Origin of the sequence: Curtobacterium sp. NPDC089185 (assembly GCF_040685235.1) — a bacterium.
GTDB classification, from domain to species: domain Bacteria; phylum Actinomycetota; class Actinomycetes; order Actinomycetales; family Microbacteriaceae; genus Curtobacterium; species Curtobacterium citri.
Map to the genome: position 1 here is coordinate 230,687 of NZ_JBFBHK010000005.1, position 55,847 is coordinate 286,533.

At 72.7% G+C, this 55,847-nt stretch carries 60 protein-coding genes (2 of these 60 running past the window's edge); 24 read left to right on the forward strand and 36 right to left on the reverse strand.

All coding sequences use genetic code 11. From position 1 onward, the window contains the following. Positions 1–496: the beginning of a permease gene (locus tag AB0N84_RS07650; protein WP_289459214.1), read on the reverse strand. The gene continues 518 nt to the left of window position 1, outside the view; the window shows 496 of its 1,014 coding nt (coding positions 1–496); the start codon lies at positions 494–496; its stop codon lies off the left edge, out of view. A 94-nt stretch (positions 497–590) separates the two neighbouring features. Then, positions 591–1,169, reverse strand: coding sequence for a TetR family transcriptional regulator C-terminal domain-containing protein (locus tag AB0N84_RS07655; protein ID WP_363544889.1), 579 nt, complete (start codon positions 1,167–1,169; stop codon positions 591–593). A gap of 87 nt (positions 1,170–1,256) precedes the next feature. Between AB0N84_RS07655 and AB0N84_RS07660 the strand changes: the two genes are divergently transcribed. Beyond that, entirely contained in the window at positions 1,257–1,571 is a 315-nt protein-coding gene (locus AB0N84_RS07660; RefSeq protein WP_289459251.1) for a multidrug efflux SMR transporter, read from the forward strand. 1 nt (position 1,572) lies between these two features. Next, positions 1,573–1,959, forward strand: coding sequence for a multidrug efflux SMR transporter (locus tag AB0N84_RS07665; RefSeq protein WP_182046443.1), 387 nt, complete (start codon positions 1,573–1,575; stop codon positions 1,957–1,959). Between the two features lie 91 nt (positions 1,960–2,050). Here AB0N84_RS07665 and AB0N84_RS07670 read toward each other — a convergent pair whose 3' ends face one another. Beyond that, the gene (locus AB0N84_RS07670) at positions 2,051–3,190 is read right to left on the reverse strand and encodes a CE1758 family FMN-dependent luciferase-like monooxygenase (RefSeq protein ID WP_069711971.1); all 1,140 of its coding nucleotides are present in this window, start codon (positions 3,188–3,190) and stop codon (positions 2,051–2,053) included. A gap of 142 nt (positions 3,191–3,332) precedes the next feature. Then, the gene (locus AB0N84_RS07675; protein WP_289459217.1) at positions 3,333–4,130 is read right to left on the reverse strand and encodes a phosphatase PAP2 family protein; all 798 of its coding nucleotides are present in this window, start codon (positions 4,128–4,130) and stop codon (positions 3,333–3,335) included. 337 nt (positions 4,131–4,467) lie between these two features. Here AB0N84_RS07675 and AB0N84_RS07680 point away from each other — a divergent pair, with 337 nt between their 5' ends. Then, a complete protein-coding gene (locus AB0N84_RS07680) occupies positions 4,468–4,917 on the forward strand; it encodes a DUF4383 domain-containing protein (RefSeq protein WP_189319549.1) in 450 nt (149 codons plus the stop codon). Between the two features lie 242 nt (positions 4,918–5,159). Here AB0N84_RS07680 and AB0N84_RS07685 read toward each other — a convergent pair whose 3' ends face one another. From AB0N84_RS07685 to AB0N84_RS07740, 12 genes are all read right to left on the reverse strand, one after another. After that, positions 5,160–6,470 carry an AAA family ATPase gene (locus AB0N84_RS07685; RefSeq protein WP_363544895.1) on the reverse strand — a complete coding sequence of 437 codons (1,311 nt, stop codon included), beginning with the start codon at positions 6,468–6,470 and terminating at the stop codon, positions 5,160–5,162. Further along, entirely contained in the window at positions 6,467–8,422 is a 1,956-nt protein-coding gene (locus AB0N84_RS07690; protein ID WP_363544898.1) for a cytochrome c oxidase assembly protein, read from the reverse strand. Before AB0N84_RS07690 ends, AB0N84_RS07685 begins: the two co-directional genes overlap by 4 nt. A gap of 169 nt (positions 8,423–8,591) precedes the next feature. Continuing rightward, the gene (locus AB0N84_RS07695; RefSeq protein ID WP_058727660.1) at positions 8,592–8,879 is read right to left on the reverse strand and encodes an HU family DNA-binding protein; all 288 of its coding nucleotides are present in this window, start codon (positions 8,877–8,879) and stop codon (positions 8,592–8,594) included. Positions 8,880–9,173: 294 nt separating this feature from the next. Further along, entirely contained in the window at positions 9,174–9,479 is a 306-nt protein-coding gene (gene rpsN, locus AB0N84_RS07700) for a 30S ribosomal protein S14 (protein ID WP_022903745.1), read from the reverse strand. 2 nt (positions 9,480–9,481) lie between these two features. Next, positions 9,482–9,652 (reverse strand): 50S ribosomal protein L33, encoded by a 171-nt coding sequence (gene rpmG, locus AB0N84_RS07705; protein WP_022908193.1) that lies wholly within the window; start codon positions 9,650–9,652, stop codon positions 9,482–9,484. Continuing rightward, a complete protein-coding gene (gene rpmB, locus AB0N84_RS07710) occupies positions 9,652–9,888 on the reverse strand; it encodes a 50S ribosomal protein L28 (RefSeq protein WP_022903747.1) in 237 nt (78 codons plus the stop codon). The genes rpmG and rpmB overlap by 1 nt, the downstream gene beginning before the upstream one ends. Positions 9,889–10,159: 271 nt before the next feature. Further along, entirely contained in the window at positions 10,160–10,855 is a 696-nt protein-coding gene (locus tag AB0N84_RS07715) for an alpha/beta hydrolase (RefSeq protein ID WP_363544904.1), read from the reverse strand. A gap of 10 nt (positions 10,856–10,865) precedes the next feature. Continuing rightward, positions 10,866–11,279 (reverse strand): transcriptional repressor, encoded by a 414-nt coding sequence (locus tag AB0N84_RS07720; RefSeq protein ID WP_069711965.1) that lies wholly within the window; start codon positions 11,277–11,279, stop codon positions 10,866–10,868. Next, positions 11,276–12,220, reverse strand: a complete 945-nt coding sequence (locus AB0N84_RS07725) for a metal ABC transporter permease (RefSeq protein ID WP_069711964.1) — start codon at positions 12,218–12,220, stop codon at positions 11,276–11,278. The genes AB0N84_RS07720 and AB0N84_RS07725 overlap by 4 nt, the downstream gene beginning before the upstream one ends. Continuing rightward, positions 12,220–13,050, reverse strand: coding sequence for an ATP-binding cassette domain-containing protein (locus AB0N84_RS07730; RefSeq protein ID WP_223246552.1), 831 nt, complete (start codon positions 13,048–13,050; stop codon positions 12,220–12,222). Before AB0N84_RS07730 ends, AB0N84_RS07725 begins: the two co-directional genes overlap by 1 nt. Before the next feature lie 56 nt (positions 13,051–13,106). Continuing rightward, complete coding sequence (locus AB0N84_RS07735) at positions 13,107–14,024, reverse strand: zinc ABC transporter substrate-binding protein (RefSeq protein ID WP_363544909.1); 918 nt, start codon at positions 14,022–14,024, stop codon at positions 13,107–13,109. 114 nt (positions 14,025–14,138) lie between these two features. Next, positions 14,139–15,407 (reverse strand): PTS transporter subunit EIIC, encoded by a 1,269-nt coding sequence (locus tag AB0N84_RS07740; protein ID WP_363544912.1) that lies wholly within the window; start codon positions 15,405–15,407, stop codon positions 14,139–14,141. Positions 15,408–15,590: 183 nt separating this feature from the next. On the opposite strand from AB0N84_RS07740, the gene AB0N84_RS07745 reads away from it, so the two are divergent. Further along, positions 15,591–15,827 carry a PTS transporter subunit EIIB gene (locus AB0N84_RS07745; RefSeq protein ID WP_069711960.1) on the forward strand — a complete coding sequence of 79 codons (237 nt, stop codon included), beginning with the start codon at positions 15,591–15,593 and terminating at the stop codon, positions 15,825–15,827. Beyond that, complete coding sequence (locus AB0N84_RS07750) at positions 15,824–16,276, forward strand: PTS glucose transporter subunit IIA (protein WP_289459221.1); 453 nt, start codon at positions 15,824–15,826, stop codon at positions 16,274–16,276. Before AB0N84_RS07745 ends, AB0N84_RS07750 begins: the two co-directional genes overlap by 4 nt. A gap of 98 nt (positions 16,277–16,374) precedes the next feature. On the opposite strand, the gene AB0N84_RS07755 is transcribed toward AB0N84_RS07750, so the two are convergent. After that, entirely contained in the window at positions 16,375–17,109 is a 735-nt protein-coding gene (locus tag AB0N84_RS07755; RefSeq protein ID WP_182047331.1) for a GntR family transcriptional regulator, read from the reverse strand. Positions 17,110–17,224: 115 nt separating this feature from the next. Between AB0N84_RS07755 and AB0N84_RS07760 the strand changes: the two genes are divergently transcribed. The 6 genes from AB0N84_RS07760 (at position 17,225) to AB0N84_RS07785 (ending at position 25,243) form a co-directional block, all read left to right on the forward strand. After that, positions 17,225–17,860 carry a response regulator transcription factor gene (locus AB0N84_RS07760; RefSeq protein WP_363544917.1) on the forward strand — a complete coding sequence of 212 codons (636 nt, stop codon included), beginning with the start codon at positions 17,225–17,227 and terminating at the stop codon, positions 17,858–17,860. Next, entirely contained in the window at positions 17,853–19,058 is a 1,206-nt protein-coding gene (locus AB0N84_RS07765; protein ID WP_363544920.1) for a histidine kinase, read from the forward strand. Before AB0N84_RS07760 ends, AB0N84_RS07765 begins: the two co-directional genes overlap by 8 nt. Positions 19,059–19,173: 115 nt before the next feature. Beyond that, a complete protein-coding gene (locus AB0N84_RS07770; RefSeq protein WP_363544923.1) occupies positions 19,174–21,207 on the forward strand; it encodes a DUF2156 domain-containing protein in 2,034 nt (677 codons plus the stop codon). Then, positions 21,204–22,484, forward strand: a complete 1,281-nt coding sequence (locus AB0N84_RS07775) for an alpha/beta hydrolase-fold protein (protein WP_363544926.1) — start codon at positions 21,204–21,206, stop codon at positions 22,482–22,484. Before AB0N84_RS07770 ends, AB0N84_RS07775 begins: the two co-directional genes overlap by 4 nt. A gap of 90 nt (positions 22,485–22,574) precedes the next feature. Beyond that, positions 22,575–24,599: a hypothetical protein gene (locus tag AB0N84_RS07780; protein ID WP_363544929.1), complete on the forward strand. Its 2,025-nt coding sequence runs from the start codon at positions 22,575–22,577 to the stop codon at positions 24,597–24,599. After that, positions 24,596–25,243: an ATP-binding cassette domain-containing protein gene (locus AB0N84_RS07785; protein ID WP_363544931.1), complete on the forward strand. Its 648-nt coding sequence runs from the start codon at positions 24,596–24,598 to the stop codon at positions 25,241–25,243. Before AB0N84_RS07780 ends, AB0N84_RS07785 begins: the two co-directional genes overlap by 4 nt. A gap of 40 nt (positions 25,244–25,283) precedes the next feature. On the opposite strand, the gene AB0N84_RS07790 is transcribed toward AB0N84_RS07785, so the two are convergent. Beyond that, complete coding sequence (locus AB0N84_RS07790) at positions 25,284–25,856, reverse strand: GNAT family N-acetyltransferase (RefSeq protein ID WP_363544934.1); 573 nt, start codon at positions 25,854–25,856, stop codon at positions 25,284–25,286. Between the two features lie 147 nt (positions 25,857–26,003). Here AB0N84_RS07790 and AB0N84_RS07795 point away from each other — a divergent pair, with 147 nt between their 5' ends. Then, a complete protein-coding gene (locus AB0N84_RS07795) occupies positions 26,004–27,053 on the forward strand; it encodes a hypothetical protein (protein WP_363544937.1) in 1,050 nt (349 codons plus the stop codon). 116 nt (positions 27,054–27,169) lie between these two features. Further along, entirely contained in the window at positions 27,170–27,889 is a 720-nt protein-coding gene (locus AB0N84_RS07800; RefSeq protein WP_363544939.1) for a hypothetical protein, read from the forward strand. Positions 27,890–27,914: 25 nt separating this feature from the next. Here the strand turns inward: AB0N84_RS07800 and AB0N84_RS07805 are convergent, their stop codons facing one another. The 4 genes from AB0N84_RS07805 to AB0N84_RS07820 all read right to left on the reverse strand — a co-directional run bounded on the left by AB0N84_RS07805 (position 27,915) and on the right by AB0N84_RS07820 (position 32,861). After that, complete coding sequence (locus AB0N84_RS07805) at positions 27,915–29,543, reverse strand: dihydrolipoamide acetyltransferase family protein (RefSeq protein WP_363544942.1); 1,629 nt, start codon at positions 29,541–29,543, stop codon at positions 27,915–27,917. A 32-nt stretch (positions 29,544–29,575) separates the two neighbouring features. Beyond that, entirely contained in the window at positions 29,576–30,535 is a 960-nt protein-coding gene (locus AB0N84_RS07810; protein ID WP_069712055.1) for an alpha-ketoacid dehydrogenase subunit beta, read from the reverse strand. Positions 30,536–30,624: 89 nt separating this feature from the next. After that, positions 30,625–31,758 (reverse strand): thiamine pyrophosphate-dependent enzyme, encoded by a 1,134-nt coding sequence (locus AB0N84_RS07815; RefSeq protein WP_363544945.1) that lies wholly within the window; start codon positions 31,756–31,758, stop codon positions 30,625–30,627. A 23-nt stretch (positions 31,759–31,781) separates the two neighbouring features. Further along, a complete protein-coding gene (locus AB0N84_RS07820) occupies positions 31,782–32,861 on the reverse strand; it encodes a histidinol-phosphate transaminase (protein ID WP_182047324.1) in 1,080 nt (359 codons plus the stop codon). A 61-nt stretch (positions 32,862–32,922) separates the two neighbouring features. Between AB0N84_RS07820 and AB0N84_RS07825 the strand changes: the two genes are divergently transcribed. The 3 genes from AB0N84_RS07825 (at position 32,923) to purB (ending at position 35,279) form a co-directional block, all read left to right on the forward strand. Further along, positions 32,923–33,321, forward strand: a complete 399-nt coding sequence (locus tag AB0N84_RS07825; protein WP_069711953.1) for a phage holin family protein — start codon at positions 32,923–32,925, stop codon at positions 33,319–33,321. A 63-nt stretch (positions 33,322–33,384) separates the two neighbouring features. Next, positions 33,385–33,897 (forward strand): low molecular weight protein-tyrosine-phosphatase, encoded by a 513-nt coding sequence (locus AB0N84_RS07830; RefSeq protein ID WP_069711952.1) that lies wholly within the window; start codon positions 33,385–33,387, stop codon positions 33,895–33,897. Beyond that, on the forward strand, positions 33,894–35,279 hold the full coding sequence (gene purB / locus AB0N84_RS07835) for an adenylosuccinate lyase (protein WP_069711951.1): 1,386 nt from the start codon (positions 33,894–33,896) through the stop codon (positions 35,277–35,279). Before AB0N84_RS07830 ends, purB begins: the two co-directional genes overlap by 4 nt. An 88-nt stretch (positions 35,280–35,367) precedes the next feature. Here the strand turns inward: purB and AB0N84_RS07840 are convergent, their stop codons facing one another. After that, positions 35,368–36,282, reverse strand: a complete 915-nt coding sequence (locus AB0N84_RS07840; RefSeq protein ID WP_363544951.1) for a LysR family transcriptional regulator — start codon at positions 36,280–36,282, stop codon at positions 35,368–35,370. 71 nt (positions 36,283–36,353) lie between these two features. Here AB0N84_RS07840 and AB0N84_RS07845 point away from each other — a divergent pair, with 71 nt between their 5' ends. Continuing rightward, positions 36,354–37,382, forward strand: coding sequence for an EamA family transporter (locus AB0N84_RS07845; RefSeq protein ID WP_363544954.1), 1,029 nt, complete (start codon positions 36,354–36,356; stop codon positions 37,380–37,382). Here the strand turns inward: AB0N84_RS07845 and AB0N84_RS07850 are convergent. Then, the gene (locus AB0N84_RS07850) at positions 37,351–38,328 is read right to left on the reverse strand and encodes a DUF1731 domain-containing protein (RefSeq protein WP_363544956.1); all 978 of its coding nucleotides are present in this window, start codon (positions 38,326–38,328) and stop codon (positions 37,351–37,353) included. The two genes, AB0N84_RS07845 and AB0N84_RS07850, sit on opposite strands and share 32 nt — an antisense overlap. Before the next feature lies 1 nt (position 38,329). After that, the gene (locus tag AB0N84_RS07855) at positions 38,330–39,061 is read right to left on the reverse strand and encodes a DUF4166 domain-containing protein (RefSeq protein ID WP_363544959.1); all 732 of its coding nucleotides are present in this window, start codon (positions 39,059–39,061) and stop codon (positions 38,330–38,332) included. Between the two features lie 46 nt (positions 39,062–39,107). Here AB0N84_RS07855 and AB0N84_RS07860 point away from each other — a divergent pair, with 46 nt between their 5' ends. Next, positions 39,108–40,034, forward strand: coding sequence for a cation diffusion facilitator family transporter (locus AB0N84_RS07860; protein ID WP_363544962.1), 927 nt, complete (start codon positions 39,108–39,110; stop codon positions 40,032–40,034). Between the two features lie 21 nt (positions 40,035–40,055). On the opposite strand, the gene AB0N84_RS07865 is transcribed toward AB0N84_RS07860, so the two are convergent. Both AB0N84_RS07865 and AB0N84_RS07870 read right to left on the reverse strand, forming a co-directional pair. Then, positions 40,056–40,703, reverse strand: a complete 648-nt coding sequence (locus AB0N84_RS07865) for a hypothetical protein (RefSeq protein WP_363544965.1) — start codon at positions 40,701–40,703, stop codon at positions 40,056–40,058. A gap of 106 nt (positions 40,704–40,809) precedes the next feature. Next, positions 40,810–42,078, reverse strand: a complete 1,269-nt coding sequence (locus AB0N84_RS07870) for an MFS transporter (protein ID WP_363544968.1) — start codon at positions 42,076–42,078, stop codon at positions 40,810–40,812. 48 nt (positions 42,079–42,126) lie between these two features. Here AB0N84_RS07870 and AB0N84_RS07875 point away from each other — a divergent pair, with 48 nt between their 5' ends. Next, positions 42,127–43,038: a LysR family transcriptional regulator gene (locus AB0N84_RS07875; protein WP_363544971.1), complete on the forward strand. Its 912-nt coding sequence runs from the start codon at positions 42,127–42,129 to the stop codon at positions 43,036–43,038. Positions 43,039–43,119: 81 nt separating this feature from the next. Here the strand turns inward: AB0N84_RS07875 and AB0N84_RS07880 are convergent, their stop codons facing one another. The 6 genes from AB0N84_RS07880 to AB0N84_RS07905 form a co-directional block, all read right to left on the reverse strand. After that, positions 43,120–43,878, reverse strand: a complete 759-nt coding sequence (locus tag AB0N84_RS07880; protein ID WP_363544974.1) for a hypothetical protein — start codon at positions 43,876–43,878, stop codon at positions 43,120–43,122. Further along, positions 43,868–44,401, reverse strand: a complete 534-nt coding sequence (locus AB0N84_RS07885; RefSeq protein ID WP_259346248.1) for a sigma-70 family RNA polymerase sigma factor — start codon at positions 44,399–44,401, stop codon at positions 43,868–43,870. Before AB0N84_RS07885 ends, AB0N84_RS07880 begins: the two co-directional genes overlap by 11 nt. Positions 44,402–44,516: 115 nt before the next feature. After that, positions 44,517–44,783, reverse strand: coding sequence for a hypothetical protein (locus tag AB0N84_RS07890; protein ID WP_182047631.1), 267 nt, complete (start codon positions 44,781–44,783; stop codon positions 44,517–44,519). Next, positions 44,780–45,421, reverse strand: coding sequence for a hypothetical protein (locus AB0N84_RS07895; protein ID WP_182047630.1), 642 nt, complete (start codon positions 45,419–45,421; stop codon positions 44,780–44,782). The genes AB0N84_RS07890 and AB0N84_RS07895 overlap by 4 nt, the downstream gene beginning before the upstream one ends. Positions 45,422–45,519: 98 nt before the next feature. Further along, on the reverse strand, positions 45,520–47,484 hold the full coding sequence (locus AB0N84_RS07900) for a hypothetical protein (protein WP_363544978.1): 1,965 nt from the start codon (positions 47,482–47,484) through the stop codon (positions 45,520–45,522). A gap of 99 nt (positions 47,485–47,583) precedes the next feature. Then, a complete protein-coding gene (locus tag AB0N84_RS07905) occupies positions 47,584–49,227 on the reverse strand; it encodes an alpha-amylase family glycosyl hydrolase (RefSeq protein ID WP_363544981.1) in 1,644 nt (547 codons plus the stop codon). 134 nt (positions 49,228–49,361) lie between these two features. Between AB0N84_RS07905 and AB0N84_RS07910 the strand changes: the two genes are divergently transcribed. The 5 genes from AB0N84_RS07910 (at position 49,362) to AB0N84_RS07930 (ending at position 53,191) form a co-directional block, all read left to right on the forward strand. Next, entirely contained in the window at positions 49,362–49,919 is a 558-nt protein-coding gene (locus AB0N84_RS07910; protein WP_069711936.1) for an NADPH-dependent FMN reductase, read from the forward strand. Positions 49,920–50,051: 132 nt separating this feature from the next. Next, the gene (locus tag AB0N84_RS07915) at positions 50,052–50,564 is read left to right on the forward strand and encodes a MarR family transcriptional regulator (RefSeq protein ID WP_069711935.1); all 513 of its coding nucleotides are present in this window, start codon (positions 50,052–50,054) and stop codon (positions 50,562–50,564) included. A gap of 108 nt (positions 50,565–50,672) precedes the next feature. After that, a complete protein-coding gene (locus AB0N84_RS07920; RefSeq protein ID WP_182047627.1) occupies positions 50,673–51,179 on the forward strand; it encodes a DNA starvation/stationary phase protection protein in 507 nt (168 codons plus the stop codon). Between the two features lie 10 nt (positions 51,180–51,189). Next, on the forward strand, positions 51,190–51,990 hold the full coding sequence (locus AB0N84_RS07925; protein WP_289459244.1) for an SDR family oxidoreductase: 801 nt from the start codon (positions 51,190–51,192) through the stop codon (positions 51,988–51,990). Positions 51,991–51,997: 7 nt separating this feature from the next. After that, positions 51,998–53,191: an FAD/NAD(P)-binding oxidoreductase gene (locus tag AB0N84_RS07930; RefSeq protein ID WP_363544987.1), complete on the forward strand. Its 1,194-nt coding sequence runs from the start codon at positions 51,998–52,000 to the stop codon at positions 53,189–53,191. 133 nt (positions 53,192–53,324) lie between these two features. Here the strand turns inward: AB0N84_RS07930 and AB0N84_RS07935 are convergent, their stop codons facing one another. The 3 genes in view from AB0N84_RS07935 to AB0N84_RS07945 are tightly spaced (at most 44 nt apart) and all read right to left on the reverse strand, a layout consistent with a single transcriptional unit that may run on beyond the window. Beyond that, entirely contained in the window at positions 53,325–54,413 is a 1,089-nt protein-coding gene (locus AB0N84_RS07935) for an alpha/beta fold hydrolase (protein ID WP_363544990.1), read from the reverse strand. A gap of 44 nt (positions 54,414–54,457) precedes the next feature. Beyond that, a complete protein-coding gene (locus AB0N84_RS07940; protein ID WP_363544993.1) occupies positions 54,458–55,333 on the reverse strand; it encodes an SMP-30/gluconolactonase/LRE family protein in 876 nt (291 codons plus the stop codon). A gap of 35 nt (positions 55,334–55,368) precedes the next feature. Further along, positions 55,369–55,847 carry the 3' portion of a DUF1206 domain-containing protein gene (locus tag AB0N84_RS07945; RefSeq protein ID WP_363544995.1) on the reverse strand. The gene runs 355 nt beyond the window's last position, so only the last 479 of its 834 coding nucleotides appear in the window; its start codon lies off the right edge, out of view; its stop codon occupies positions 55,369–55,371.

Consider the following 55,847-nt stretch of genomic DNA (forward strand, 5'->3'; position numbering starts at 1 on the left):
ACCCGCCGACGATCCGGACGACGAGGATCCACCCCGACCACCCGAACGCCTGCGCCGTGCTGATGATCACGAGCGGGTTGAGGATCGGCGCGGCGACCAGGAAGGTGACCGCCTCGGCCGGGGCGAAGCCGCGCATCATGAGGCCGCGGGCGAGCGGCACGTTCCCGCACTCGCAGACCGGGAAGAGCATGCCGATCAGCGAGATCACCGCGCGCCGCGGCACCGGCCGCTCCGGGAGGATCCGTTCGAGCACCCCGGCGGGCACCCACACCTCGACGATGATCGACAGCACGATGCCGAGGACCACGAACGGCAGCGACTCGACCACGACGCTGATGGCCAGCGTCAGGAAGTCCTGCACGACGTCGGGCAGCCCGGCGGTCCCGACGCTCGGCGACACCACGCGCACGCCGAGCAGCACCACGACGGCGCCGAGCACCAGGCCGGGGCCGGTGCGCGTGCGGGTGGGGGCGGGGCGAGTGGGAGCGCTCGTCACCGGGACAGGATAGGCGAGCCGACCGCTGCGGGACCTGCAGCCGCGCCCGCTCGCCCGGCTGCCCGCTCCGCCGCCCGGAGCTTGGTCGGCCGGGTCACCCGATGGGCAGGCTCGCCAGGTGCCGGTCGAGCAGCGCGATCGCCCAGTCGTGGGACGCCCCCGCGTCGAGCCGCGTGACGTGCACCGCGAGCCCGTCCACGAGCGCGTGCAGCCGACACGCCTCGTCCGCGCGCTGGTCCTCGGGCACGCCGACGAGCGCGACGATGCGGTCGCACCACGCCCGCATCTCCGCGACGACCCGGTCGAGCGCCGGCCGGAGTGCGGCGTCGGTGAGCGCGGCGTTCCCGAGCGCCAGGTAGACGTCGAGCTCGACGACCCGCTCGTCGTCCAACGGCAGCAGTTCGAGCAGGATCCGTCGAGCGGTCTCCGCGTCCGGCAGGTCGGCAGGCAGGGCGTCGATGCGCTCCCGCGTCCGGTCGAACACGAGCGTGATGGTGTGCCCGCGCATCGCGGCCTGCGTCGGGAAGACGTACCGGACGGTGCTCGGCGGCAGGCCGGCCTCGGCGGCGACACCACGGACGCTCAGTGCCGCGAGTCCGTCGCGCGCGAGCAGGCGGCACGCGGCCTCGGACACGTCGGTCCGGCGCTGCTCGAGGTCCTCACGGGTCGTCACCGATCCATACTCGCACGCTCGTGCGACTCGTGCTACCGTCGAGCGGGCAAGAGTCGCACAACCGTGCGACTCACGGAGAGGAGCCTCGTGGCCTGGGTGGTGCTCGTCCTGTCCGGCGTGCTCGAAGCGGTGTGGGCCACCGCGCTGAGCGCGTCGAACGGGTTCAGGAAGGTCGTGCCGACGATCGTGTTCGTCGCCGGCATGGTGCTCAGCATGGTCGGACTCGCGTTCGCCATGAAGGCGATCCCGGTCGGCACGGCCTACGCGGTGTGGGTCGGCATCGGGGCGTCCCTGACGGTCGTCGTCGCGATCCTCCGTCGGCAGGAGGCCGCCTCGATCGCCCGCATCGCCCTCGTGCTCGGCCTGGTCGCCTGTGTCGTCGGCCTCAAGGTGGTGAGCTGAGGTGGCGTGGTTCGTCCTGTTCGTCAGCGCCGCGCTCGAGACCGTGTGGGCGACCGCCCTCGGCGCGAGCGACGGCTTCACCGTGCCGGGTCCGACGGCGCTGTTCGCGGTCACCATCGTCGTGAGCCTGGTCGCGTTCGGCTACGTGCTCCGGCACATCCCGATCAGCACGGCGTACGCGGTGTGGACCGGCACCGGCGCGGCCCTCACGGTCCTCTGGGGGATGGCGACGGGCGCCGAGCCGGTCACGTTCCTGCGCCTGCTCTTCATCGCGGGGATCGTCGGCTGCGTGGTCGGCCTGAAGCTGGTGCCGGCGCGTCCGGCGGCGCCCCGAGGCTCGTCCCTGCGGACACCTTCGCGCGGCGAGGACGCGAGTTCCGTCCGCTGAGGCGAGTCTCGGTATCCGGTCACACGCCGGGACGGACGGGAGGCGCGGTGCCCGCTGGCACCGCGCCTCCCGTCCGTCATCGTTCACGGGATCAGACGGACGCTCCCGTGAACTCGTCCTCGGCCGCGACGTGGTCGCTGCCCGCGGTCCCCGCGGCGAGCGCGGCGGCCACGCGGTCGGCGTGCGACGGCGGGTCCGACGGCACGTGTGCCGGGCGGTCCGCCTCGTTGATCTTCCGGAGCTCGGGGACGATGTCCTCGGCGAGGATGTCGATCTGCTCGAGGACCGTCTTGAGGGGCAGGCCCGCGTGGTCGACGAGGAACAGCTGGCGCTGGTAGTGCCCGACGTGGTCCTTCATCGCGGCGTACCGGTCGATGACCTGCTGCGGCGAACCGACGGTCAGCGGCGTCTGGGCGGTGAAGTCCTCCATCGACGGGCCGTGACCGTACACCGGGGCGTTGTCGAAGTACGGGCGGAACTCGTCCCACGCGTCCTGCGAGTTCTTCCGCGCGAAGAACTGGCCGCCGAGGCCGACGATCGCCTGGTCGGCGGTGCCGTGGCCGTAGTGCTCGAAGCGCTGGCGGTACAGGCCGACCATCTGCTCGGTGTGCTGGATCGGCCAGAAGATGTTGTTGTGGAGGAAGCCGTCGCCGTAGTAGGCGGCCTGCTCGGCGATCTCGGGCGTGCGGATCGACCCGTGCCAGACGAACGGCGGGACACCGTCGAGCGGGCGCGGGGTCGAGGTGAAGCCCTGCAGCGGCGTGCGGAACCGCCCCTGCCAGTCGACGACGTCGTTCTCCCACAGCTGGCGGATGAGCGCGTAGTTCTCGATGGCCAGGTTGACGCCCTGGCGGATGTCCTGTCCGAACCACGGGTAGACCGGGCCCGTGTTGCCGCGGCCCATCATGAGGTCCATGCGGCCGTCGCTGATCACCTGGAGCATCGCGTACTCCTCGGCGATGCGTACCGGGTCGTTCGTGGTGACGAGCGTGGTGCTCGTCGACAGGGTGATGTGCTTCGTGCGCCCGGCCAGGTAGCCGAGCATCGTCGTCGGGCTCGAGGCGACGAAGGGCGGGTTGTGGTGCTCGCCGGTCGCGAAGACGTCGAGGCCGGCCTGGTCGGCGTGCTCGGCGATCGTGAGGATGTCCTTCACGCGCGTGGTGTCGTCCGGGGTCGTCCCGGTGGTGGGGTCCGTCGTGACGTCGCTGACGGTGAAGATCCCGAACTGCATGGTGCACGCCTCCTGGCTGCTGGCCGCTCGTCGCTGGCTGCTGTCGCTGGCCGTCCGATTCGATGCGTTTGCATCGACTTGCCGGGTACAACGTAGCGCAGCGAGAGGCATTCCCGCCAGTGCGGACGCGCTCCTCGGCGGTTCAGCCGCGCGGTGGCAAGGCCGCGACGTCGGTCTGTGCCGCGTGGTGCATCCCGTCGGCGATCCACACCACGGTCACGACCGCCAGCACGCTCGCACTCGATGCCATCCGCCCCGCGACCAGGACGGCCCCGTGCACGTCGGCGAGCTGGGCCACCGCCACGACCAGCGCAACCACGCCGACCAGGAGCGTGACGCCGGTGGCGAGGAGGAGCACCACCGTCACCGCGCGCCGGGGCCCCCGTCGGCCGTCCCGGTCGCCGCGCTCCCCACGGTCGACACGCGGCCCGACCGCACGGACGAGTCCGAGCCAGAAGAGCGCGATCGCGCAGGCCCCGACGATGTCGCTCACCCGGTGCCACCCGTACACGACGGTCTGGTTCGCGACGAACACGGCGTACCCCGTCCCGACCAGCGTCACCAGGGGGCGGAACCGTCGCGGTGTCACCAACAGCACGGCGAACAGCGCGGCCAGGGCGATCGTGGCGTGCCCCGACGGGAAGGAGTTGGGCGTGGTCGACTGGGCGATCTCCGGGCGCTCGGCGATACGCTTGACGAGCGTCGAGGTGGCCGCCGAGGCGAGCACCACGACCCCCGCTCCGAGCCCCACGGCGAGACGGCGACGAGCGAGACCCACGGCGGCGATGACGACCACCAGCAACAGGATGACCGGCACCGAGATGACGTTGAGCGCAGTGTCCGACCCGAACAGGTCGGACTCCCGGACCCCGCCCAGTGCGGCGTCCTCGACCCGCTGCCCGATCGGCGTCAACACGGCGGCGGCGTAGACGAGAGGCACGATCACGAACCCCAGAGCTGCCAGCAGCGCCCACCGCATCCGTCGCGAGACACTCGGTCCACGCGACTCGGGTGCCGTGCGTTCGGGCGTGCGGGTCACCGGCGTGGTCCTCCTCGGCGTGGCGATCATCGGGCTCCTCGTCCGTCTCGTGCCGCGGCTGCGATTCGGACGGTCGGGGTCCGACACGATACCGTTGGTCCGCCGGTCCGCGCCTGTGAACCAGGGGTCAGCGACCTCCGGATCCGACGGCCGCACCGCCCGTGCACCACGGGCGGACGCACCGGCTCCCGTCGCCGGCCCGACCGGTGCCACCACCCTGTACCAGGAGGAGACCGAAGTGGCCATCAAGGAACCGAGCATCACGGCGTCGCCGAACCGGGCACTCGCCCTGACCGCCGGATCGCTCCTGGCGCTCTGGGGCTTCCTCGGCTTCTTCTTCGCCGCGGACGGTGACCCGGGCTTCTTCAGCCGTGAGGGCGGCATGCTCTGGAACGCGTTCGGCGTGAACCCGGCGCTGTGCCTGCTGTGGGTGCTGCTCGCCGTCGTGCTCCTCGTCACCGGGCTCGGCACCACCATCGGTTCCCGGAACGGCAACCGGCTCGTCGGGGTCGTGCTCGTCGTCATGGCCGTCTACGGCTTCGCGCTGGGTAGTACCTCGGCCAACGTGTTCGCCCTGACGTTCGCGGACAACCTCTTCCACGCGATCGTCGGTGTGGTGCTGCTCCTCACCGCGTTCGGTGCGGACCGCGAGAACGTCCGGGCGCTGCGGGCGGCCGCGCGCGCCTGACCGCACCGTCCTCGACGCCCCGTCCACCTCCGGGTGGGCGGGGCGTCGTCGTGCCGGGTGGGCGGGGCGGGCTGCGCCGAACGGGCAGGACACGCCGTGCGCTGGTCGTCGAGTGGGTAGGACTCGTCGCCCGGGGGCACGGAGCGTGCCCGATGGTGCCCGCTCGGCGGAGCCGGTCGGGCACGGCGGAGCCGGTCGGGCGCGTCGGAGCCGGGCGGGCGCGCCAGGCGCCGGGCCGGGCGTCAGGCGTCGGCGTCGCGCGGCCGGGCGGCCTCGAGTTCGGTCGCCACGATCCGGGGCGCCTCGGACATGAAGCGCCGGACGTCCAGGTCCACGATGATGTCCTGCGGCCGGAGCGGTCGCGTCAGGTACAGCCCCTCGAGCGACGTGAGGCGTGACAGCGCGACGTAGGTCTGTCCGGCGCTGAACACCCGGTTGCCGAGGTCGACGACAGCTCGGTCGTAGGTGCTCCCCTGCGACTTGTGGATCGTCACGGCCCAGGCCAACCGCAGCGGGAACTGCTGGAACTCCCCCACGGTGTCCTTCTTGAGCTCCTTCTTGTCCGGGTCGTAGGAGTACTTGAACTTCTCCCAGACCGACGGCTGGACCTCGAAGGACTCGCCGTCGACGTCGACCCACACCGTGTCGCGGATCGTCGTGACGACGCCGAGCGTGCCGTTCACCCAGCGCTGGTCGGGGTCGTTGCGCAGGAACATCACGTGCGCCCCGGGCTTCAGCTCGAGCGCCTCGTCCGCGGGGAAGTTCCGCCCGCCGAAGTCGCCGTTCACGTCGGCGCGGGCCGTCTTGACCTTGCCGGGCAGCCGCTCGAGCGCGGCCTTGTTGATCCGCGCCACCGTGTCGTTCCGGGTCGCGAGCGTGATCGCGTCGTCCGGTGCCGGCCGCGCACCCGCGGTGTTGAGCTGTCCGGCCACGTCCGCCGTCACGCGGCCGTGGCGCACCGCCGTGAGCATGGCAGCGAAGGCGTCGTCGCGCTGCCGGTGCACGGTCGCCAGCTCGACGATGTGCAGCTCCGTCTCGAGCCACACCTTCGCGTCGAAGAACCACATGGACCGGTAGTGGTCGGTGAAGTACGCGCGCTCGTCGCCGTCCCCCGGCACGGGCGGGAGCTGGTACGGGTCGCCGAACATGACCACCTGCACCCCGCCGAAGGCCTCGAACTGCCGCCCGCGGGCCTTGCGGAGCGAGCGGTCCATGGCGTCGAGCAGGTCGGCGTTGACCATCGACACCTCGTCGATGACCAGGGTGTCGATGGTGTTCAGGAGCTTGCGGGTCTCCGGCCCCTGGCGGAGTTCGGCGTCGGCGATGAGCCCGATCGGCAGCCGGAAGAGCGAGTGGATGGTCTGCCCGCCGACGTTCAGCGCCGCGACGCCGGTCGGGGCGCAGATCACGACCTGCTTCTCGGTGTTCCACGACAGGTGGTTCAGGAGGGTCGACTTGCCGGTACCGGCACGTCCGGTGATGAAGACGTGGTCGCGGGTGTGCTCGATGTACTCGAAGACGGCCTGCTGCTCGGCGCTCAGCACGATGCTCACCGTGCCGCCGCCTCGGACGCGGGTGCCGGTGCCGGCGATGCCGGTCCCCGCTCGACGCCGCCGGGACGGACGCGGTCGCGCCGCAGCCGCACCAGCGCGACGACGACGACCGTCACGACGAGCAGGACGCCGGCGACGACGAGCACGACGCCGCCGCGGGCCTGGTCGACCAGCGGCGCGGGACCCCACTCGCGGCCCATCGCGCCGAACCAGGACGCCTGCAGCAGCCCGAGCGGCCCCTGCATCGCGATGCCGAGCGAGACCGCGCCGGCGGCGACCACGACGGCGCCCGCGACCCGCACGAGCACGGCACCGGTGCTGGCCGACCGGGCGCCCGCGGCGACCGGGGTGAGGAGCGTGGGCACGGCCAGCAGTCCGACGAGCAGCAGCCCCACGTCCACCAGGGTGCGCCCGGACGGGTCGCTCACCGACCAGCGGAGCACCTGCGTGGCGTAGAGGCCCCACCAGACCGCGGCGAGCAGCACGAACGACGGGAACGGCTGGGCGAGGTACCGCACCACGCCGTTGTCGACGAGCAGCCCGGTCCACTCCCGCACGCCGGTGGAGTCGTCGTCGCGCCGGTGCACGGCGGCGCGGACGAGCTGCACGGGTGCGGCAGCCCAGACGAGCGCGGGGACGACCAGGCCGAGGAGCACGTGCGCGCCGACGTTCGCCGACACGAGGAAGCGGTCGTAGGTGTGCAGCGAGCCGGAGGTCGCCAGGACGAGCGACACGACGGCGATCGCCGCCGCGACGGTGCGGTGGACGGGCCAGGAGACGCCACGGCGGCGGAGGCGGACGACACCGGCCGTGTACGCGGCGGCCGCGAGCACGGCGGCCATCAGCCAGAACAGGTCGAGGTTCCACGCGGTCAGCCAGCCCCACGCACCCGGGTCGGCGGGCAGCGGGTCGTCGGTGAGGAGCTCGGCCGGCGTGGGGTTCGTCGTCTTGCTCAGCGCGACCTCGCCAGCGGGGGTGGCCGTGCGGCCGAGCGCCGCGGCGAACCCGCTGGCGACCCCCATCACCGCGAGCTCGACGAGCACCAGGGTCCAGAACGGGCCGCGCCGGTCGGGCGCATCGGTGAGCGCGCGGATGGCCCGGCGGCGCTGGACGGCGCCGAGGACCCCGATGCCGACGATCGCCGCGATCTTGACGAGCACGAGGACCCCGTACGGCGTCGCGAGGTTCGACAGTGCTCCGACGCGGATCTGCGCCGAGGCGGTGCCCGACACCGCGACGAGGACGAAGCACCCCAGCGCGATGCTCGAGTACCGCGCGACGACGAGCGGCAGCCGGTCGCCGGGAAGGACGTTCCGCAGCAGGACGACGAGCAGCAGCCCGCCGACCCAGAGCGCGGCGCCGACGAGGTGCAGCCCGAGCGCGGTCACGGCCGAGTCGTGGCTGGCGGTCCCGGCGGCGTGCCCCTGCTGCGCGAGCGGCACGAGCCCGATCATGGCGACACCGGTGGTGAGGGCGACCATGCCGCGCCCGCGCACGGCGAAGCAGAGCACCGTCACCGCGGCCGCGACGAGCACGGAGACGAGCCAGGCCGTCCCGAGGTCGGTCCCGGTGAGGAACACCCCCATCGACTGGCCGAACTGCTCGCCGATGCTGACGGGCGACCCGGCGACGGACAGGAACGTGAAGAACGTGGTGACGGCTGCCGCCACGGTCCAGACGCCGGCGGCACCCGCGGCGACGTCGATCGCGCGGTCCCACTCCGGACGGCTGCGGGACAGTCCGACGACGGTGAGGGCCAGTCCGCCGATGGTCGCGGCGGCGGACAGGTCGACGACGAGCCGCGCGATCGGCAGCCCGAAGCGCACGACGGCGCCGGGGTCCGCGATGAGTGCACGGTCCGCCCCGCCGCCGATCACGAGGGCGACGAGGAGCGAGACGAACCCGACGAGCAGCAGCACGGCGGGGCCGGCGATGCGTGCGATCCGGTCCACCCGACAAGCCTAGGCGCTGCCCGCCCGACCACGGCACGCGGGTGGGCCGACCTGTGGGCGGTGACCCGCGCCTCCCGGCCGTGCAGGGGTGCCCGTGGACCCTGACGTCGTCCGGGAACGACGGAAGGGACGGCCGAGGCCGTCCCTTCCGAGTGGTGTTCCGGGGGTGCTACTTGACGGCAGCCTTGAGCTTCGAGCCGGCGCTGACCTTGACCGAGTCGCTCGCGGCGATCTCGATGGCGTCACCCGTCTGCGGGTTGCGGCCGGTGCGCGCGGCGCGGTGGGTCTTCTCGAAGGCGATCCAGCCCGGGATGGTGACCTTGGTGCCGTCGGCGACCGACGACGAGACGACGCTGAACAGCGCGTCGACGACGCCGTTGACGGTGGCCTGGCTCTGGCCGGACTCCTGCGCGACGGCAGCGACGAGCTCGGTGCGGTTCAGTGACTTGTCAGCCATGGATGTCCTCCTCGGACTTCTTGCAGTGTCGGTGGGACGTTCGGGACGCCCGCCCGCCCGGAGCGGGTGCCCTGGACGTGGTGGCTCCACAGGCGAGCACGCCGGGCGGAACCGACAGCGAACCTACCAGCCAGCGGGTGTGCGGACGACCGACTCGCCCGGATTTCCGGGCTTGTCGAGGGTTCCGAGGGGTCCGAGTGACGGATGTGACGATCGTGACGGCTGCTCAGCGACCGGGGGGACGACGAACGCCCCGTCCCTCGGAGGGGACGGGGCGTTCGTGCGGGATGGTGCTTACCAGGAGCTCTTCGTGATGCCCGGCAGCTCGCCACGGTGGGCCATGTCGCGGAAGCGGACACGGCTGATGCCGTACTCACCGAGGTGGCCACGGGGGCGACCGTCGATGGCGTCGCGGTTGCGGTAGCGCACCGGCGACGCGTCGCGCGGGAGCTTCTGCAGGCCGACGCGGGCGGCCTCACGCGACTCGTCGGTGCCGTTCGGGTCCACGAGGGCCTTCTTCAGCTCGAGACGACGCTCGGCGTAGCGCGCGATGACCTCGGCGCGCTGGTTGTTCTTCGCGATCTTGCTCTTCTTCGCCATGCTTAGCGCTCCTCACGGAAGTCGACGTGCTTGCGGATCACCGGGTCGTACTTCTTGAGCACGAGGCGGTCCGGGTTGTTGCGACGGTTCTTCTTGGTCACGTAGGTGAACCCGGTCCCCGCGGTGGAGCGGAGCTTGATGATCGGACGGACGTCCTGACCCTTCTTGGCCATCAGATCTTCTCCCCACGGGCGAGGAGATCCTTGACGACGGACTCGATGCCGCGTGCGTCGATCACCTTGATGCCCTTTGCGCTGAGCGTGAGCGTGACGTTACGACGAAGCGAGGGCACGTAGTACGTCTTCTTCTGCACGTTCGGGTCGAAGCGACGCTTCGTCCGGCGGTGCGAGTGCGAGATGTTGTGTCCGAAGCCGGGGGTGGCTCCGGTCACCTGGCACACTGCTGCCATGGTTTCCTCCTGAGGTACCGAGCGACCGGACGGCCGCTCCCAAGTTCACTTGCCTGGCGCACACGCGCAGGTCCGTCGGAACGGGCTGCGAGGGGGTTGTGTGCACCGCCCAGGCCCGCGGACCCTGTCGAAGGGGCTGCGAGCACCGCGCGACCGCGGCGTTCGCGACGGTCGGAGGGCTTGGAACAACTGGGTCTGCCACGCGGACGCGGCGGACCAGGGGTCAACACTACGCGACGACCGGGCGTGTCACAAGCCGGGGCGGGCCCGCCTACAGCCCGGCGGTCGGCCGCGGCGCGAGCGCCTGCACCAGGAGCGCCCCGAGCTCCCCCGGCGCCGTGAACATCGGCCAGTGCCCGGTCTCGAGGCCCACGATCGTCAGGTCCTCCACCGCCGAGAGCTCGGTCGTCCAGGCGTGGTGCTCCGCGACCATCGCCGCGAGCTCCGCCGCCGGGACCTCGCAGGACACGACGGTCGCCGGGATCCGGTGCCGTGCGGGGTCGGCGTAGTGGAACGGGTCGGAGGGCACGGCAGCGGGTTCCGGGACCGCCCGGCGTTCGAAGGCCTCGCGCAGCTCGGGCGTCATCCCCCGGACGGTCGCCGGCTCCCACACGTCCCACGACGGCAGCGGCACGACGCCGTCCACCACGGGCAGCTCGTCGTTGACGCACCCGCCCTCGGGCCCGGGGAACGTGTCGACGTACAGCAGGTGCGCCACGAGCGAGGGCCGCTGGTCCGCGGCCATGAGCACCATCGGGCCTGCTCCCGAGTGGCCGGCGAGCACGACGGGTTCGGCGGGGGTCGCGACCTCGTCGAGCACCGCGACGATCCCGGCGACCTGCTCGTCGAGCGTCGCGCCGGTCCGCGTGACCGCCTGGACGGAGTGCCCGGCCTCCTGCAGCACGGGCGTCACCTCGTCCCACGCGCTCGCGTCGAGCCAGAACCCGGGCACCAGGATGACGTGCATGCGCGGGAGGCTACTCCCCGGTGCGCGCCGCGGTGCAGACCGCGCACTCGCCGAAGATGTCCACGACATGGCTCGCGTTCGTGAAGCCGTTCGCGGCGGCGACGTCCTGCGCCCACCGCTCGACGGGGTCGGCCTCGATCTCGACGGTCCGGCCGCAGTTCCGGCAGATGAGGTGGTGGTGGTGCCGGTCCGTCGTGCACGCACGGTAGAGCGACTCGCCGTCCTGCTGCAGCGAGTCGGCATCTCCCTCGGTCGCCAGGTCGGCGAGCGCCCGGTAGACCGTCGCCAGTCCGATGGTGGACCCGCCGTCACGCAGGTGCTGGTGGAGCGCCTGCGCGCTGACGAACCCCTCGGTGCCGGACAGCGCGCTGCGCACCGCCTCGCGCTGCCAGGTGTTCCGCTTCGGCTTCTGCACGGCGTTCATGCGGTGACTCCTTCCCTGCGGGTCGCGTCGGTCGACGCGTCGGTCCCGGACGGGAGGCTCGGTGCGCCTCCGTCGGTCTGCTCGCGGTCCGCGATCCGGTCGCGTCCGCGCCGGTCCTTGCGTCCGCCCACGATGCGGCAGACGACCCAGATCACGAACGAGATCGTCGTGACGTACGGGCTGATCGGCAGGCCGCCGCCGAGTGCGAGCAGGATGCCACCCACGACCGACACCACGGCGAACACCGTCGAGAGCACGGGCACGACCACGGGGTGCGACGACAGGCGCAGCGCGGCGGCCGCGGGGGTGACGAGCAGCGAGAGCACCAGCAGCGCACCGACGATCTGCACGGAGACCGCGGTGGCCAGGCCGAGCGCGAGCATGAACACGATCGCGAGGGTCCGGACCGGCACCCCGGCCGCCGCCGCGACGTCGGGGTCGACCGACGAGAACATCAGCGGGCGCCAGACGACCAGGAGCGTGACCACGACGATCGCGGAGACGACCACGAGCGAGGTCAGCTGCGGGTTGTCGACCGAGACGATCTGCCCGGTCAGCAGCCCGAACTTGTTCGCCGCCCGGCCCTTGTAGAGCGCCAGGCACAGGATGCCGAGCCCGAGACCGAACGGCATGAGCACGGCGATGATCGAGTTCCGGTCGCGGGCCCGCGAGCCGAGCAGCCCGATGAGCAGCGCAGCGACCACCGACCCGACGAGCGAGCCGGTGACGACGTTCACCCCGAACAGCAGCGCGGCGCTGGCCCCGGCGAACGAGAGCTCCGAGATGCCGTGCACCGCGAACGGCATGTTGCGGGCGACGACGAACGGGCCGATGAGCCCGCCGACGATGCCGAGCACGGCGCCGGCCCAGATCGAGTTCTGCACGAGGACCAGGAGCTCGCCGTAGTCCTGGAACGAGAAGACGGTCGACAGGACGTCCATCAGATCCGCCCTTCGTCCGGTGTGGTGGCGTGTGGGTCCGGGTCGCAGTGGTGGTGCGCCCCGGTCTGGTCGTGTGCCTCGTTCGCACCGACGATGACGATGCGGCCCATGGTCCGGACGACGTCGACGGGGGTGCCGTAGAGGTCGGAGAGGACGTCGGCCCGCAGCACCTCGTCGGGCGCGCCGATCCGGAAGCGCCCGCCCGCGATGTAGAGGACCCGGTCGACGACGTCGAGGATCGGGTTCACGTCGTGCGTGACGAACAGCACGGCGGCGTCCTGCTGGCGGCGCTGCCGGTCGATGAGCTCGGTGACCCCGCGCTGGTGCCGCAGGTCCAGCGAGATGAGCGGTTCGTCGCACAGCAGCAGTGCCGGATCGGCGGCGATGGCCTGCCCGACGCGGGTGCGCTGCTGCTCACCCCCGGACAGCTCGGCGACCGGGGCATCCGCGAACGCCGTCGCGCCGACCTCGTCGAGGATGCGGTCGATGCGCGCTCGCTCGGCACGACTCGCGGGGAGGACGCCCCAGCGCGACCCGGTGACCCCCTGCGCGATCATGTCCCGCGCGCGGAGCGGCGTGCCGGACTCCATCAGGCGCTGCTGCGGGATGTACCCGATCCTCCGGTGTCCACGGCGGACGGGCCGACCGAGGAACGACATCGTGCCGCCGGTCAGGCGCTGCTGGCCGAGGACCGTGCGCAGGAGCGAGGTCTTGCCGGCCCCGTTCGGCCCGAGCACGGCGACGAACTCCCCCGGTGCCACGTCGAGGTCGAGGTGCGACCAGAGCGCCCGCGAGCCGTAGGACAGTGCGGCGTCGCGGAGCGCGAGCACGGCGGAACCGCCACGGCCGGGAGCCGCAGCGGTTCGCGAGGGGGTCTGGACCGCGGTCACTTCGTGAGCGCCCCCTGGATCGCGTCGATGTTCGCCTGCTGCCACGAGACGTAATCCTCCCCCTTCGGGAGCGTCTCCGTGACACCGACCACCGGGATGCCGGCCTGGTCGGCGGCCTGCTTCACCTGCTCGGTCTCCGGGCTGGACGTCTGCTCGTTGTAGGCGAGCAGCTTCACCTGCTTCTCGCTGAACAGTCGGAGCGTGTCGTTGAGCGCGGCCGGCGGGACGTCGTCGCCCTCCTCGATCGCCTCCGAGAACGCCTCCGGCGTGACGTTGTCGAGGCCCATCGCGTCGAACAGGTACCCGGGCACCGGCTCGGTGTAGGACACCTTCTGACCGTCGACCTCCTGCTTGGCCGCCGCGGTCTGCGACTCGAGGTCGTCGAGCTTGCTGGTGAGCGCCTTCGCGTTGCGCTCGAAGGTGTCGGCCTGCGCGGAGTCGAGCTTCGTCAGGCGCTGCTCGACGTCGGCCACGAGCTTCACCATGGTCGGGTAGTCGTAGAACACGTGCTCGTTGAACTCGGCGTCACCGCCCGCGTCGAGGCCGGAGAGCTCCACCACGTCGATCGTGTCGGCCTTGGTGCCCGAGGCCTTCGCGAGCGTGGTCATGAAGTCGTCGTACCCGCCGCCGTTCTCGATGAGCAGGTCGGCCCGGGACACCGCGAGCTGCGTCCGCGCGCTGGACTCGAACGAGTGCGGGTCCTGCGACGGGTCGTCGAGGATGCTCGTGACCTCGACGTCGTCGCCGCCGACGGTCTTCGCGATCGAGCCGTACACGTTGGTCGAGGCGACGACGCGGACGGTGCCGTCGTCGCTGCCGCTCCCGCTGCCGGACGAGGACGTGGCGCACCCGGTCAGCACGAGGGCTGCGGCGCCGGCGACGAGCGGCAGGGCGAGGAGACGGCGGTTCTGCATGGGACGAGCGTACGGCTTGCTGATAACGGTTGTCAAAACCAGTATCAGCCGAACGACGGACGGGAGGCGCGGCGCCATCCGGCACCGCGCCTCCCGTCCGTCGCGTGGTGGCGACTAGGCCTTGGTGGCGGCGTCGATCGTGTTCTCGGCGATCGTGTCCTCCTCGCGGCCCGGGGTCCGCAGGTTCCACTTCTTGATGACGAAGCTGAACAGGAAGTAGTAGACGACCGCGTACGCCAGGCCGATCGGGATCAGCCAGATCGCCCCGTCCGCCTTGCCGAAGTTCAGCACGTAGTCGATCGCACCGGCCGAGAACGAGAAGCCGTCGTGGATCCCGAGCGCGTTCACCAGCGCCAGCGACGTACCCGTGAGGACCGCGTGGATGACGTACAGCGGGAACGCGACGAACATGAACGAGTACTCGAGCGGCTCGGTGATACCCGTGACGAACGAGGTGAGCGCCGCGGAGAGCATGATGCCGCCGACGAGCTTGCGGTTCTGCGGCTTCGCGTTCCGCCAGATGGCGAGGGCACCGGCCGGCAGCGCGAACATCATGATCGGGAAGAAGCCCGTCTGGAAGATGCCCGCGGTGGGGTCACCGGCGAGGAAGCGCGGGATGTCGCCGTGCACGACGTCCCCGGCCGCGTTCGTGAAGCTCCCGAGCTGGAACCAGGGGAAGAAGTTGAGCAGCTGGTGGAGGCCGACCGGGATGAGCATGCGGTTCGCGAACCCGAAGATGCCGCCGCCGATGACGGCGTTGTCCGACACCGCCTGGCCGGCGGCACTCAGGGCGATGTCGAAGTAGCGGTAGACGAAGGACATCAGCACGGCGATGACCAGGCCGGCCGCCGCGGTGAGGATCGGGACGAGTCGACGCCCCGAGAAGAAGCCGAGGAAGTCGGGCATCTTCGTCCGGTGGAACCGCTGCCACAGGTTGGCGGCGACGAGACCCATCACGATGCCGCCGAGCACGCCGAAGTTGATCGTGGCCTGGTCGCCGTTCGCGTCCTTGACGCCCGCGAGCACGATCGGCGACATGACGGCGAAGACCTCGTACATGACCATGTAGCCGACGACCGCGGCGAGCGCCGTGGTGCCGTCCGACTTCTTGGCCCAGCCGATCGCGATGCCCACCGCGAAGAGCAGCGGCAGCCACGTGAAGATCGCCTGGCCCGCCGCGGAGATCACGCCGGCGCCGGTCTCGAACCCGGGGATGGCGCCGAGCAGGTCGGGCTGGCCGATGCGGTTGAGGATGCCGGCCGCCGGCATCACCGCGATCGGCAGGAGCAGGCTCCGGCCGAGGCGCTGAGCGTTCGCGAAGAGCCTGGACTGCTTCTTCGGGGTCTTCTTCTCCGGCACGTCCGTTGCAGCAGCGGTGCTCATCGGCGGTCCTCTCGTCATCGGGTGGAGCTGTCGGCGGTGGGTGGGTTGAGTCACGCGCCCGGCGCGGGTAGCCTCGGCGGTACCGCCGGGTCCGGTCCTGTCCGGTCATGACCAGTTCCGTAGTCTGAACCGGTGACCGGATGTGTGTCAACCCGGCACGGAAACCGCAACGAGGAGGAACCGATGGCCGACATCAAGGCAGCCGACATCATCGCCGCGCTGGGCGGGGTCGACAACATCGAGGAGGTCGAGGGCTGCATCACGCGACTGCGTGTCGAGGTCGAGGACGGTGACCTCGTCGACAAGGCCGCTCTGCAGGCCGCGGGCGCGCAGGCTGTCGTCGGTGGCGGCACCGGCTGGCAGGTCATCGTCGGCACCGTGGCCGACAACCTCGCGCAGGACATCCAGGACGAGCTGTGACGACGGTCCGGACCCCCTTCGCGGGGCCGGTCGTCGCCCTCGCCGACGTGCCCGACCCGGTGTTCGCCGGGCAGCTCGTCGGCGCCGGGGTCGCGGTCGACCCGACCGGTGTCGAGGACGCGGTGACCGCCGTCGCCCCGGTCGACGGCACGATCGTCAAGCTGCACCCGCACGCGTTCGCCCTGCAGGGCACCGCCGGGACCGACGTCCTGGTGCACGTCGGCATCGACACGGTGAAGCTGCGCGGCGACGGCTTCGACCTGCTCGCGGCGGAGGGCGACACCGTCCGCGCCGGTGACCCGGTCGTGCGCTTCACGCCCGCGGCGATCTCGGCCGCCGGCTACTCGCCCGTGTGCCCGGTCGTGGTGCTCGGCAGCGCGCCGGACTCCGTCGAGCAGTCCACGGTCGGCACGACCCTCACCGACGGCGCCACGCTCTTCACGGTCTGACGGCCCGGGCGGCGCTGCCGAGCCTCGCCCCTGCGGACAGTTTCGCGGTCCGGTGACCGCGAAGATGTCCGCGGAGCCGAGGCTCGCGGCGCGGCGCCTCACGCCGAGGGACGGGACGCCGTGACCTCCATCTGCACCCGGTAGCGGTCCGACCGGTACCAGGAGCGTGCGTGCTCGACCGGCCGGTCCCCCGAGTACGACACCCGGTCGAACTCGAGCACCGGTGCGCCGGTCCGCGTCCCGAGCAGGGTGGCCACGTCGTCGGCCGCTGCCTTGGCGGCCACGGTCTGTCGCGCCCGGTCGATCGGCGTGCCGTACTCGTCCGCCGCGAGCGAGTACACCGACCCCGACAGGTCCTGCTCGAGGAGCCCCGGGAACGCCGACGCCGAGAGCCAGGCGTCGTCGATCGACACCGGCACCCCGTCCGCCATCCGGAGCCGCTTGAGGTGGTGCGCCGTGTCCCCGTCGGCCAGCCGCAGTGCCGCGACGGTGTCCGCCGGCGGCACGCGTTCCTCGCGCACGAGCACGACCGTCGTCGGCACGTGCCCGAGCGCGCGCATCTCCTCGGTGAACGACGCCAGGTGGAGCGTCGACTGCACCGGACGTCGCGCCACGAACGTGCCCTTGCCCCGCACGCGCTCGAGGTAGCCCTCGTTGACGAGCTGCCCGAGGGCCTCGCGCACCGTGATCCGCGAGACGCCGTACTCCGCGATGAGCTGCCGTTCCGAGGGGATCGCCGCACCGGGGGCCAGCCGCGTGGTCGCGAGGTCCAGCAGGATCCGGCGGAGCTGCTGGTGCTTCGGCTCGGCGCCCTCGGTGATGCGGGTCGTCATGCGGGTCCCCGTGCTCCGTCGCTCGTCGTGACCGGTCGTGCCGGTGGTCATACGCGGACATGACCAGTTCCCTCACAGTAGCGAGTCGGTCCGCGTTCGCCAACGGCGTGTCAAGATGACGACCGTGACCTCGGTGGTGATCGTGGACGACGAGACCCTCGTCCGGTACGGCTTCGAACTCATCCTCGGCGCGGCGGCGGACATCGACGTCGTCGCCACCAGCGGCGACGTCGACGCCGTCGAGACGGTCCGTCGCCACCGTCCCGACGTCGTGCTGCTCGACGTGCGGATGCCGCGGGTGAACGGGCTCGAGGTCCTCGACGCCCTCCGCGCGCTGCCCGAACCGCCCGCGGTCGCCATGCTCACCACCTTCGACACCGACACGCAGGTCGTCGCGCAGGCGATGGAGTCCGGCGCGGCGGGCTTCCTGCTCAAGGACACCGACCCGGAGTCGCTCGCCGAGTACGTCCGCGCCCTGGCCCGCGGCGGGATCGTGCTCGCGCCCGGACTCGACCGCACGCGGCTCTTCGCGCCCCGCCCGACCGTCGAGGCGCCCGCGCTGTCCGCCCGGGAGCACGACGTCGTGCGCCTGGTCGCCGCGGGCGCGAGCAACCCCGAGATCGGGCAGCGCATCGGCGTGAGCACCGGGACGGTCAAGGAGGACGTGCGCGCACTGCTCGCCGCCTTCGGCGTCACGACGCGCGTCCAGCTCGCGCTGCGCGCCGCCGAGGCCGGGCTCCTCGATGGCTGAGCGGACGCGCGTCGCGCGCGTCCGGGCACTGCTGGCGCGGACGGACGGGAGGCTCGACGCGCTCGTCGACGCCGGCCTGCGCCGTGCGCGTGCGCACCCCGCCCCCTGGTGGCTGGTGGACGCGCTCTTCCTCGCGGCCGCCGTCGTCGACGCGGTGCTCGACATCGCGGGTGCGACGGCGACCGAGGTCACCGTCTCCGTGGTCGCCGCCGCGGCCCTGGTCCTGCGGCGCCGGCTGCCCGTCCTCACGTTCGCCCTGACGATGCCCGCACTCTTCTTCGGGTCCGGGGTCGTGGCGGCGAGCGTCGCGCTGTTCACCCTCGGCGAGCGGACGGACCGCCGGTGGCTCATGCTCCTGGCGGCCGCGGTGCAGTTCGTGGGCTTCAGCGGCTTCGTCGTCGGGCCGCCGCAGCAGCTCGACGAGATCGTCGTCTCGGTCGTCTACGCGCTCATCTTCGCGCTCGGTCCGCTCGCGATCGGGCTGCTCGTCCGGACGCGGGCGGACCTGGTGGACCGGATCGCCGAACTGCGGGCGTCCCGGAGCGAGGAACGCCGCCAGGCCGCGGCGGTGGCGCTCTCCCGCGAGCGCGCGCTGCTCGCCCGCGAGATGCACGACGTCGTCTCGCACCAGGTCACGCTGATCGCGGTGCAGGCCGGCGGCGTGCAGATGGCCGGACGCGACGAGCGCGAGCGCGCCTTCGCCAGGACGATCCGTCAGCTCTGCGTCGTCACCCTGCAGGAGCTCCGCGAGATGGTGCTGGTCCTGCGCGCGTCCGGCGGGACCGACCGCGAGACGGCCCCGCAGCCGGTGCTCGCCGACCTCGACCGGCTCGTCGCGGCGAGCGGGCTCGAGACCGAGGTGGCGGTCGACCTGCCCGACACGCTGCCCCTGCCCGTGCAGCGTGCGGTCTACCGGTTCGTGCAGGAGGGGCTCACGAACGTCCGGAAGCACGCCCCCGGCGCCCGGGTCCGGGTGAGCGGTCGGCTGCACGGCGACCAGGTCCTCGTCGACCTGGTCAACGGCCCGGCGCGGGCCGAGCGGCTCGAGCTCCCCGGCTCCGGGCTCGGCCTCATCGGCCTCGGCGAGCGCGCCTCGCTGCTCGGCGGCCACCTGGAGTCCGGCCCGCAGCCCGGCGACGGGTTCGCGCTGCACCTGCGGCTGCCGGTCGAGCACCGTCCGGGCGTGCCCGTCCCCTGACGTCGCACCCGGGCCGGACCACCACCGCCCGGGGGATGCCCGGTGGCCGACCGGCCACCGCGGTTCACGCCGTCGCCCGATGTCCCGATCCGGGCCACCCGGCTGTGATGGCAGTGTGGACCCCACAGCTCTCGTCGCCGCCCTCCGTCGGCACCCCGTCACGACCGGCGTCGCCGTCGTCGCGGTCCTGCTCGCCGTCACCGCACGGATCGCGCACGCCGAACCGGACTTCCCGCACCACCCGCCGGTCGCCTGGTTCGCCCTCGCGCTCGTCGTCGCGGCGACCCTGCTCGCCGAACGGACCCTCGGCCCGCTGCGCACGGTGCTGATCGGTGCCGGCGCACCCCTGGTCGCCGTCGGCGTCACGTCCCTCGCGGTGACCGTCGGGGTCGCCGTGGGCGAGGCGCACGCACAGGCCGCCTCCGGCGAACCGCTGTTCGCGCCGTCCGCGGTCGCGACCGCACTCCTGGCGGCCGTCTCGGCGTCGATGCCGCCGGCCCGACGGCGGCGCGTCCGCGCCGTCCTCTGGACGGTCGTGCTCACGCTGGTGCTGTTCGCCGGGCACGGGTCCGACACCGCCCGCGCCCTGGCGACCCTGGCCGGGACCGCAGCCGGCGCGCTCGTGGTGCGCCGCGCCTCCCGGCCGGCCCCGACCGCACCCCGCGCCGACCGCACCGTCGTCGCGGAGCCCCGTCCGGTCGTCGTCGCGACGCTCGTCGCGCTCGGAGCCGGCACCCTGGTCACGCTCGTCGTCCCGGACCCGGACGGTGTTCTCTCCCCCTTCGCCGACGCCATGAGCGACCGCGCGACCGTGCTCGTGGGCGTGCTCCTCGTCGGGGCGGCCTGCCTGGTCCGGCGCGGGCGTCGCACCGGGATCGTCCTGGCCGCGGGCCTGCTCGTGACGCTGTCGGCCGTGCTCGCGGACGTGTTCCTGATCGAACCGCTGCAGGACGGGTTCGTGCAGTGGCAGGGGCTGACGACCGACCAGGTCGAGTGGCAGGTCACCCTGCTCGGCGCGTGGGCCGTGCCCGCGGCGGTGCTCCTGGCGATCGTGGTGCTCCGCGGCAGGCTCGTGCGGGCCCGCTTCACCGCGAGTGCGACCTGCCCGGAGACGTACCTCGGCATGCTCCGCGAGGGCGACGCGGGCAGCCTCGGGCACATGGGCACCTGGCAGGGCAACGCGACCTGGACCCACCCGGACGGACTCGGCGCCGTCGCCTACCGGGTGCACGGCGACGTCGCGCTGACCGTCTCCGACCCGGCCTGCGCCGCGGCGGACCGGGCCGAGGTCGTCGCCGCCTTCGCGCGCGCCTGCGAGCGCAACGGCTGGGTCCCGGCCTTCACGAGCGTGCACGAGCCGGTGCGCGCGATCCTCGCGGCGGAGGGCTGGGCGTCGTTCCCGGTCGGCGTCGAGTCGGTCCTCGACGTGACGACCTTCGACCTGCGCGGGAAGAAGCGACAGGACCTCCGCACCGCGTCGAACCGCGCCGATCGCGAGGGCCTCCGCGACGAGTGGACGACGCTCGCCGCACTCGACGCCGAGCGGCGCGCGCAGGTCGAGGCGATCTGCACCCGGTGGGCCGCCGACCGGCGCCTGCCGGAGATGGGCTTCACCCTCGGGGGCTTCCACGAGCTCGACGACCCGGACGTGCGCCTGCTGCTCGCGGTGACCGCCGAGGGGCGGGTGACGGCGGTGACGAGCTGGCTGCCGATCCACGAGCACGGGACGCTGACCGGGTACACACTGGACGTCATGCGACGCGGTGAGGACGGGATGCCCGGCGTGATGGAGTTCCTCATCGCACGGACGGCCCTGCGTGCCCGCGAGGCCGGGCTCACCACGATCAGCCTCTCCGGCACGCCGCTCGCTCCGCACGCCGACGCCGGGTCGTGGGTCGCGCGCGGGTCGGCGCTCGTCGCCCGTGCCCTCGAGCCCGTGTACGGCTTCCGGTCGCTGCAGCGGTTCAAGGAGAAGTTCGGGGCCGCGCACGAGCCGCTCTGGCTCGTCGTGCCGAGCGCCCTGCAGGCACCCCGGGTCGCGCGCGCCCTGACCACCGCGTACGTGCCCGGCCTCCGCCCGAAGCACCTCTGGGCACTCCGTCAGGCGCACGTCGGCGCGGGCTCCTCGCGCGTCGGCGCCCGTCCGTGAGCCCGACCGAGTGGCTGCTCGCGACCCAACTGCAGGCGCCGTCGAAGCTCGTGCCGGCCGACCTGGCGTTCACCGTGCTGGCCGTCGCCGTCCTGCTCCCCGCCGTCCGGCAGTGGCGGTCGCGGCAGGCGTGGCGACGGGTCGGCCTCCGGGCGGCCATCGCCGGTGCCGCCGCGCTCGTGGTCCTCGGCGCGTGCTGGTTCACCACGCAGGTCGTCGACCTGTTCGGTGTCGCCCTCAGCCCGGTGACGCAGATGTGGAGCGCGTTCGCCGGAGCGGCACTCGCCCTCGCCGTCACCGGCCTCGTGCAGGGCGGCCGGTGGCGTCGGACCCTCGCGGTCGTCCTGGTGCCCGCGGCGCTGCTCGTGCCTGCACTCGGCATCAACGTCGAGTTCGCCAAGTACCCCACGCTCGGCACCGTCGTGCAGAGCGACCCCTGGCCCGCGTACGACCCGGACGCTGCGCCGCTCGCCGCACCGCCGGCGGCCGGCATCGTGCGGACCGCCGAGATCCCCGGCACCCGCTCCCACTTCGCGGCCCGGCGCGCGGTGGTCTGGCTGCCACCCGCCGCCCTCGTCCGGGACCCCCGGCCGCTGCCCGTCGTGATCGCCTTCTCCGGGCAGCCGGGTGCCCCCGGGGACCTGTTCACCGCCGGTCGCCTGGCGGAACCGCTCGACGCCTACGCCCGTGCCCACGGCGGCCGCGCACCGATCGTCGTCAGCGTCGACCAGCTCTCGGCGCCGGGGCGGAACACGATGTGCGTCGACTCCCGGCTCGGTGACGTCGCGACGTACGTGACGCAGGACGTCCCCGCGTGGATCACCCGGAACCTGCCCGCCACCACGGACCGGAAGGCCTGGGGGCTGACCGGCTTCTCGCAGGGCGCCACCTGCACCATGCAGTTCCTCACCGGACACCCGGCGGACTTCGGGGCGGCACTGGCCGTGTCGAGCGAGCTCCAGCCGGTCGACCAGGGCCCGCAGCACAGCGCCGACCAGGCGTTCGGTGGGTCCCTGGCGGCGTGGCGGGCCGCGGCGCCGATCGCGCAGATGCGGGCGAACGGGCTCGACGGGCACGCGCTGTGGCTGACGGCGGGGTCGGCCGACCGGGAGTTCAGCGAGAACGCGCGGCGGCTCGGGGAGGCTGCTCGTGCGGCCGGGGCGCGGGTGTCGATCGGGGTGGCGCCGGGGAGCGGGCACGACTGGAACACGGTGCAGTGGTCGTTCCGGACGGACGTGGGGCCGTTGGCGGATGCGTTGTTCGCGGCGGAGGACTAGCGCGGAACAAAATATCGTACATCCTATGTTTGACTGCGGTGCTGCAGTTCCACCAAGCTGATCGGACACGTCAGCGGAGCGGAAGGACGCATGCGATCTCGCGCACTCGTACTCGCCTACGCCATCCCGCCCGTCCTCGCGTTCGTCCTCGCCTTCGTGGGACTCACCGTGGCGGACGAGACCAGCGTGGTCGGGGCGACGTCCTCGGTCACCGTCTCCCTCAACGGCGCGGCGCGGTCGAACCGGATCGTCGCCGGAGCGATCACCCGCGTCGCCGTGGAACACCACGCGACCGTCGTCCGGATGGTCGCCGACCGCGCGGACCCGGACGGTCGCCGGACAGCGCTCGTGACCGACGCTCCGGGAACGCTCGGCGAGCGGTGGCTCCGTGACGGCTACCCGGACTTCTCCCGTGCGGTGTCGACCCGGGTCCGGCCCGTGTCCGACCTCGACCGCGTCGATCCGACCGGCACGTACGAGCTGTTCGGTGACGACGCCGCCCGCCACGACCTGGTCCGCGCCTTCGACTCGGTCGGATACCGAGCGACGACCGAGTTGACCCCGGCTCTCGCCCGGCTCGGCATCGGTGACACGGTCGACGGCACCCTCGGTCTGGTCGGCGTCCTCGTGCTCGGATCGGCCACCGCGTGCCTGGTGGCGACGGTCGGCTCACCGCGACGCTGTGCGGTCCCCCGACTGCACGGGCAGAGCACCGTGCGGATCCTGGGGCAGGAGCTCGGTGCGCTGCGGACGAGCGCGGCGGTCGCGCTCGTCGGCGCGCCACTCGTCGGCGTCGGCACCTGGGTCGTCAACGGCGCAGCGCAGTGGCCGGCACTCGTCGCCGCGTCCGCGTTGCTGTGCGCCGCGCTGCTCGTGCCGGTGCTGCTCGCCCACGCGACGGGCGTCCTCCTCGCCTGCCGACGCCCCCTCGTCGACGCCCTCCGTGGGTCGCGGCCACCGGGTGGCGTCGTCGGCCTCGCGCACGCCGCACGCCTGGCGGCGACACTGCTGCTCGTCGCCGCGGTGAGCGGTCTCGTCGGCGCCGAGGTCGTGGCGCGGACGTCCGGCGCCGAACGCGACCTCCGCGCGGCTGGGACGGCCGTGCAGCTCTGGATCACGCCGGACCCCCGACCGATCGGGTCGCAGGCGTACTGGGACCGGCTCGGCCGGTTCGTCGGTGGCGCACTGCAGGACCACGACGCACTGCTCACCGCGCTCAAGGAGGTCTCGACCGGCGAGGGCGGCGCGGGGGTGTCCGCGCTCTTCGTCGATGCCGAGTACCTCCGGCTCCAGGACGTCCGCGCAGTAGACGGCACCCGCATCCGTGCCGGTGCGACGCCGACCGTCTGGCTGCCCGAGCGCAGCAGCCTCGACCCGGACGCGCTCGTCGGTTCACTCACCGACTGGGACTTCCGTGACCGGCCCGCTGCGGCCACCGAGGACGTCACCGTCGGGCGGCTCGGCACGCCGGAGCTCTGGACGTACCCGGACGGCGGTCGGGTCCGGGGGTGGGTCGACGACGCCGTCCTGGTGGTCGTCCCGACGCCGGCCACGATGTTCTCGGCGGACCAGCTCGGCTCGTGGCTGTCGACCGGCGACGTCGTGTTCCGCGACCGAGCGCGCGCGGAGCGGGCGATCCACGCTGCCGGGGTCGGCTCGGAGATCAGTGCCGTGGTCGACGTCGGACAAGCGGCAGCCGAGACGGCACGCGGTGCCGGACGGACGGTCGTGGCCCAGTCCGCTGCCGTCGTCAGCGGCGCCGTGGTGGCGGTCGCGCTCGCCGTACTGGCGACGTCGGCACACCGTCGCCGACACGGACGGGCCAGGTTCGCGAAGACCGTCGCGGGCGTCCACCCGGTGCGAGCGGACGCCGACCTGCTCGCCGTGGAGGTGGTGTCGGTCGCCGTCGCAGCGGTCGCGGCGGGTGCGGCGTGGTCCCGGCTCAGGCCGGATGCAACGTGGCAGGTCTCGACGCTGGACCCGCTGACGCAGACCGCCACGCCGGCAGCGCTGCTCGCGATCACGGCCGCGATGGCGGTGTCGCTCGTGAGCACCGGGATCGTCCTCGGCACGGCTCGGGGCACCGACAGGACCCGAGGAGACGGAGCACGATGATCGACGTCCTGGCCGTCAGCAAGCAGCGGGGCGGTCGCACGCTCTGGGAGGACCTCTCCTTCGCGGTCGCGCCCGGCGAGGTCGTGGCGCTCACGGGGCCGAGCGGCTGCGGCAAGTCGACACTGCTCGACTGCGTCGGGCACATCGACCGGGTCGACTCCGGGACGATCACCATCGGTGGCATGGACGCCGGGCGGAGTGCGCGTCGCGCGCGACTGCTCCGACGCGACCACATCGGGTACCTGTTCCAGGACTTCGGTCTCGTCCACGACGCGACCGTCGGCGCCAACGTCGACCTGGCCCGTCCGACGGGGCGCGGCCGACGCCGGAGCACGTCCACCGCCGCGGCACTCGAGCAGGTCGGCCTCGGCGGCCGCTCGACCCACCGCACGTACGAGCTGAGCGGCGGCGAACAACAGCGCGTCGCCCTCGCACGGCTCCTGGTGAAGGAGCCGTCGGTCATCCTCGCCGACGAACCGACCAGTGCGCTCGACGACGGTAACGCCGCGATGGTGCTGGACCGGTTGGAAGCCTTCGCCGCCGACGGCGCTGCCGTGCTCATCGCGACGCACGCGCCGTCGGTGACCGCGCGCGCCACGCGGGTCGTCACGCTCCACGACCGACGGGATCGCGGCGCTGCCTGACCCGCCCTGCGGCTTCGGGCGGCGGTGCTGGATGCCCGCGTCAGGCGTTGCGGACGAGCCAGGCGAACTGGTCGTCGGTGAGCTCCCGGTCGGTCCACACCTGGCCCGACACCCCGCCCGGTGCCGGCACGGACGCCGGCCCCTGCCACACGAGCGACAGCCCGGCCTTCCGCAGCACCGCTGCCGAGGCCGGGTTGTTCGTCAGCACCCGCCCGGTGACCGGCGCGCACGGGGCGACCCGGTTCGCCTGGGCCACCGCCGCGGCAGCGATCTCACTCGCGTAGCCGTGCCCCCACGCCGACGGCGCGAGGCGGTAGCCCAGGTTCCAGACCCCCGCTGCGGTCATGTCGACGCCACCGATCCCGACGAAGGTGCCATCGGGTGTCCGAACGGCCCAGGAGCCGAGACCGTGCCGTGCGCGGCCGCCGATCTTCCGCTGGACGAGATCGACCGTGGTCGCACGGTCGACGTGCCGACCGGAGGGCAGGTGCGCCCACGTGCGGGCGTCCGAGAAGACCGCGTGCGCGTCGTCGATGTCGGCGGGCGTGAGCGGTGTGAGCACCAGGCGATCCGTCCGGATCTCCTGCTGTGGGGTCAGGAGCTGGTGGGCCATGCACCGATCATCACCCGCACCGCCGACAAGCCGGTGAACACCACGCGACGTCCGCGCGATCCGGCCCGGCGCTGCGGCATCGCGCAACGGCTCACCGATCGCCAGCAGTCTTTCAGCGAGTGGAGTTCTTCACTGTACAGTGAAAGGGTGCCGCAGAATGAAAACAGGGGCCTCCAGGCGCTGACGACCGTCCTGCCACCTGGCTCGGTGGACGTGACCGAGCAGGCCGACGGGCACCTCGTGGCGAGCCTTCCGGACGGCTCCCGCCGTCGCCTCGTCATCGGGTGGGCCGGCTACGGGTTCCCCCGCGACGTGCAGCGAGTACTGGCCGACCCGACCGTCGTCACCGCCCGCGAGTGCGACGACCTGGTCGTGGTCGCAGCGCACTCCCTGTCGAGCGGGGCGAGACAGCTCCTGCGGGCCGAAGGCATCTCGTGGGTCGGCTCCGACGGCTCCGCCGAGTTGCGGCTCGGGACGGTCTGGGTCGATCGCGACGGTTCTGCGAGTCATCGAGCGGTCGAGCGCCCGATCGCTTGGAGTCCGGCACGAGCGGAAGTCGCGGAGGCGCTCCTCTCCGTCGTCGCCGGGCGTGATCGTGGTTCACCCGGAGCCGATGCCGTACCCGACGTCGAGACGATCGCACGGCTCGCGGAACGGTCGTTGGGGACCGCCGCGAACACGCTCGCGCTCCTCGATGCGGAGGGCTGGACCACTCGGGGGCGCCAGGCGCGGAGCCGCGTCCTGGCGAACGGCCCCGCCATGCTCGACTCATGGGCCGCATGGAACACGACGCAACGTCGACGGTTCGACGGTTTCCACTCGGTCCGTCGCGACCCCGCCGACATCGTCGACGAACTGCTGCAGGCCTTCGGGAACGACCTGGTCCTGACCGGCGCAGCGGCGAGCGAGACCATCCGTCCGACACTCACCGGCGGCTGGGTCGTGACGGCCTACGTCGCCGGCCGAAGCGGCTGGACCGGCATCGACACCACGACGGGAGGACGCTTCGTACCGTCCGCGGTTCCGCGCATCCGGCTGGCCCCGGCTCCGGCGGTGGTCGAGAACACGTCGACGGTCGTGCGCGGACTCCGGGTGGCATCTCCCGCTCGGGTCTACGCGGACCTCGTCTCCGGGTCCGACCGCGAGCGCGAGGCTGCCGAGCTCTTCCGGGACGCAACGCTGGGAACCGTCTCGTGAACGCGGTTCCGAACCCCCGGAGCCGGAGCGCGAGGCGCATCGCGGAAGCGGCGTACGCCTCGCTCCTGCTCGCAGTCGGGGAGCACCGACGGCATCTCCTCCTCATCGGAGGACTCGTGCCCGAGCACGTCGTCGACTCCGACGAGCCCCACCAGGGCACCAACGACGTCGACGTCCTGCTCGACATCGGTCTCGTGTTCGACCGTGACGAGATGGACTTCGGCTGGTTGGAGCACGCACTGGCGGTGGCCGGCTTCGTCACGGCCACCCCGAACACCGGGTGGCGCTGGATGAAGGACGTCGATGGGTTCCCCGTCCTCGTGGAGTTCCTCGTCGACGTCAGCGACAGTCAGGACCAGGAGATCGCGCTGCCGGGAACCCGCTCCCTCGGCGCGAAGAACCTCCGAGGTCCGGGACCAGCGCTCCGTGACGTGCACTCGACCACCATCGGTGGCGAAGCAGCCTCGGTCACCGGTCTCGGCGGGTACCTCGCCGCCAAGGGCGCGAGCGCGTTCTGGCGGCGCGCGGACAAGGACCTCTACGACTTCGCGTGGGTGGTCGTCGCCGACCTCCGATCGGGCTCGCGGCAGGCAGCCGACGCCCTGCTCGAGGTCCTCGACCCGGCGATCGACCGCGACCGGACCGACGCCGTGATCGCGGTCTGCGACCTCTACGCAACTGCCGACGATCCAGGATGCCGTGCCTTCGCCGCACTCTCCACGGCGGCCGGCAGTACCGATGCCCCCGAGAGCCTCGCCCTGGACGCGCTCGTCGCGGTCGCGGCGCTCCGGAGCGAGCTCGTCTGCCGCGTCGATCGCCGGCGTCGGAACGCCTGACCGGCTGGTCGAGCAGGAGCGCCGGCTAGTCGAGCAGGAGCGCCGGCTCCTCGAGCACCGAGGCGATGTCGTGCACGAAGCGCGATGCCACGTCCCCGTCGACGACCCGGTGGTCGAACGACGCACCGATCGTGGTCACCATGCGCGAGCGGACCTCGCCGTCGACGACCCACGGCTTCGGCTTGATCGTGCCCATCGCGACGATGGCGACCTCGCCCGGATTGAGGATCGGCGTGCCGGTGTCCATGCCGAACACCCCGATGTTCGTGATCGTCACGGTGCCGTCGGCCATCTGCTGCGGCGTGGTCTTGCCGTCGCGGGCGGTCAGGGTCAGGTCCTCGAGCGCCTTCGCGAGCTCGAACAGCGACATGTCCTGCGCGTCCTTGATGTTCGGCACGATCAGCCCACGCGGGGTCGCCGCGGCGATGCCGAGGTTCACGAAGTGGTGGACGATGATCTCCTGGTCGGTCCAGGTCGAGTTCACCGACCGGTTCCGCCGGACGGCCCAGATCACGGCCTTCGCGAAGACGAGCAGCGGCGAGACCTTCACCCCGGCGAACGTCGGCGAGGACTTCAGGCGCTTGACGAACTCCATCGTGCGGGTCGCGTCGACGTCGACGAACAGGGACACGTGCGGTGCCGTGAACTTCGACGTGGTCATCGCCTTCGCGATGGCCTTGCGGACGCCCTTCACCGGGATCGTCTCGCGACGGACGTCGCCCCACTCCGGCGTCTCGATGTTGCGGAACACGCCGGCCTGCTTGGCGTGGCGGATGACGTCGTCGCGGGTGACCTCGCCGGCGAGGCCGGTCGGCACGACCTCGGCGAGGTCCACGTCGAGGTCCTTCGCGAGCTTGCGGATCGGGGGCTTCGCCAGGACGATGCCCGACACGACGGCCTTGCGCGGTCGGGAGCCCTGCTCGCCGACGGCCTGCGAGATGCTGTCCTCGCCCGGGTCGGCAGCCGCTTCGGCCGCGGCGACGGCGTCCGCACTGGAGGCGCGGCTCGCCTCGGCCGCGAGCGCTGCGGCCCGGCGCGCGCCCGGCTTCCGGCGGGACGGCGACGTGGTCGCGGAGCCGTAGCCGACCAGGACGGCGCCGGACGACTCGTCGGTGCCGACGACGGTGGCGTGGTCCGCCACCGGTTGCGCCGGAGCGGCGTGCTTCGGCTGCGAGGCGGCGGGGGCGGCGGGGGCGGGGGCGGGCGCTGCTGCGGGAGCGGGCGCCGCGGCCGCGCGCGGGGCCTGCTGCGCCGGGGCCGGAGCGGCCGGAGCCTGCGCGACGGGAGCCTGCGCGACGGGAGCCGGCGCGGCTGCCGCGGCAGGCGGGGTGGCCTGGACGTCCGGCGAGGCCGGGACGCTGTCGGCGACCGGCGCCGTGCCTCCCGGCTGTGCCGCACCCGACGCGACCTGCGCGTCGGAGTCGACCCGGATGATCGGCTTGCCGACCTCGACGGTGTCACCCTCGGACACGAGCAGTCCGGTGACGGTGCCGGCGAACGGGGACGGGAGCTCGACGAGCGACTTCGCGGTCTCGATCTCGACCAGGACCTGGTCGACGGCGATCTCGTCCCCGATCGCGACGCGCCACTGCACGATCTCGGCCTCGGTCAGGCCTTCGCCCACGTCGGGCAGGGGGAATTCGGCGGCGGGCACTGCGGCTCCTTCGAACGTTCTGGTCGGCTCGGTCAGTATGCGAGGGCGCGGTCGACGGCCTCGAGGACACGGTCCGCGTCCGGCAGGTGGAGGTGCTCGAGCTTCGACACCGGGAAGGGCACGTCGAACCCGGAGACCCGGATCGGCGGCGCCTGCATCGTGTAGAAGCACTGCTCGGCAACGGTCGCGGCGATCTCGCTGCCGACGCTCACGAAGCCGGAGGCCTCCTGCGCGATGACGACGCGACCCGTCTTGCGGACCGAGGCGAGCAGCGGCTCCCAGTCGATCGGGGAGATCGAGCGGAGGTCGATGACCTCGCAGCTGGTGCCCTCGGCCTCGGCGATGTCCGCGGCCTGCATGAGCGTGGCGACCATGGCGCCGTGCCCCACGAGGGTGACCTCGGTGCCGGTGCGGGCGACGCGCGTCGTGTGCATCGGGACGTGGCCGTCGACGAGGTCGACCTCGCCCTTCGGCCAGTAGCGGGACTTCGGCTCGAGGAACACGACCGGGTCCTTCGACGCGATCGCCTCCTGGATCATCCAGTAGGCGTCGTTCGGCGTGCTCGGGCTGACGACGCGCAGGCCCGGGGTGTGCGCGAAGTACGCCTCCGGGGACTCCTGGTGGTGCTCCACGGCGCCGATGTGCCCGCCGTAGGGGATGCGGATGACGACCGGCAGCGACATGTGCGCCGGCAGACGGTTCTGCATCTTGGCGAGCTGCGAGGTGATCTGGTCGAAGCCCGGCCAGACGAACCCGTCGAACTGGATCTCGACGACCGGGCGGTAGCCGCGCAGGGCCAGGCCGATCGCGGTGCCGATGATGCCGGCCTCGGCGAGCGGGGTGTCGCGGACGCGCTCGGCGCCGAAGCGCTCCTGCAGGCCCTCGGTGATGCGGAACACACCGCCGAGCTGGCCGATGTCCTCGCCCATCAGCAGGACCTTGTCGTCGGCGGCCATCGCGGCGGCCAGGCCGGCGTTGAGCGCCTTGGCCATCGGCAGGGTCTGCACGGGTTCGCTCGGGACCTCGCCCGCGCCCGGGTGGGCGCGGAGCGTGTAGTCGAAGAGCTGCTCGGTGGTGCTCATCAGTGGGAGCCCCCTTCGTAACCGGCCTCGTACTGCTCGAGCCAGGCCTTCTGCGCGGTGGTGACCGGGTGCGGCTCGCGGTACACGTTGTCGAACATGACGTCCACCGACGGCGGGGTCAGGGCGACGGTCGCGCGGCGGACGTCGGCGGCGATGTCCTCGCCCTCCTCGTCGAACCGGGCGAGCTGCTCGTCCGTCACACCTCGGCTGCGCAGGTACGCGGCCGAGCGGGCGATCGGGTCGCGCTCGACCCACGAGGCCAGCTCGTCGTCGAGGCGGTAGCGGGTCGGGTCGTCGGAGCTCGTGTGGGCGCCGATGCGGTAGGTCTCGGCCTCGACGAATGCCGGGCCCTGACCGCTGCGCGCGTGGTCGGTCGCGACGAGCGACGCCGTGTACGAGGCGAGGAGGTCGTTGCCGTCGACCCGGACGCTCGGGATGCCGAAGCCGCGCGGGCGGTCGACGAGCGGCGTCGGGGACTGCACCGCCACCGGCACCGAGATCGCCCAGTGGTTGTTCTGCAGGAAGAAGACGACGGGGGCCTGCGTCGACGCGGCGAAGACGTACGCCTCGTTCACGTCGCCCTGGCTCGTCGCGCCGTCGCCGAAGTACACGATCGTGCAGGCGTCGCGGTCCGGGTCGCCCGTGCCGACGTCGCCGTCGAGCTTCTGGCCGAGGGCGTAGCCCGTGGCGTGCAGCGTCTGCGAGCCGATCACGAGGGTGGAGATGTGCGTGTTGCCACGCTCGTCCGGGTCCCAGCCGCCGTGCGTCTGGCCGCGGTACATCGCGATGATCTCCATCGGCTCGACGCCGCGGTGCATCGTGACGGCGTGCTCGCGGTACGACGGGAAGACGTGGTCCTGGTCGCGGAGCGCGAAGACGGAACCGACCTGCGCGGCCTCCTGTCCGTGGCTCGGGACCCAGAGGCCGAGCTGTCCGGTGCGCTGGAGGTTGTGGCCCGCGTGGTCGAACCGACGTGTCAGCACCATGCGGCGGTGCATCGCCAGCAGGGTCTCGTCCGGGATCGCCCGCGCGACGGCGGCGTACTCGGCGTTCTCGTCGGTCTCCACGAACCGGCCCTCGAGGTCGAGGATCCGGACGGTGGCCGTCGCGGGGGCCGCGGCGTGGAATGACATGTCGGTCAGCGTAACGCCAGGGGCTACCGGGCCGCCTGGAGGTCCCCCACAAGCGACCCCGCCGTTTCGAGGAGCGTTCCCACAGCCTCGTGCTCCCCGATCGAGACCCGGATCCCCTCGTTCCCGAAGGCCCGGACGACGATGCCGGCGGCCTCGAAGCGCTCGGCCGCGTGGGCCGTGAGGTCGCCCGTCGGCAGCCACACGAAGTTGCCCTGCGCGTCCGGCACGTCCCAGCCCTGCTCCCGCAGCGCGGCGACGATGCGGTCGCGGCTGGCGGCCAGCTCGGCGACCCGCTCGAGCAGCTCGGTCTCACGCTCGAGGCTCGCCAGCGCGGCGGCCTGCCCCTGCGCCGTGACCGACAGCGGGATCGCGCAGGCACGGACCGCATCGAGCACGTACGCCGGACCGAACGCGTACCCGACGCGCAGGCCCGCGAGTCCGTACGCCTTGGAGAACGTGCGGAGGACGACGAGGTTCGGGTACCGCTCGAGCAGCGGCGTCCCGCGGACCGCGGTGGGCTCGGTGACGAACTCGGCGTAGGCCTCGTCGAGCACCACGAGCACGGTCGACGGCACGCGGGCCATGAACGCGTCGAACTCGGCGGCGGTGACGACCGGGCCGGTCGGGTTGTTCGGCGTGCAGACGATCACCATGCGGGTGCGCCCGGTGACGGCCGCGGCCATGGCGTCGAGGTCGTGCCCGCCGTCCGGGCGGTTCGGCACCTGCACGCTCGTGGCGCCCGCGACGGTGACGACGCCCGGGTAGGCCTCGAACGAGCGCCAGGCGTAGACGACCTCGTCACCGGGGCCGCTCGTCGCCTTCGCCAGCTCGTGCAGGATCGCGACGCTGCCCGGTGCGACGTGGACCTCGTCGACGGTGAGCCCGGCGCGCTGCGCGAGCACGGCCCGCACGGCCAGGGCGGTGGCGTCGGGGTAGCGGTTGTAGGCGGTCTGCGCCTGCACGGCCTCGACGACGCCGGGCAGCGGCGGGAACGGGTTCTCGTTGCTCGAGAGCTTGAAGGCCTCGGGCGCGGCCTGTCGGCCCTGCTTGTAGGCGGGGAGGACCGCCACCTCGGGCCGGATGTGCACGCGCTCGTCAGTCACGACAGTCAGCGTAACCGCGCGGACCCAGCGTGACGGGGGCGTCCGCGGGCATCATGGCCGCATGCGATTCCTCGTCCGCCTCGTCGTCAACGCCGTCGCGCTGTGGCTCACCACCCTCCTCGTGAGCGGCGTCACCGTCACGCCCTTCGGGGACGGCGACACCACCGCCGTCGTGCTCACGTTCCTGCTCGTGGCGTTCGTGTTCGGGCTCGTGAACGCGGTCGTCGGCACGATCATCCGGATCGTCGCGTTCCCGCTGTACGTGCTGACGCTCGGCCTGATCTCGCTGGTCGTGAACGCCGTACTCCTGCTCATCGTCGCCGGCATCTCGGACGCGATCGGCTTCGGGCTGCAGGTCGAGTCGTTCGGCTGGGGCATCGTCGGCGCGTTCGTGCTCGCCGTGTTCTCGTGGCTGATCGGGCTGATCGTGCGCCCGGTGCTGCGCCGCTCGCGTCCGTGACCGACCGTCGCCCCCGGCCGCACCGTCGTCGCGGACGACACCCGGCTGCGCCATGATGTGCACATGACCGAGGACGGCCCTGCTCCCTTCCGCGTGTCGTTCGTCTGCAGCGGGAACATCTGCCGGTCGCCCATGGCCGGCATCGTGTTCGCCCAGATGGCCGAGGACGCGGGGCTGTCCGACCGTTTCCAGGTGGACTCCGCCGGCACCGGGGACTGGCACGTCGGCGAACCCGCCGACGAGCGCACGATCGCGGCGCTGGCGGCACGCGGATACGATGGCAGCAGGCATCGCGCCCGCCAGTTCGACCCGGACCGGTTCCCGGACCTCGACCTGGTGGTCGCACTCGACCGCTCCCACGAACGCGTCCTGCGGTCGTGGGCACCGACCATGGACGACGCCGCCAAGGTGACGCTCCTGCTGCGGTACGACGACGCCTGGCCCCAGCAGACCGACGTGCCGGACCCGTACTACGCGGACCGGCACGAGTTCGACCGAGTGCTCTCGACCGTCGAGCGGGCCTGCCGGGCGCTCTTCCGCCAACTCGAACCGGCAGTCCGTCAGGGAGCCCCATGACCCCCCTTCCCCCGCAGCCGATCAGCCCGCTCGACGGGCGCTACTACCCGATCGTGCACACGGTGGGCGAGCACCTCTCCGAGGCCGGCCTCAACCGCGCGCGCATCGTGGTCGAGGTCGAGTGGCTCATCTTCCTGACCGACCACGCGATGTTCACCACCTCGCCGCTGAGCATCGACGACAAGGCCGCACTCCGTCGGGTCGTCGAGACCTTCGGCCAGCAGGAGATCGCCGAGCTGGCCGAGATCGAGGCCACGACGCGCCACGACGTCAAGGCCGTGGAGTACTTCGTCCGCCGCCGGCTGTCCGACCTCGGGCTCGACGCGATCGCCGAGCTGACGCACTTCGCGTGCACGAGCGAGGACGTCAACAACCTCTCGTACGCGCTGACGGTCCGCGACACCGTCGACCGGGTCTGGCTGCCGGCGTACCGCGCCGTCCTGGCGACGCTGCGCACGATGGCCGAGGAGCTCCGGGCCGTCCCGATGCTCTCCCACACCCACGGTCAGCCCGCGACGCCGACGACCCTCGGCAAGGAGCTCGCCGTCGTCGTCTACCGCCTCGAGCGGGTGCTCGCGCAGATCGAGGGCGGCGAGTACCTCGGCAAGTTCTCCGGCGCGACCGGCACCTTCTCGGCGCACCTCGCCGCCGACCCCGAGGCGGACTGGCCCGCGCTGTCGAAGGAGTTCGTCGAGGGCCTCGGCCTGACCTGGAACCCGCTCACCACGCAGATCGAGTCGCACGACTGGCAGGCCGAGCTGTACGACCGGGTGCGTCACGCGAACCGGATCCTGCACAACCTCGCCACGGACGTGTGGACCTACATCTCGATGGGGTACTTCACGCAGATCCCGGTCGCGGGTGCGACGGGCTCGTCGACGATGCCGCACAAGATCAACCCGATCCGGTTCGAGAACGCCGAGGCGAACCTCGAGATCTCGTCGGCGCTCTTCTCGACGCTCTCCGAGACCCTCGTGACCAGCCGCCTCCAGCGCGACCTCACCGACTCGACGACGCAGCGGAACATCGGCGTCGCGTTCGGGCACTCGCTGCTCGCGCTCGACAACCTCCGTCGCGGGCTCGGCGAGATCGCCGTGAACGAGGGTCGGCTCGCGGAGGACCTCGACCACAACTGGGAGGTCCTGGGCGAGGCGGTCCAGACCGTCATCCGTGCCGAGGTCACCGCCGGGCAGTCGGAGATCGAGGACCCCTACGCGATGCTCAAGGAGCTGACCCGCGGCAAGCGCATCGGGCAGGCCGAGCTCGTGGCGTTCGTCAACGGGCTCGACATCTCGTCGGGTGCGAAGGCGCGGCTCACGAACCTGACGCCGGGCACCTACACGGGCCTGGCGGACGAGCTGGTCGACCACCTGGACGTCTGAGCCCGCTCGCGGGTGGCGACGACAGGGCGGACGGGAGGCGCGGGGCGGACGGGAGGCGCGGGGCGGCCCCGCCGCGCACCGCACCACCTCAGGTGGTGACGGCGCGCGCCTCGGCGACCAGCGCCTCCAGGACGGTGCGGACCGCAGGTCGGACCGCGCGGTCCGGGCGCACCAGCGCCTCGATGCGCCGCCCCGCGCGCACGTCGGCCAGTGTCGCCAGTCGGAACCGCCCCGGTGCCCGCGTCCCCGAGGTGTACCGCGGCACGAGCGCGATCCCGTGCCCCGCGGCGACCAGGTTCTCGATCACCGGCAGGTGGATCGTGCGGAACGCCACCGACGGTGGCACGTCCGACGCCGCCGCCAGCGCCGTCAGCACCCGGTCGATCGGGTAGTCCTCGGGCACGCCGATCCAGGTCTCGTCGACGACGTCCTCGACGCCGACACGCTCCCGTCCGGCGAGCGCGTGGTCGAGGGGCAGCGCGACGTCGAGCGGCTCCCGGAGCAGGGCGACCGTCTCGACCACGGCGCCGTCCGCCCGTCGTGCGCCGTCGGGGCGGTGCCCGATGACGACGTCGTGGTCGGCGGTGAGCGGTGCGAACTCCCCCTCGCTGACGTCGACGTCGGAGAGCTCGAGCACGATGCCGGGGTGGTCCCGCATCCGGGTCAGCAGGCCCGGGAGCAGGAGCTCGGCCGCCGAGGGGAACACCGCGAGGTCGACCGTGCCCGTCGCGCCCGCGAGGTGCTCCGCCCAGGCGGACTCGACCGTGGCCAGTGCCGTCGCCACCCCGGTCGCCATGCCGGCCAGCGCCCGGCCGTGCGCGGTGAGCCGGACCCCGCGGCCGACGCGTTCGACGAGCGGGACACCGGCCTGCCGTTGGAGCGTCCGGAGTTGCTGCGACACCGCACTCGGCGTCCGGTGCGTCGCGGCGGCGACCGCGGTGACGCTCCCCCGCTCGGCGAGCTCGCGGAGGACCGGCAGCAGGGCGATGTCGAAGCCGACCATGCAGGGACCCTACAACGATGCTGTCGAACCCTGCGCTGGTGCTACCGCTTCCGCTCCGGCACGATCGGACCGTGCTCCTCCGTGACCGTCTCCTCGCCCTCGTCGTCGCCGTGGCGTGGGGCCTGAACTTCCCCGCGACCGCGATCGCGCTCGACCACTGGCCCCCGTTCCTGCTCGCAGCCGTGCGGTTCACGCTGCTCGCGGTGCCGACGATCCTGTTCGTGCCGCGGCCGAAGGTGCCGTTCCGGTGGATCGTGCTCGTCGGGGCGACCCTCGGCGTGCTGCAGTTCGCGTTCCTCTACCTGGGCATGTCCGCCGGGATGCCCTCGGGGCTCGCCTCGCTGGTGATCCAGGCGTCCGCGCCGTTCACGGTCGTGCTCGCCGGGGTGCTGCTCCGCGAGCGTCTGACGGCACGACAGGTCGTCGGGGTGAGCGTCGCCGTGGCGGCCCTCGGCGTGATCGCCGTGCACCGGGCGCAGACCGCCGCGTTGCTGCCGGTGGTGCTCGTGCTGTGCGGTGCCCTCGGTTGGGCGCTCGGCAACGTGGCGACGCGACGGACCGGACCGGTGAACCCGCTGCACCTGACCCTCTGGTGGGCGGTGGTGCCGCCGGTGCCGATGTTCGCGCTGTCCCTGCTGGTCGAGGGCCCGGCCCGCGTCGGGCAGGCGTTCGGGACCGCGTTCACCACGTCGGCGCTGCCGGCCGACCTCGGCCTGCTCTACATCGTCGTCGCGGGCAGCCTCGTCGGCTACGGGATCTGGTCGCGGCTGATGGGGAAGTACCCGTCGAGCACGGTCGCGCCGTTCTCGATGCTCGTGCCCGTGGTCGGGGTCCTCGCGTCGTGGGCGGTCTTCGGCGAGGTGCCGGACGTGGTCGAGGTCGTCGCCGGCGCGGTGGTCGTCGCCGCCGTGCTCTGGTCGTCGAGGACACCACGGGCGCTCCCGGTCGCCGGTGCCGCTGCCGGTGCCGGTGCCGCCGAGACGCCGTCGATTGCCCGAGACGCCGCCGGATCCGGGACCGTCTCGGCGCCGGAGGACCGTCTCGCGCGGACGGGGGCGTCGCCCGCGGTCAGTCCCGGTGCTGGCGGCGCTCCGCGATGATCCCGGCGAGCGCCCCGCGGAGGTCCGGGTACCGGAACTCGTAGCCCGCCTCGACGAGCCGCGTCGGCACCACCCACCGGCTCTTCAGCACGAGCTCGGTCTCGGTGCGGATCGCGAAGGACCCGAGTTCGAGCATCCAGCGCCACGTGGGCAGCCCGAAACGCCGACCCACCGCCTCCCGGATCGTCGCCATCACCGTGCGGTTGTCCGACGGCTCCGGGCTCGCGACGTTGACCGGTCCGTCGAGGTCCTCGTGGTCGCGGACGAACCGGATCGCCCCGAGGACGTCCGCGATGTGCACCCAGCTGAAGCGCTGGCGCCCGTGGGTGTGCCGGTCGCGGTGGTACGTGCCGGCACGGAGTCGTGCGCGGGTCGGGAACCACGGTCCGTCGAGCTGCGGCCCGCCGAGCCCGGCCTGTGCGAGCCGGAGCAGCGGCACGAGGGCGCTGCCGTCGCCGAACACGATCGTCATCCGGAGTGCGACGCGGCGGGTGTGCGGCAGGTCGGCGGTGAACAGCGCGTCCTCCCAGGCCTTCGCGACCGAGACCGAGAAGCCCTCGCCGAGCTCACCCGTGACCTCGTCCTGCGGCCGGTCGTCGGCGTGCCGGTAGATCGTCGCGGTCGAGGCGTTCACCCACAGCGGCGGCGGGTGCTCGGCGCCGCGGATCGCCTCGGCGAGCTCCAGCGTCGTGTCGACCCGGGAGCGCACGATCTCCGCCCGGTTCCGGCGTCCGTACCGGCAGTTCACGCTCTTGCCCGCCATGTTCACGACGAGCGCGGCACCGTCCACCAGCGCGCGGATGCGCACCGTGTTGCCCCACACCGCGTCGCCGGTGCGCCCGACCGTGACGACCTCGTACCCCTCGTCGCGGAAGGCGTCCTGCAGGTACCGCCCCACGAACCCGCTCGCTCCCGCGATCACGACACGGCGCTGCTCGTCGCTCATCTCATCCCCGTCCTGTGTCCGGCGCGATCTCGTACCGGAACGCCCCCTCGTACCGGTACAGCGTGCCGAGCACCGGGGCGCTGAGCACCAGGGACACGCGCTGCACGTCGGCATCGTCATCGAATCGTTCCACGAGCGTCACGCGCGGTGCGAGGACGGACGGGAGGCTCCGGTCGCGTCCCAGCGCACGCACCGTCACGCGCGTGGAGACCAGGCGCAGGGCGCCCGCGTCCGGGCCGTCGACGTCGACCTCGGCCCGCAGGGTGGCGCTCAGGCGGCCGCGGTGCCCGAGGTGGTCGACGAGGCCCTCCGGCTCGGCGGTGATCGCGTCGACCATGGTCCGGTCGCCGGAGCGGAACCGGAAGGTGCGGTCGGCGCGGACGGCGACGCTGCCCGCCGCCCCGGGGTGGGAGGCGGTCGGCGTCGAGGCGGGCCGTCCCGCCGGGGTGGGGTGCGCCTCCCGGCCGGTGCCGCACCTGCGCCCGACGCGCGCCGGGCGGTTCTCGACCGTGAACGGGACGGCCCGTTCCCACACCGGGAACACGATCCCGTCACGGGCGAGCCAGGCGAGGACCGGCCACAGCCACCGGCGGGGCGTGCCGACCACGTCGAAGACGCCCTCGCCGCGGCCGACGCTGCCGGGCGGGACCGGGCCGAAGTACGCGCGGAGACGGGGGTGCAACCGGTCGAGCACGTGCGACGGCGTCGTCAGCTGGTACGGCGACGGGGTCACGGCTCGAGCCTGGCACGTCGTCGGTGCGACTGCCTACGATCGAGGCATGGGACACGACCACGGCGGAGGCCACGCGCACGGCCACGCCGGTGCCTCGGAGCGCGCACTGCTGGTCGCGTTCTGCATCTCGGCGACGATCCTGCTAACCGAGGTCGTCGGCGCCGTCGTCACCGGGTCGCTCGCGCTCCTCGTCGACGCCGGGCACATGGTCGTCGACACGGGCGGCCTCGGCATCGGTCTCGTCGCGACGCGGCTCGCCCGCCGGAGCCCCACCGCGCAGCGGACGTGGGGGTTCCAGCGCGCCGAGGTGCTCGGTGCGACCGCGCAGGCGGCGATCCTGCTCGCGGTCGGCGTCTACGTCGTGATCTCGGCGGTGCAGCGGTTGTTCGTCCCCGACGAGGTCCACGCCGGGCCGCTGCTCGTGTTCGGCGTCGTCGGACTCGTCGGCAACCTCGTGGCCTACGCCGTGCTGCTGCGCGCCTCGGGCGAGGGCTTCACCTCGCGCGCCGCACGGCTCGAGGTGCTCAACGACACCCTCGGCTCGGTGGCGGTCATCGTGGCGGCCGTCGTGCTCATGGTCACCGGGTGGGAGCGCGCGGACTCGATCGCGGCGATCCTGATCGGGCTCCTCATCCTGCCGCGGGCCGTCCGACTGCTCCGCGAGACGGCGAACGTGCTGCTCGAGTCGACCCCGCCCGGTCTCGACCTGGACGACGTCCGGGCGCACATCCTCGAGCTCGACCACGTCATCGAGGTGCACGACCTGCACGCGACGCTCGTGTCGACCGGCGTGCCGAACCTGACCGCGCACGTGGTGGTCGACGACCACTGCTTCTCGACGGCGCACGCCCCGCGCATCCTCGACGACCTGCAGCGGTGCGTGGCGGAGCACTTCGACGTGCCCGTGGAGCACTCGACCTTCCAGCTCGAACCGGTGTCGCACCGACGGCACGAGCACGAGGTGCACGCGTAGGAGCGCCTCGTGGGGCTCGGGTCAGCAGCCGCCGTCGTCCGTGGGGAAGGCCGTGATGACCCGGTCGGTCGTCGCGGAGACGATCACGCGGACGTTCGGCTCGGCCGCGGGTCGTGATCCGTCGTCGAACCGGACCGGTGCCGCGTAGCAGACCTTGCCGTCGCCGGCGTCCTGCGGGTAGCCGGAGGGCGGCGACTCGAGGACCGACTGCACGGCGGTGAGCATCGCGTCGTCCCAGTCGCGATCGCTCCGGGAGCCGAGGACGTCCCGCCAGTCGGCGGTGTGCCGGACGCGGATGTGCTCGTAGCCCTGGCCCGACGTGCCGCACTGCAGGACGACCTGGCCGAGCGCGGCGGTGTCGTACCGGGCGACCGTGGCGCGGCTGTCGGTGTCGCAGCGGTCGAGCACGTCGGCGCCGGGCAGGTCCGGCCCCGTGCGGGTGATCGTGACGGTGCCGTCGCGCGGGGCACCCTCGGCTGCGGGTGCTCCGTCGGCTGCGGGTGCTCCGTCGGCCGCGGTGGCGCTCGGGGTCACGGTGGCCGCGCCGGGGCCGATCACCGGGTCCTCGCCGCTGCGCTGGGCGGTCAGGGCGAAGCCGCCGGCGACGAGCCCGGCCGCGATCAGTGCGGCGACGGCGGTGACTACCGGACGACGGCGCTGCTGGGGCATGCGCTCCAGTATGGCGGCGCGGCGGTGCGTCGAACCACGGATGCGACGTCGAACCAGGCCCCCGTGCTGGTTCGACGTCGCGATCGTGGTTCGTCGCGCGCTGCCCCTACCCGGCGCGGGACGCCAACCGCGTGCCCGCGACGAGCGCCAGCACGACCACGAACACCACGTACCCGAGGAGCACCGGCAGCGTCGGCAGCACGAGCAGCGCCGCCCCGACCGCCACCACCGGCACGGTCAGGCCCGCGTACGCGACGAGGAAGGTCGCCGCCAGGACCCCGCCGCGCTGCTCCGGTCCGACCAGCGAGCCGGCGCGGCCGATCGCCGCGCGGAACAGCAGCCCCACGCCCGCCCCCGCGACGACCCCGCCGCCGATGAAGCCCGCGACCTGCAGGAACACCGCCGCCCCGGCGAGCACCACCAGACCGGCCACGAGGAGCACCAGTCCGAGGCGGATCTGCCGCTGCTGCGAGAGCCTGGCGAACACGATCTGCGAGAGCGCACTCGCGGCGAAGACCCCGAAGGTCGTCGCGCCGGCCGCGAGACGGTCGGTCACGTGGAAGGTCGTGCCGAGGAACGTCGGGGCGACCGAAGTGAAGAGCCCCTGCACGGCCAGGGCGGCGAAGGCGGCCACCCCGGCGGCCCAGAACGCGCCCGCCTGTCCCTCGGGGGCGGCGATCCGCTGCGGCCGGTACGGCACGGGCTGCTCGGGCCGGTCGACGGTCTCCGGAGCGGCGAGGACCACCACGAACGCGACGACCAGGGCGACGACGAACACGACGTACGGCACGACGAGCGGCTGCCCGACGAACTCCGCCAGGGCGCCGCCGACCAGCGCGCCGAGCGACAGACCGCCGAGGTTGACCGCGCCCGCGACGACGCTCGCGCCCCGTGCGGCGTCGGACGAGCCCGTCGCCCGGACCCGGAGCTCGGCGAGGTGCGCCGTCGCGGTCGCGGTGACGAGCCCGACGCCGAGGCCGGTCACGAGCCGGGCGACGACCAGCCCGGCGACGTCGTTCCACACCAGGAACAGCACGGCCGCGACGAGCTCGATCGCGACCGACGCGAGCACGAGCGGCCGTCGTCCGTGCACGTCGCTGAGGTGTCCGGCCAGGAACAGCGAGACGACGACGCCGACCCCATACGCGGCGAAGACCACCGTCGTCGTGAACGTCGGGAAGCCGTCGCGCGCCTGGTAGACGACGTAGAGCGGCGCCGGGACCGTCGCGAAGGCCATCACCGTGAGGAACGCGAACGCGACCGCCCAGGCACCGGCGCCGTGCCGACGGCGGGAGTGCGCGCGGTGCCCGCGGGGCGCGGGGGCCGGTTCGGAGGGTGTGCGTACGGAGGGAGCGGGGACGGCGGTCGGGGACATGCTCCGATGATGTCCGCCGCAGAACATCGAGTCCAATGGATGCTCTTGATGGCGACCATCGATCCGATCGATACTCGGGAGGTGGAGACCCGTCTGCTCGAACAGTTCGTCGCCGTCGCGGCCGAGGGCAGCGTCACGCGCGCCGCGGAACGCCTCTGGGCAGCGCAGTCGACGGTGTCGGCGGGCATCGCGTCGCTCGAGCGCTCGCTCGGCGTGCGGCTCTTCGACCGCAGCGGCCGTCGCGTCGTGCTGACCACCGCGGGCGAGGACCTGCTCCCGCACGCACGGACCGTGCTCGACGCCCTCGACCGGATGCGCGACCTCGCGACCGTCGACGACGCCGACCTCCGCGGGCGCGTGCGACTCGGCATCTTCACGAGCATGGACATCGTCGACCTGACCGGGGTGCTCCGGCGCTTCCGGCAGCGGCACCCGCTCGTCGCGGTGGAGCTGATGACCTCGCCGACGGGCACGACCGGACTCGTGCAGGACCTGGTGGCCGGTCGGCTCGACCTCGCCTACACCGGGCTGCCGTCGGTCCCGGCCGGGGTCGTGGTCGAACCGCTGCGGGAGATGCCCTTCCGGGTGTTCACGGCCGCCGACCACCCGTTCGCCGGACGGGCGTCGGTGTCGCTGGCGGAACTCGCGGGCGAGCCGTTCATCGACACCGCGCACGGGTTCGGCAACCGGATGATCCTCGACGCCGCACTCGATCGGCTCGGCATCCGGCGACGGGTGGTCGCGGAGATGAACGACATGCCGGCGGTGATCCGGTTCGCGTCCGCCGGTCTGGGCGTCGGGGTCGTCCCGGACTCGGGCGTCCGGCACGACGGCGCGGTCATCGAGCTCGAGGACGAGGTCGAGCCGCTGCGCATCGGGCTCGCGATGCGGTCCGGCGCGGAGCCGAACCGGGCGACGCGCACGCTGGCCCGCGACATCGTCGCGGCGAGAGTGGGCTGAGATCTCGAGGAAGGTCGCGCTGTGCGCGTCCCACCGACGGACTGGAGGCGCGGGGTCGGGTCCCCACGCGCCTCCAGGCCGTCAGTCCCCCCAGATCTCCCCGACGACGGCGGGCAGGAGCCCGTTCGTCGGGAAGTTGGTCTGCGACACGATCACGTAGGTGTCGTCCCGCACGAACCAGGTCGTGATGCGGTCGACCGGGTACGGATCGGCCGGGGTCGTGGCCCGGCAGACCAGCCCCTGGTCCTGTTCCGCGCACTGGTGCGGACCGCCGCGCAGGACGTCGGCAGCGTCGGGGAGCGCCGGGCCGATCCGCATCTCGAGCCCACTGACGTCGGCCCGCGGGTCCATCCACCGACAGGTGATCGCCGGGGCCTCGCCGAGGTCCGCCAGTTCGGGATCGTCCGTGCCGGTACTGGCCTGCTCGGACGCGACGATCTCCGTCAGCGGCGTCGCACCGAACAGCCGGTCGTAGTCCTCCGCCGGCACCGTGTCGCGGCAGGAGGTCGGCACGGTCGCGACGGTCGGCGCGGTCGGCGTCGGGACCGGTCGAGGAGTCGGTCGGCCGGTGATCGGCGCCGACGACGGGGTCGTGGCCGACGGCACGGGCACCGGTTCCGTGGTCTGTGCGGGAGCGGCCGCCGGGCGGTCCTGCTGCGAGAGCGTCAGCGCCACCGCACCGGTCGCGGTCCCCAGTGCGAGCAGGGCGACCACACCGACCGCGACGCCGGCACGGCCGTGGCGTCGCCTCGGGCGCGGTGCCGCGCGCTCGAGCACGGTCTGCTTCATCGAGACGAGCATCCGCTGCAGCTCGTCCCCCTCGGGGGGTTCAGTGTTCATCCTGCATCACCACCTTCCTGAGTCGGCGTCGGTTTCGCGAGACGCGCTGGGTGACGGCCCCGACGCTCAGGCCGAGGGCCGCCGCGGCATCGGCGTACGAGCGTCCGTCCAGCAGGCACATCTCGCAGATCCGTCGGTCGAGTTCGGGGAGCGCGGCGATCTCGTCGCGCACCCAGCGGAGTCGCTCACGGGCCTCCGAGTGGTCCTCGGGAGCCGGCAGCGTCTCGGGGAGTTCGTCGGCGCGGTGCTTCGTGCGCTTCCGTCCGGCGTTGAACGCGTGGTTCCGGCAGACGACGAGCAGCCACGGCAGCATCGTGTCCGCCGGGAGCTCGAGCGTGGCCGCGCGCTGCCAGAGCGTGAGGAACGCGTCCTGCACGATCTCCTCGACGTCCTGCCGGTCGTCGACCAGCGCCCACGCGTAGCGGGTGAGGGTGGCGGCGTACCGGTCGAACGCACGGGCCAGCGCCCCTCGGTCGCCCGAGGCCATGCCGCGGACGATCGCCTCGTCCGTCTCCGTGGTCACGTCCACATCCCACCCCCTTCACTCCAGAGGTGTCGCAGACGCAGCGATCATGACGAGACCGTGGCGGAATCGTGATCCCGGGCGCGTCAGCGTCGACGGGGCGACGCTGTCTGCGTCAGTGGAACTCGTCGCCCTCGGTCCGCTCGCTCGGCGACTTGTGGCCGCCGAGCATGTCGTTGTCGTCCTGGTCGCTGGAGGTCGCGAGCTGCAGCATGGCGAGGACCACGACGACCACGATGAACGCGATCCCGAGGAAGACCAGGGCGAGCTCGAACTCCCGGGTCGAGAAGAGCACGACCGCTCCGATGAACACCGCGACGATCGCCGAGATCACGAGGAGCTCGGCCGGACGCAGGCGGTCGCGACGGCTGGGAGTGGTCATGCGTGTGGTGCTCCGTCCGGGGCGGCAGCCGGGGCTGCCGTTCCCCACTTGTGCGAGAGTCCGGCGATCACGTGGAAGACCGCCGCGATGGCGAGGTACGCGCCGAGCAGGCCGACGAGGACGATCGCCGCGTCCAGGGTCCCGGTCACGCGTTCGACACCACCGAGCTGCTGGGAGTAGTCGGGCGGCGTGAGGAGGAAGGCCACCGCGAGCAGCAGCGTCAGTCCCCCGACGGTCGTCCAGTCACGGGTGAACGGGGACCGGCCGCGCGACCGGATTCCCTGTGCGAGTTCGAGTCCACCGCCGAGGACCGCCCAGCCGACCACGATCGTGATGAAGGCCGGGAGACCGATGCCGTTCGTCGCGAACGCTGCGACGGCGGCGACGAGACCGACGACCGACTGCGCCAGGGTCGTCGCCCGCGAGCGTCCGTCCAGGGGCAGCCGCCGGAGACCGGCGAACCCGAGCACGAGGGCGTCGACCAGCACGAACGCGCCGAACAGCAGCAGGCCGTAGCCCGCGGCGTGGTTGGACGAGAAGGTGATGACGACGGCCACGATCGCGGCTGGGACTGCCCGGAGGACGGGGATCGGCCAGTACCGCGAGCGCTGGCCGACGTCGTCCACGGAGTCGGACACGGGACCTCTTTCGGGCGAGCGGATCGTGACCCCGAGTCTACCGCCGGGGCGACTGGACCCGGACCGAGCGCCGACCGCCCGGTCCGGGTCCCCGCCAGCTACTCGCTCGATCCGGCAGAGCCCTTGATCGCGGCCCGCCGTCGCCGCACCCACCAGACCGCACCGCCGAGGAGCACCGCCGCCGCGCTGGTCGTGCCCAGCAGCCCGAGTCCATCGGCACCGGTCCAGGCGAGCGAGCCGGGGCGACCCGCCGACGCCGGACCGCCGCCCGCACCGTCGCCCCCGACGCCGGACGCCGTCGTGGGCCTCGCGGACGGCCCGGTGGTCGGAGACGGGCGACCGCCACCACCGCCGTCGCCACCACCGCCGTCGCCACCCGGGACGACGACGCCGATGCTCACCTCGGGCGAGGGATCACCGCCGTCCTGGTCGCTCGGGGACGTCGCCGTGGCCACGTTCACCACGTCCGAGCCGTCACCGCGGTAGTCGGGGTCCAGCACGGCGCGGATCCGGAAGGCCACGGACTCGCCGACGCCGAGGGCACGACCGGACCGGCAGGTCACGAGCTGCCCGTCGGCCGTGCAGCCGTCGTCGGAGCCGGTGAACCGCACGGCGTCCGGCAGCCGGTCGACCGCCCCGACGTCGGCGGCGGTCGCCGGACCACGGTTCCGCGCGGTGACGACGTACTCGAGCGCGTCGCCGGGGGCGACACCGACGGACGGCGTGACCGACTTGTCCGTCTCCACCTGGGCGTTCGTGGCGGGCGGCGGCTGGACGACGTCGGCCGACACGACCGAGGTGTTGTCCGTCTCGTCCGAGTCGGCCAGCGGAGACGCGGGCGCGATCGTGGCGGTGCTCTCGAGCGGACCGGTGGCGTCCGGCGCCACCCGTCCTGTGACGGTGACGACCGCGGAACCACCCCGCGGCAGGTCGAGGCCGGTCGCGACGTCGCCGGTGCCGCTCGCGGTCACGCAGCCCGACCCGGCCTCGGGTGCACAGGTCCACGACACGTCCTGCAGTCCGTCGGGCACCTCGACGCGGAGCGGGCTCGGGTCCGAGTCGTTGACGCCGACGTTGCGCGCGTGCACCTCGTAGCGGAACTCGCTCCCCGCGACCGCGCTCGCCGGCATGTCCTGGGAGACGGCGAGATCGGCCGGCTGCCACACCCGCAACGCGTCGATCTCGTGCACGTCGACGTGGCTGCCGGTCGCCGCGCTGAACCCGAGGCGGAGGGTCGCGGGAAGCGGTGCCTGACCGTCGCCGGCGAGCGGGACCCGGTCGAGCACCGTCTTCATCACGCCGTTGACCTCCATGCGCACGGAGATCGCGAGGTTCCCCGGACCGTCCGGCTGGAGCGTGACCCGGACCTTGCGGGTGCCGCGGCCCGCGGTCCGCGTCCCCCCGGGCGCCGACACGCCCTCGACGTACCGGTACCCCGTGACGTCGTCGCCGGAACCCCGCACCACGACCGAGTCCGGACGGGGACCGGGACCGGACTCGTTCAGGGCCTTCGAGAAGTTGCCGTACCGATCGAGCGCGACCGCCACGACACCGCCCGGGACGCCGGGCAGGTCGCACGGGTAGACGTCGCCCTGGGTCGCACTGGAGCGGCACGCGTAGCCGAGCGCGGCTCCGTAGGCGCCCACGCCCTGGGGTGCCGCGCCGTCCGCCAGGAAGAGCAGCAGCCCGTCCGCCCCCTCGTCCGTCGAGGTCGTGTACATCGCGTAGTCGAACTCGACCTCGAGACCGAGGTCCGACGGGAAGGTGTCGTCCGTCGACCACGCACCCGCCTGCTTCTGCGCGTCGTCGGTGAGCCGGAGTCGGTCGTCGACGATCCGGGCGTCCCCGCTCAGCGTGCCGCCGTCGCTCGACGAGAAGTCGTGCACGTACGGGAACGCGAGCGTGTCGGCGGAGGAGCTCGACGGGGTGAGGGCCGGGGCGGCGAGGACGCCGACCGCCGTCAGGACGCTGACGACGGCGGCGGTCCGCCGACCCCGACACCGCTGGACGGGCGTCGGGGTCGGCGGCGGCGGGGCGGATGCTCGTTGCTCGGTTGCTGTCATGCCCCGATCGTTGCGAGCCGCCCACCGCGGCCGGACGCCGACGCAACACCCTGGGGAGGGTGCCTCGTCAGGACGACCCTGTGCAGGAACGGGCTCCGGTCAGCCGAGCCAGACGGTGGTCTCCCCCGGCAGCAGTCCGTCGCCGGCGTCGAGGGGCCCGGACGCGAGCACCACGTCCCCCTCGGGCATCGCCACGGGGGTCGTGCCGAAGTTCGTCACCGAACGCCACCCGTCGTGCCGGGCGAAGGCCACGACGTCGTCGCCGGCCTCGGTCCACGTCAGCTCCTCGCCGCGCTGGAGCCGCCGTCGCGCCGCGGTCGCCTCCCGGTACATCGACAGCGTCGAGGTGGGGTCGTCCTCCTCGGCCTCCACCGACGAGGCCCCGAAGTCGTCGGGCTGCGGCAGGTGCGGCGCGACGTCCCCGAAGCCGAACGACGGCCCGGTGCGCGTCCACGGGATCGGCACGCGGCAGCCGTCCCGCCCCTTGACGGTGTGCCCGGTCCGGATCCACTTCGGGTCCTGCAGCAGTGCGTGCGGGATCGCGGGGGCCTCGTGCAGCCCGAGCTCCTCGCCCTGGTAGACGTACGACGACCCCGGGAGCGCCAGCACGAGCATGGTCGCTGCACGCGCACGACGGACGCCCCGCTCGCGGTCGAGCACCGGGTCGGTGCCGTCGGTCAGCAGCCATGCGTCGGTGTCGGTGCCCTCGGGGAGCCCGTACCGCGTCGCGTGCCGGACGACGTCGTGGTTCGACAGCACCCAGGTGCTCGACGCACCCGACTGCTCCGACGCCGACAGGTTGCGCTCGATGATCTCGCGGAACGACCCGGCGTCGAAGGGCGACTCGAGCAGGTCGAAGTTGAAGGCCTGACCGAGCTCGGTCGGCCGTGCGTAGAGCACGCGTCGCGGAGCGGGACCCCACGCCTCGGCGACCGCGGCGCGGGGCGGGTCGTACTCGTCCAGGACGGCACGCCACGTCGCGAAGATCTCGTGCACCTCGTCGCGGTCGTACAGCGGGTCGGAGCCGTCGAGCGGCAGCGCCTGCTCGTTCGACGGCCGGTACGGCGTCGACAGGTCCTTCGCGAGCCCGTGGGCGACGTCGACGCGGAAGCCGTCCACCCCGCGGTCCGACCAGGAGCGCAGCGTGTGCTCGAAGTCCGCGCGCACCTCGGGGTTCGTCCAGTCGAGGTCCGGCTGCTCCGGTGCGAACAGGTGCAGGTACCACTGCCCGTCCGGCACGCGGGTCCACGCGCTGCCGCCGAAGTTCGACACCCAGTCGCTCGGCGGCAGCTCGCCGGACTCGCCGCTGCCCTCGCGGAAGACGTACCGCGCACGCTCGGGCGACCCCGGAGTCGCGGCGAGCGCCGCACGGAACCACTCGTGCTGGTCGGAGGTGTGGTTCGGCACGACGTCGACGATGACGCGGATGTCGTGCTCGTGCGCGGTCCGGATGAACGCGTCGACGTCGTCGAGCGTGCCGAGCCGGGGGTCGACGTCGCGGTAGTCCGCCACGTCGTAGCCGCCGTCGGCGAGGGGCGACGGGTAGAAGGGCGACAGCCAGACCGCGTCGACGCCGAGCGACGCCAGGTAGGGCACGCGGCTCGTGATGCCGGCGACGTCACCGAGGCCGTCCGCGTCGGTGTCCGCGAAGCTCCGCGGGTACACCTGGTAGACGACGGCCTGGCGCCACCAGTCGGGGTCGGTCGTGCGCGGGCTGCTGGCGGGCGTCCGGGGGGTGCTCACCCGGCCACCGTACCGATCGGTCCCGGCGGCGGGAACAGGACCGGGTGACGCCGGGAATGCCACGCCCAGGAGATGCCTTGGTTGTCGCTGACACCATTCCGTGACCGTACGGTCACGAAGGAGAAGGGATCCCCATGACGAACGTCCTCGTCCTCGTCGGCAGCCTGCGCGCCGGCTCGATCAACCGGAAGCTCGCGGAGGCCGCCGAGCAGCACGCCCCCGAGGGCACCACGCTCACGACCTTCGACGGCATCGTCGACCTGCCCTTCTACAACGAGGACATCGACGGCGACACCCCGCCCGCCGCCGCGGTCGCCTTCCGCGACGCCGTCGCGACCGCCGACGCCGTGCTCCTCGTCACGCCCGAGTACAACGGCACGATGCCCGCCGTCCTGAAGAACGCGCTCGACTGGGGCTCGCGTCCGTTCGGCGCCTCGCCGCTGTCGGGCAAGCCGCTCGCGGTGATCGGTTCGGCCTTCGGTCAGTACGGCGGCGTCTGGGCCCACGACGACGCACGGAAGTCGGCCGGCATCGCCGGGGCGAAGGTCCTCGAGGACGTCAAGGTCGCCATCCCGCAGTCGGTGGTCCGGTTCGCCGAGACCCACCCGCGCGAGGACGCCGAGGTCGTCGAGCTCGTGCAGGGCGCACTCCGCGCCCTGGCCGACGCGGCGGACGAGCGCGCAGCGGCCTAGCCGCACCGGTCGCCGAGAGGCGACAGGAGTCGGACTGGAGGCGCGGTGCCGGCTGGCACCGCGCCTCCAGTCCGTCCCTCGATCGCCCGGCCACTAGACAGCCGAGATACCAGACGGGTTACCCTGATCGGCATGTCGACGCAGGAGATCACGGAGCCGTCGGGGTACTGGTTCCCCGACGACGACGCCACCCAGCGCGGTGTCGCGGTGCTCAACGCCCTGCGCCGCTACCGGTCCGCCGAGACCGCGATGCGTCGCCGGACGCGCGACTCGATGGGCATGGGCGAGACGGACCTGCTGGCCGTCCGCTACCTGCTGCAGGCGCAGCGCGCCGGACGGATCGTCAAGCCGAAGGACCTGTCCGCGTACCTGAAGATCTCGTCGGCCTCGACGACGATCCTCATCGACCGGCTCGTGCGGTCGAACCACGTCCGCCGTGATCCGCACCCCACGGACCGTCGTGCACTGGTCATCACCCCGACCACCGAGACCGACGACGAGGTCCGGGCGACCCTCGGCATCATGCACCGACGGATGATGTCGATCGCCGAGGGCCTGTCCGCCGACGATGCCCGCGTGGTCGCCCACTTCCTGGAGCGCATGCGCGACGCCGTCGACCAGGTGGACCCGACACCCCCGCACTGACGCCTTCGACGGGCACCGCGGGGGACACCCCGGTTCCACGTGCTCTGAGAGTGCTCCACACGTGACCGCGTAGACCGGAAGGGTCACCGACCGCGAAAGGAGCCGATCATGCACGCATCGGACACGCTCGCCGCAAACCTCCAGAAGGTCCTCGTGGACCTCATCGACCTGCACCTGCAGGGCAAGCAGGCGCACTGGAACATCCTCGGCCGCAACTTCCGCGACCTGCACCTGCAGCTCGACGAGATCGTCGACGCCGCCCGTGAGTTCGCCGACGACACGGCCGAGCGCATGCGCGCCCTCTACGCCGTTCCGGACGGCCGTTCCGCGACGGTCGCCGCCGGCACGCACCTCGACGCGTTCCCCGAGGGGGAGATCGACACGCACGACGCGATCGACGAGATCACGCTGCGCCTGTACCAGACGACCGGCACCATGCGCGACGTGCACGACGAGGTCGACGACGAGGACCCGACGACCGCGGACCTGCTCCACGGCTTCATCGAGCGCCTCGAGCAGCTCGCCTGGATGGTCTCGGCCGAGAACCGCGAGCCGCGGACGCCCCTCGCCGCCGCCACGACCCCGGCCGTCGCCGAGGCCTCCGAGCACGAGTAGGACCCACTCCGTGGACCTCGGCATCACCGGCAAGGTCGCGCTCGTCTTCGGTGGCGACTCCGGCATCGGCTGGAACACGGCTCGCATCCTCCTCGCGGAGGGTGCGACCGTGGTCGTCACCGACCTCGACCAGGGACGCCTCGACACGAGCGCGGACCAGCTCGAGGCGCCGCACGGCAGACTGTTCGCCTTCGCGGCGGACGTCACGGACGCCGACAGCCTCGCCGCCTTGCACACGAAGGTGCGCGACGCCGTCGGCGAGATCGACATCCTCGTGCAGTCCTCGGGCGTCACCGGCGCCCAGGGCATGTTCCACGAGATCGACGAGCAGGGGTGGCTCGACACCATCGACGTCGACCTCATGGGCCCCGTGCGGATCACCCGCGAGTTCATCGCGGACCTGCGGAACGGCGGCTGGGGTCGGATCGTCTACCTGGTGTCCGAGGACGCCTCGCAGCCGTACGACGACGAACTGCCCTACTGTGCCGCGAAGGCCGGCGTGCTGTCGTTCGCGAAGGGCCTCTCGCGCTCGTACGCGTCGGAGGGCCTGCTGGTGAACACCGTCAGCCCCGCGTTCATCCACACACCGATGACCGACGCGATGATGGACAAGCGCGCGAAGCAGCTCGGGACCTCGTTCGACGACGCGATCACCAGCTTCCTCGACGAGGAGCGTCCGTACATGGAGCTCGGCCGCCGCGGTGAGCCCGAGGAGGTCGCGAACGTCGTCGCCTTCCTGTGCTCCGACCTGGCGAGCTTCGTCAACGGTTCGAACTACCGGGTCGACTCCGGCTCGGTCGCCACCATCTAGGAGACCCATGACCGACTTCCGCTACCTCATCGTCGGGGGCGGGATGGTCGCCGACGCGGCCGCCCGCGGCATCCGCGAGATCGACGCCGACGGCTCGATCGGGATCGTCAGCGAGGAGCACGACCGGCCGTACGCGCGTCCGGCCCTGTCCAAGAAGCTCTGGACCGACCCGGAGTTCAGCTGGGACGAGAAGGTCGACCTGCACACCGAGGAGACCGGCGCGACGTTCGTGCTCGGGACCGTGGTGACGGCGATCGACCGTGCCGCGAAGACCGTCACGACGAACGACGGCGAGACCCACGGGTACGAGCGGCTGCTGATCGCCACCGGCGGGAAGCCGCGCAGCCTGCCGGGCCTGTCGCCGTCACCGCGCGTGCTCGACTTCCGCAGCGCCGACGACTACCGCCGACTCCGCGAGCTCGCCGACGCCGGGGCACACGTCGCCGTCGTCGGTGGCAGCTACCTCGGCACCGAGATCGCGGCCGGCATCGTGCAGAACGGTGCCCGCGTGACGCTCGTGACCCCGGACGAGGTGCTCGGCGGCCACATGTTCCCGCAGGACCTCGCCGAGGCGTTCCAGCAGCGCTTCACCGACCACGGGGTCGAGCTTCGGACCGGTCGTCGCGTCGAGTCCGGCACGGAGTCGGGCGACGGCGTCGTGCTGACCCTCGACGACGGCTCGGTCCTCGAGGCCGACGCGGTCGTCGCGGGCCTCGGCATCGAGCCGCAGACGCACCTGGCCGCCGACGCGGGACTGACCGTGCGGGACGGCATCGTGGTCTCGTCCACGCTGCTCACCGACGACGACGCGGTCCTCGCGGCCGGCGACGTCGCCGAGTACCCGGACCGGATCCTCGGCACCCGTCGGGTCGAGCACGTGGACAACGCGAAGGAGCAGGGTCGGCAGGCCGGCCGGAACCTGGCCGACGCCGACGAGACGTACGACCACACGCCGATGTTCTACAGCAACGTCTTCGACGCCGGGTACGAGGCCGTCGGGCAGGTCTCGACCGAGCTGCACACGGTCGAGGACTGGCAGGAACCGCTCACCACGGGCGTCGTCTACTACCTGGACGACGACGACACCGTGCGCGGGGTGCTCCTCTGGAACGTGTCCGACAAGACCGACGAGGCGCGCGCGGTCCTCGCCGAGGCGAACGCGCTGACGCGGGACATGCTGCCCGGGCGCATCGCGGCGTAGCCGCCGCGGCTGCGGCTGGAGCTGCGGCCTGCGGGACCACCCGGCGCTGACGGCGACGGCATGGAGGCGCGGCGCTGGCCTGCGGAGGCGGGTCGCGCCTCCAGGCCGTCGCGTCGGGCGCGGGACGCGCCGCTCAGTCGTGCTTCCGCACCTCCGGCGCGACCTCGTCGACGACCGCCCGGCGGTCGTCCGGGTCGACCGGGATGCCGTCGCCGTCCGCCATCGCCACGGCGTGCGCGGACTTCGCGCGCTCGAGCTGCTCGTCGTCGCCCTCCGCCATGCCGAAGAGCTCCGTGAAGCGCGACTTCACGACCAACCAGGCGTCCTTCGGCCCGAGGCGCGCCAGGTCCGACGACGTCGTGTCGTCACGGACGCGCCGGAGCGACCCGACCCCGCGGTCCGTGATGCGTCCCTCGACGTGCGCCACCGCGAGCCGGGCGACCGCGTCCGCCTGCGCGTGCATGACCGAGTGCGCTCCGTCGACGACCTCGCGGAGCACCGCGTGCGGGAACACCCGCGCGAGCGACCGGATCCAGTCACGGGGCACGAGCGCGTCGTGCTCGCCGCGGACGATCAGCGTCCGGGCACGGACGTGCGGTGCGCGGTCCTCGATCGGGAACGCGATCATCTGCGGCAGCACCCGGCGGAACCAGTGCCAGCCGCACAGCGCGTAGGCCGACACGGCGTGCCAGCGGACGGCGGCGGGCTCGTGCAGGGCCGAGCGGAGGAAGCGGAACGCCGCCTTCGGGATCGTGCGCGCACGGTCGTCGGTGACCGGGCTGATGAGCACGAGGTCACGGATGTGCGGGTTGCGCGCGGCGACCTCGGTGACCACCTGGGTGCCCATCGAGTGACCGATCAGCACGGGGTCCGCGAGCCGGAGCTCCCGGAGGACGTGCTCGACCGCGTCGGCGTAGCGCTCGATCGACACCGCTCCCCCGAACTTCGGCACCCCGGCGAAGCCCGGCAGGTCGAGGGCGTGCACCGGACCGTTCTCGTTGAGGTGCGGCGCGAGGCGCTCGTAGTACGTCGCCGCGATCCCGAGCCCCGCGACGAGCACGAACGCGCGGTCACCGGGCTGACCTATGGAGCTCACCCGGACGTACGTGCCGTCGACCGCGATCCGGTCCACCCGCACCGTGACGTCGGCGTCCTCCGACCGGGAGAGCTCGCCGGCGGGGTCGGGCGCGGGCTCGGGTGAGCTGTCGTCGGCATCGTGCACGTCGGCCTCCAGGATCTCGGCGACCGCCCACGATACCCGTCCGTTCAGCCGCCGAACGCGGAAGCGGGGCTGCCGTGCACGCGGGTCTGCACAGCGAAGACGGCCCCGGAGTGCGGGTACTGCTCGAGCTGTTCCTCGGTGCTGTTCTCACGGGCGGACGCGATGAAGAGCGTCGACATGTCCGGTCCGCCGAACGCCACCGAGGTGACGTTCGGGGCCGGCACCTCGACCGTCTCGAGGTGCGCACCGGCCGCGTCCCACCGCTCGACCCGCCCGGACCCGTACACCGCGGTCCAGAAGCACCCCTCGTCGTCGCGCACGAGCCCGTCGTGGGCGGCGCCGCTGACGAAGGGCTCGAGTTCGCCGAGCTCGCCGTCCGGCCCGTAGGAGCCGCGGTAGATCGTCGACGTGCTCGTGTCGGTGACGTACATCACGCTGCCGTCGGCCGACCACTCGATGCCGTTCGTGACCCCGAAGCCGCCACGGAGCACGCGGGTGGTGCCGTCCGGCTCGACGGAGTGGAGTGCCCCGGCCGGGTCCTGGTCGGAGAGGTCCATGCTGCCGACGAGGAAGCGGCCGAACGGGTCGCACTTGCCCTCGTTGAACCGCATCGCGTCGGTCGCGTGCTGGACGCGGACGAGCTCGCGCTCGACGACACCGCGCTCGTCCGTGAGGACGACCCGGTCGCCGAGGGCCGCGACGAAGCCACCGCCGGCGCGCGGCTGGAAGCTGGCCAGGGGCGGCGGCAGGGCGACGCTCGACTCGACGGTGCCGTCGATGCGGGCGATCGTCAGCAGACCGAGCGTGATGTCCGTCCACCGGAGCCGCTCGGCGGACGGGTCCCAGACGATGCTCTCCGCGAGCACCGCCTGCTCGTCGCAGAAGACGGTCACGGGGCCGGTCACGGCGTCGGTGTGCATGCCCCCCGTCTACCGGCCGCCACGTGCACGGACGCTCAGAGGCGGGCGAACCGTGCCCGGAAGAAGCTCCACACCCCGTAGGCCAGGAACCCGACCCCCATCGCCACGAGCAGCACCGTCCCGCCCGGCAGCCGGTGGACCGCGTCGAACGCGGCGTCCAGCCCGGTGGCCTGCTCCGGGTCGTTGCGCAGCGCGGCGACGGCGACGAGCACGCCGACGACGGCCACCGCGAAGCCCTTGCCGACGTACCCGACGACCGCGAGCACCGTGACCGGTCGGTCGAGGTGGTGCGGTGGCCGCACGATGTGCTTCCGGAAGGACCGGCGGCAGCCGATCACGACGAGCCCGATGCCGATCCCGATCGCCACGGCGGCGACGGCGAGCAGCAGGAACACCCCGCCCGGCGTGGCGAGGGCCTGCGCCGCGGCGCTGCGGCTCGACCCGCTGGAGCTCCGGCCGGCGCCGAGCGCGAAGGACGCCGCCGAGTACGACACCGCGCCGTAGGCGACCGCCT

Coding starts and splice junctions, on each gene's coding strand:
- AB0N84_RS07940 (WP_363544993.1), bottom strand. CDS start 55,333: ATGCACACCGACGCCGTGACCGGCCCCGTGACCGTCTTCTGCGACGAG.
- AB0N84_RS07720 (WP_069711965.1), bottom strand. CDS start 11,279: ATGAACGCCGTGCAGAAGCCGAAGCGGAACACCTGGCAGCGCGAGGCG.
- AB0N84_RS07875 (WP_363544971.1), top strand. CDS start 42,127: ATGGCGACCATCGATCCGATCGATACTCGGGAGGTGGAGACCCGTCTG.
- AB0N84_RS07880 (WP_363544974.1), bottom strand. CDS start 43,878: ATGAACACTGAACCCCCCGAGGGGGACGAGCTGCAGCGGATGCTCGTC.
- AB0N84_RS07920 (WP_182047627.1), top strand. CDS start 50,673: ATGCACGCATCGGACACGCTCGCCGCAAACCTCCAGAAGGTCCTCGTG.
- AB0N84_RS07790 (WP_363544934.1), bottom strand. CDS start 25,856: ATGGCCCACCAGCTCCTGACCCCACAGCAGGAGATCCGGACGGATCGC.
- AB0N84_RS07825 (WP_069711953.1), top strand. CDS start 32,923: ATGCGATTCCTCGTCCGCCTCGTCGTCAACGCCGTCGCGCTGTGGCTC.
- AB0N84_RS07900 (WP_363544978.1), bottom strand. CDS start 47,484: ATGACAGCAACCGAGCAACGAGCATCCGCCCCGCCGCCGCCGACCCCG.
- AB0N84_RS07785 (WP_363544931.1), top strand. CDS start 24,596: ATGATCGACGTCCTGGCCGTCAGCAAGCAGCGGGGCGGTCGCACGCTC.
- rpmG (WP_022908193.1), bottom strand. CDS start 9,652: ATGGCCAAGAAGGGTCAGGACGTCCGTCCGATCATCAAGCTCCGCTCC.
- purB (WP_069711951.1), top strand. CDS start 33,894: ATGACCCCCCTTCCCCCGCAGCCGATCAGCCCGCTCGACGGGCGCTAC.
- AB0N84_RS07865 (WP_363544965.1), bottom strand. CDS start 40,703: ATGCCCCAGCAGCGCCGTCGTCCGGTAGTCACCGCCGTCGCCGCACTG.
- AB0N84_RS07765 (WP_363544920.1), top strand. CDS start 17,853: ATGGCTGAGCGGACGCGCGTCGCGCGCGTCCGGGCACTGCTGGCGCGG.
- AB0N84_RS07670 (WP_069711971.1), bottom strand. CDS start 3,190: ATGCAGTTCGGGATCTTCACCGTCAGCGACGTCACGACGGACCCCACC.
- rpsN (WP_022903745.1), bottom strand. CDS start 9,479: ATGGCGAAGAAGAGCAAGATCGCGAAGAACAACCAGCGCGCCGAGGTC.
- AB0N84_RS07840 (WP_363544951.1), bottom strand. CDS start 36,282: ATGGTCGGCTTCGACATCGCCCTGCTGCCGGTCCTCCGCGAGCTCGCC.
- AB0N84_RS07745 (WP_069711960.1), top strand. CDS start 15,591: ATGGCCGACATCAAGGCAGCCGACATCATCGCCGCGCTGGGCGGGGTC.
- AB0N84_RS07830 (WP_069711952.1), top strand. CDS start 33,385: ATGACCGAGGACGGCCCTGCTCCCTTCCGCGTGTCGTTCGTCTGCAGC.
- AB0N84_RS07815 (WP_363544945.1), bottom strand. CDS start 31,758: ATGTCATTCCACGCCGCGGCCCCCGCGACGGCCACCGTCCGGATCCTC.
- AB0N84_RS07860 (WP_363544962.1), top strand. CDS start 39,108: ATGGGACACGACCACGGCGGAGGCCACGCGCACGGCCACGCCGGTGCC.
- AB0N84_RS07810 (WP_069712055.1), bottom strand. CDS start 30,535: ATGGCCAAGGCGCTCAACGCCGGCCTGGCCGCCGCGATGGCCGCCGAC.
- AB0N84_RS07695 (WP_058727660.1), bottom strand. CDS start 8,879: ATGGCTGACAAGTCACTGAACCGCACCGAGCTCGTCGCTGCCGTCGCG.
- AB0N84_RS07910 (WP_069711936.1), top strand. CDS start 49,362: ATGACGAACGTCCTCGTCCTCGTCGGCAGCCTGCGCGCCGGCTCGATC.
- AB0N84_RS07735 (WP_363544909.1), bottom strand. CDS start 14,024: ATGCAGAACCGCCGTCTCCTCGCCCTGCCGCTCGTCGCCGGCGCCGCA.
- AB0N84_RS07780 (WP_363544929.1), top strand. CDS start 22,575: ATGCGATCTCGCGCACTCGTACTCGCCTACGCCATCCCGCCCGTCCTC.
- AB0N84_RS07725 (WP_069711964.1), bottom strand. CDS start 12,220: ATGGACGTCCTGTCGACCGTCTTCTCGTTCCAGGACTACGGCGAGCTC.
- AB0N84_RS07915 (WP_069711935.1), top strand. CDS start 50,052: ATGTCGACGCAGGAGATCACGGAGCCGTCGGGGTACTGGTTCCCCGAC.
- AB0N84_RS07755 (WP_182047331.1), bottom strand. CDS start 17,109: ATGACGACCCGCATCACCGAGGGCGCCGAGCCGAAGCACCAGCAGCTC.
- AB0N84_RS07890 (WP_182047631.1), bottom strand. CDS start 44,783: ATGACCACTCCCAGCCGTCGCGACCGCCTGCGTCCGGCCGAGCTCCTC.
- AB0N84_RS07760 (WP_363544917.1), top strand. CDS start 17,225: ATGACGACCGTGACCTCGGTGGTGATCGTGGACGACGAGACCCTCGTC.
- rpmB (WP_022903747.1), bottom strand. CDS start 9,888: ATGGCAGCAGTGTGCCAGGTGACCGGAGCCACCCCCGGCTTCGGACAC.
- AB0N84_RS07740 (WP_363544912.1), bottom strand. CDS start 15,407: ATGAGCACCGCTGCTGCAACGGACGTGCCGGAGAAGAAGACCCCGAAG.
- AB0N84_RS07715 (WP_363544904.1), bottom strand. CDS start 10,855: ATGCACGTCATCCTGGTGCCCGGGTTCTGGCTCGACGCGAGCGCGTGG.
- AB0N84_RS07930 (WP_363544987.1), top strand. CDS start 51,998: ATGACCGACTTCCGCTACCTCATCGTCGGGGGCGGGATGGTCGCCGAC.
- AB0N84_RS07850 (WP_363544956.1), bottom strand. CDS start 38,328: ATGAGCGACGAGCAGCGCCGTGTCGTGATCGCGGGAGCGAGCGGGTTC.
- AB0N84_RS07870 (WP_363544968.1), bottom strand. CDS start 42,078: ATGTCCCCGACCGCCGTCCCCGCTCCCTCCGTACGCACACCCTCCGAA.